The sequence below is a fragment of the Streptomyces sp. SCPE 10 genome (genome assembly GCF_051980735.1).
Taxonomy (GTDB): domain Bacteria; phylum Actinomycetota; class Actinomycetes; order Streptomycetales; family Streptomycetaceae; genus Streptomyces; species Streptomyces misionensis.
This window is the reverse complement of the sequence record NZ_CP197069.1, coordinates 4551093-4605887: the sequence shown is the minus strand read 5'-3', so window position 1 is coordinate 4605887 and position 54795 is coordinate 4551093. Positions and strand designations below refer to the sequence as shown.

63 protein-coding genes and 1 tRNA gene (2 of these 64 running past the window's edge) are annotated in these 54795 nt (G+C 68.7%); 11 read left to right on the top strand and 53 right to left on the bottom strand.

Annotation, left to right across the window (positions count from 1 at the left end; genetic code table 11):
• A protein-coding gene (locus ACSP97_RS21475) for a hypothetical protein (protein ID WP_355324353.1) crosses the window boundary here: on the top strand, positions 1-261 show its 3' end. Its footprint begins 627 nt before the window's first position; the window shows 261 of its 888 coding nt (coding positions 628-888); its start codon lies off the left edge, out of view; its stop codon occupies positions 259-261.
• Position 262: 1 nt separating this feature from the next.
• Here the strand turns inward: ACSP97_RS21475 and truA are convergent, their stop codons facing one another.
• The 37 genes from truA to ACSP97_RS21290 all read right to left on the bottom strand — a co-directional run bounded on the left by truA (position 263) and on the right by ACSP97_RS21290 (position 23127).
• On the bottom strand, positions 263-1114 hold the full coding sequence (gene truA, locus ACSP97_RS21470) for a tRNA pseudouridine(38-40) synthase TruA (protein WP_355145466.1): 852 nt from the start codon (positions 1112-1114) through the stop codon (positions 263-265).
• Between the two features lie 73 nt (positions 1115-1187).
• Entirely contained in the window at positions 1188-1682 is a 495-nt protein-coding gene (rplQ, locus tag ACSP97_RS21465; protein ID WP_070026307.1) for a 50S ribosomal protein L17, read from the bottom strand.
• A 182-nt stretch (positions 1683-1864) separates the two neighbouring features.
• Positions 1865-2887, bottom strand: a complete 1023-nt coding sequence (locus ACSP97_RS21460; RefSeq protein WP_003966937.1) for a DNA-directed RNA polymerase subunit alpha — start codon at positions 2885-2887, stop codon at positions 1865-1867.
• A 129-nt stretch (positions 2888-3016) separates the two neighbouring features.
• Positions 3017-3421: a 30S ribosomal protein S11 gene (rpsK, locus tag ACSP97_RS21455; RefSeq protein WP_003956432.1), complete on the bottom strand. Its 405-nt coding sequence runs from the start codon at positions 3419-3421 to the stop codon at positions 3017-3019.
• Positions 3422-3487: 66 nt separating this feature from the next.
• A complete protein-coding gene (gene rpsM / locus ACSP97_RS21450; RefSeq protein WP_009300593.1) occupies positions 3488-3868 on the bottom strand; it encodes a 30S ribosomal protein S13 in 381 nt (126 codons plus the stop codon).
• Positions 3869-4060: 192 nt separating this feature from the next.
• Entirely contained in the window at positions 4061-4174 is a 114-nt protein-coding gene (rpmJ, locus tag ACSP97_RS21445) for a 50S ribosomal protein L36 (protein ID WP_003998809.1), read from the bottom strand.
• A 60-nt stretch (positions 4175-4234) separates the two neighbouring features.
• Positions 4235-4456: a translation initiation factor IF-1 gene (gene infA, locus ACSP97_RS21440; protein WP_003948620.1), complete on the bottom strand. Its 222-nt coding sequence runs from the start codon at positions 4454-4456 to the stop codon at positions 4235-4237.
• Positions 4457-4622: 166 nt separating this feature from the next.
• Positions 4623-5459 (bottom strand): type I methionyl aminopeptidase, encoded by an 837-nt coding sequence (gene map / locus ACSP97_RS21435; RefSeq protein ID WP_355145463.1) that lies wholly within the window; start codon positions 5457-5459, stop codon positions 4623-4625.
• 103 nt (positions 5460-5562) lie between these two features.
• Entirely contained in the window at positions 5563-6228 is a 666-nt protein-coding gene (locus ACSP97_RS21430) for an adenylate kinase (protein ID WP_355145461.1), read from the bottom strand.
• Positions 6228-7541 carry a preprotein translocase subunit SecY gene (gene secY, locus ACSP97_RS21425; protein WP_070026310.1) on the bottom strand — a complete coding sequence of 438 codons (1314 nt, stop codon included), beginning with the start codon at positions 7539-7541 and terminating at the stop codon, positions 6228-6230. Before secY ends, ACSP97_RS21430 begins: the two co-directional genes overlap by 1 nt.
• A gap of 186 nt (positions 7542-7727) precedes the next feature.
• The gene (gene rplO / locus ACSP97_RS21420; protein ID WP_070026311.1) at positions 7728-8183 is read right to left on the bottom strand and encodes a 50S ribosomal protein L15; all 456 of its coding nucleotides are present in this window, start codon (positions 8181-8183) and stop codon (positions 7728-7730) included.
• Between the two features lie 2 nt (positions 8184-8185).
• A complete protein-coding gene (rpmD, locus tag ACSP97_RS21415) occupies positions 8186-8368 on the bottom strand; it encodes a 50S ribosomal protein L30 (RefSeq protein WP_003974250.1) in 183 nt (60 codons plus the stop codon).
• 2 nt (positions 8369-8370) lie between these two features.
• Positions 8371-8976, bottom strand: a complete 606-nt coding sequence (gene rpsE, locus ACSP97_RS21410) for a 30S ribosomal protein S5 (RefSeq protein WP_009190144.1) — start codon at positions 8974-8976, stop codon at positions 8371-8373.
• 43 nt (positions 8977-9019) lie between these two features.
• Positions 9020-9403 carry a 50S ribosomal protein L18 gene (gene rplR / locus ACSP97_RS21405; protein WP_440553804.1) on the bottom strand — a complete coding sequence of 128 codons (384 nt, stop codon included), beginning with the start codon at positions 9401-9403 and terminating at the stop codon, positions 9020-9022.
• Positions 9404-9406: 3 nt separating this feature from the next.
• A complete protein-coding gene (rplF, locus tag ACSP97_RS21400; RefSeq protein ID WP_070026313.1) occupies positions 9407-9946 on the bottom strand; it encodes a 50S ribosomal protein L6 in 540 nt (179 codons plus the stop codon).
• A 24-nt stretch (positions 9947-9970) separates the two neighbouring features.
• On the bottom strand, positions 9971-10369 hold the full coding sequence (gene rpsH / locus ACSP97_RS21395; protein WP_014674378.1) for a 30S ribosomal protein S8: 399 nt from the start codon (positions 10367-10369) through the stop codon (positions 9971-9973).
• Between the two features lie 212 nt (positions 10370-10581).
• Positions 10582-10767 (bottom strand): type Z 30S ribosomal protein S14, encoded by a 186-nt coding sequence (locus tag ACSP97_RS21390; protein WP_003948630.1) that lies wholly within the window; start codon positions 10765-10767, stop codon positions 10582-10584.
• 5 nt (positions 10768-10772) lie between these two features.
• Complete coding sequence (gene rplE, locus ACSP97_RS21385) at positions 10773-11330, bottom strand: 50S ribosomal protein L5 (RefSeq protein WP_309095770.1); 558 nt, start codon at positions 11328-11330, stop codon at positions 10773-10775.
• Positions 11330-11653: a 50S ribosomal protein L24 gene (gene rplX, locus ACSP97_RS21380; RefSeq protein WP_014674376.1), complete on the bottom strand. Its 324-nt coding sequence runs from the start codon at positions 11651-11653 to the stop codon at positions 11330-11332. Before rplX ends, rplE begins: the two co-directional genes overlap by 1 nt.
• A gap of 2 nt (positions 11654-11655) precedes the next feature.
• Positions 11656-12024, bottom strand: coding sequence for a 50S ribosomal protein L14 (gene rplN, locus ACSP97_RS21375; RefSeq protein WP_003998823.1), 369 nt, complete (start codon positions 12022-12024; stop codon positions 11656-11658).
• Positions 12025-12129: 105 nt separating this feature from the next.
• Positions 12130-12414, bottom strand: a complete 285-nt coding sequence (gene rpsQ, locus ACSP97_RS21370; protein WP_039656223.1) for a 30S ribosomal protein S17 — start codon at positions 12412-12414, stop codon at positions 12130-12132.
• Positions 12414-12638, bottom strand: coding sequence for a 50S ribosomal protein L29 (rpmC, locus tag ACSP97_RS21365; RefSeq protein ID WP_007494763.1), 225 nt, complete (start codon positions 12636-12638; stop codon positions 12414-12416). Before rpmC ends, rpsQ begins: the two co-directional genes overlap by 1 nt.
• Complete coding sequence (gene rplP, locus ACSP97_RS21360; protein WP_009190136.1) at positions 12638-13057, bottom strand: 50S ribosomal protein L16; 420 nt, start codon at positions 13055-13057, stop codon at positions 12638-12640. Before rplP ends, rpmC begins: the two co-directional genes overlap by 1 nt.
• A gap of 5 nt (positions 13058-13062) precedes the next feature.
• The gene (gene rpsC, locus ACSP97_RS21355) at positions 13063-13887 is read right to left on the bottom strand and encodes a 30S ribosomal protein S3 (protein ID WP_010036723.1); all 825 of its coding nucleotides are present in this window, start codon (positions 13885-13887) and stop codon (positions 13063-13065) included.
• Positions 13887-14234, bottom strand: coding sequence for a 50S ribosomal protein L22 (gene rplV, locus ACSP97_RS21350; RefSeq protein ID WP_006130776.1), 348 nt, complete (start codon positions 14232-14234; stop codon positions 13887-13889). The genes rpsC and rplV overlap by 1 nt, the downstream gene beginning before the upstream one ends.
• 45 nt (positions 14235-14279) lie before the next feature.
• Complete coding sequence (gene rpsS, locus ACSP97_RS21345; protein WP_030641188.1) at positions 14280-14561, bottom strand: 30S ribosomal protein S19; 282 nt, start codon at positions 14559-14561, stop codon at positions 14280-14282.
• 12 nt (positions 14562-14573) lie between these two features.
• Positions 14574-15410 carry a 50S ribosomal protein L2 gene (rplB, locus tag ACSP97_RS21340; RefSeq protein ID WP_070026315.1) on the bottom strand — a complete coding sequence of 279 codons (837 nt, stop codon included), beginning with the start codon at positions 15408-15410 and terminating at the stop codon, positions 14574-14576.
• Positions 15411-15450: 40 nt separating this feature from the next.
• On the bottom strand, positions 15451-15870 hold the full coding sequence (rplW, locus tag ACSP97_RS21335; RefSeq protein WP_180329828.1) for a 50S ribosomal protein L23: 420 nt from the start codon (positions 15868-15870) through the stop codon (positions 15451-15453).
• The gene (gene rplD / locus ACSP97_RS21330; RefSeq protein ID WP_070026317.1) at positions 15870-16523 is read right to left on the bottom strand and encodes a 50S ribosomal protein L4; all 654 of its coding nucleotides are present in this window, start codon (positions 16521-16523) and stop codon (positions 15870-15872) included. Before rplD ends, rplW begins: the two co-directional genes overlap by 1 nt.
• Before the next feature lie 8 nt (positions 16524-16531).
• Positions 16532-17176, bottom strand: a complete 645-nt coding sequence (gene rplC / locus ACSP97_RS21325; RefSeq protein ID WP_014674369.1) for a 50S ribosomal protein L3 — start codon at positions 17174-17176, stop codon at positions 16532-16534.
• Between the two features lie 16 nt (positions 17177-17192).
• Positions 17193-17501, bottom strand: coding sequence for a 30S ribosomal protein S10 (rpsJ, locus tag ACSP97_RS21320; protein ID WP_003948644.1), 309 nt, complete (start codon positions 17499-17501; stop codon positions 17193-17195).
• A 450-nt stretch (positions 17502-17951) separates the two neighbouring features.
• Positions 17952-18974 (bottom strand): hypothetical protein, encoded by a 1023-nt coding sequence (locus tag ACSP97_RS21315; RefSeq protein WP_440553797.1) that lies wholly within the window; start codon positions 18972-18974, stop codon positions 17952-17954.
• Positions 18975-19092: 118 nt separating this feature from the next.
• Positions 19093-21321: a hypothetical protein gene (locus ACSP97_RS21310; RefSeq protein ID WP_358270933.1), complete on the bottom strand. Its 2229-nt coding sequence runs from the start codon at positions 21319-21321 to the stop codon at positions 19093-19095.
• Positions 21322-21367: 46 nt separating this feature from the next.
• Positions 21368-21784, bottom strand: a complete 417-nt coding sequence (locus tag ACSP97_RS21305; RefSeq protein ID WP_358270935.1) for a hypothetical protein — start codon at positions 21782-21784, stop codon at positions 21368-21370.
• Positions 21785-21879: 95 nt separating this feature from the next.
• Complete coding sequence (locus ACSP97_RS21300; protein ID WP_388293256.1) at positions 21880-22059, bottom strand: DUF397 domain-containing protein; 180 nt, start codon at positions 22057-22059, stop codon at positions 21880-21882.
• Between the two features lie 46 nt (positions 22060-22105).
• Positions 22106-22285, bottom strand: a complete 180-nt coding sequence (locus ACSP97_RS21295) for a DUF397 domain-containing protein (RefSeq protein WP_355145446.1) — start codon at positions 22283-22285, stop codon at positions 22106-22108.
• A complete protein-coding gene (locus ACSP97_RS21290) occupies positions 22282-23127 on the bottom strand; it encodes a helix-turn-helix domain-containing protein (protein WP_440553794.1) in 846 nt (281 codons plus the stop codon). Before ACSP97_RS21290 ends, ACSP97_RS21295 begins: the two co-directional genes overlap by 4 nt.
• Positions 23128-23264: 137 nt before the next feature.
• Between ACSP97_RS21290 and ACSP97_RS21285 the strand changes: the two genes are divergently transcribed.
• Entirely contained in the window at positions 23265-23702 is a 438-nt protein-coding gene (locus ACSP97_RS21285) for an ATP-binding protein (protein WP_440553792.1), read from the top strand.
• On the opposite strand, the gene ACSP97_RS21280 is transcribed toward ACSP97_RS21285, so the two are convergent.
• Positions 23699-24382 (bottom strand): serine/arginine repetitive matrix protein 2, encoded by a 684-nt coding sequence (locus ACSP97_RS21280; RefSeq protein WP_440553790.1) that lies wholly within the window; start codon positions 24380-24382, stop codon positions 23699-23701. The two genes, ACSP97_RS21285 and ACSP97_RS21280, sit on opposite strands and share 4 nt — an antisense overlap.
• A gap of 59 nt (positions 24383-24441) precedes the next feature.
• Here ACSP97_RS21280 and ACSP97_RS21275 point away from each other — a divergent pair, with 59 nt between their 5' ends.
• Both ACSP97_RS21275 and ACSP97_RS21270 read left to right on the top strand, forming a co-directional pair.
• Positions 24442-25398, top strand: a complete 957-nt coding sequence (locus ACSP97_RS21275; RefSeq protein WP_440553788.1) for a YrhB domain-containing protein — start codon at positions 24442-24444, stop codon at positions 25396-25398.
• Positions 25399-25549: 151 nt separating this feature from the next.
• Positions 25550-26497, top strand: coding sequence for a hypothetical protein (locus ACSP97_RS21270; RefSeq protein ID WP_355145438.1), 948 nt, complete (start codon positions 25550-25552; stop codon positions 26495-26497).
• Positions 26498-26658: 161 nt separating this feature from the next.
• Here the strand turns inward: ACSP97_RS21270 and ACSP97_RS21265 are convergent, their stop codons facing one another.
• The 5 genes from ACSP97_RS21265 to rpsL all read right to left on the bottom strand — a co-directional run bounded on the left by ACSP97_RS21265 (position 26659) and on the right by rpsL (position 32156).
• Positions 26659-27609, bottom strand: coding sequence for a hypothetical protein (locus tag ACSP97_RS21265; RefSeq protein WP_440553786.1), 951 nt, complete (start codon positions 27607-27609; stop codon positions 26659-26661).
• Between the two features lie 186 nt (positions 27610-27795).
• Positions 27796-28989 carry an elongation factor Tu gene (gene tuf / locus ACSP97_RS21260; protein ID WP_070026322.1) on the bottom strand — a complete coding sequence of 398 codons (1194 nt, stop codon included), beginning with the start codon at positions 28987-28989 and terminating at the stop codon, positions 27796-27798.
• Between the two features lie 156 nt (positions 28990-29145).
• Positions 29146-31272 carry an elongation factor G gene (gene fusA, locus ACSP97_RS21255; protein WP_070026323.1) on the bottom strand — a complete coding sequence of 709 codons (2127 nt, stop codon included), beginning with the start codon at positions 31270-31272 and terminating at the stop codon, positions 29146-29148.
• Positions 31273-31311: 39 nt separating this feature from the next.
• A complete protein-coding gene (gene rpsG / locus ACSP97_RS21250) occupies positions 31312-31782 on the bottom strand; it encodes a 30S ribosomal protein S7 (RefSeq protein WP_003998848.1) in 471 nt (156 codons plus the stop codon).
• A 2-nt stretch (positions 31783-31784) separates the two neighbouring features.
• The gene (rpsL, locus tag ACSP97_RS21245) at positions 31785-32156 is read right to left on the bottom strand and encodes a 30S ribosomal protein S12 (RefSeq protein ID WP_003948652.1); all 372 of its coding nucleotides are present in this window, start codon (positions 32154-32156) and stop codon (positions 31785-31787) included.
• Between the two features lie 477 nt (positions 32157-32633).
• On the opposite strand from rpsL, the gene ACSP97_RS21240 reads away from it, so the two are divergent.
• The 6 genes from ACSP97_RS21240 to ACSP97_RS21215 all read left to right on the top strand — a co-directional run bounded on the left by ACSP97_RS21240 (position 32634) and on the right by ACSP97_RS21215 (position 40302).
• Positions 32634-33356 carry a Crp/Fnr family transcriptional regulator gene (locus ACSP97_RS21240; protein WP_355145433.1) on the top strand — a complete coding sequence of 241 codons (723 nt, stop codon included), beginning with the start codon at positions 32634-32636 and terminating at the stop codon, positions 33354-33356.
• A 188-nt stretch (positions 33357-33544) separates the two neighbouring features.
• Positions 33545-34399 carry a hypothetical protein gene (locus tag ACSP97_RS21235; RefSeq protein WP_358270950.1) on the top strand — a complete coding sequence of 285 codons (855 nt, stop codon included), beginning with the start codon at positions 33545-33547 and terminating at the stop codon, positions 34397-34399.
• On the top strand, positions 34396-36558 hold the full coding sequence (locus tag ACSP97_RS21230; RefSeq protein WP_440553781.1) for a hypothetical protein: 2163 nt from the start codon (positions 34396-34398) through the stop codon (positions 36556-36558). The genes ACSP97_RS21235 and ACSP97_RS21230 overlap by 4 nt, the downstream gene beginning before the upstream one ends.
• A 19-nt stretch (positions 36559-36577) precedes the next feature.
• Positions 36578-37804, top strand: coding sequence for a PE-PGRS family protein (locus ACSP97_RS21225; RefSeq protein WP_355145427.1), 1227 nt, complete (start codon positions 36578-36580; stop codon positions 37802-37804).
• A complete protein-coding gene (locus ACSP97_RS21220; RefSeq protein WP_355145425.1) occupies positions 37801-38325 on the top strand; it encodes a Pycsar system effector family protein in 525 nt (174 codons plus the stop codon). The genes ACSP97_RS21225 and ACSP97_RS21220 overlap by 4 nt, the downstream gene beginning before the upstream one ends.
• Before the next feature lie 972 nt (positions 38326-39297).
• Positions 39298-40302 (top strand): M48 family metalloprotease, encoded by a 1005-nt coding sequence (locus ACSP97_RS21215; protein ID WP_355527922.1) that lies wholly within the window; start codon positions 39298-39300, stop codon positions 40300-40302.
• Between the two features lie 66 nt (positions 40303-40368).
• Here ACSP97_RS21215 and ACSP97_RS21210 read toward each other — a convergent pair whose 3' ends face one another.
• From ACSP97_RS21210 to ACSP97_RS21165, 10 genes are all read right to left on the bottom strand, one after another.
• A complete protein-coding gene (locus tag ACSP97_RS21210; RefSeq protein ID WP_070026329.1) occupies positions 40369-44268 on the bottom strand; it encodes a DNA-directed RNA polymerase subunit beta' in 3900 nt (1299 codons plus the stop codon).
• Between the two features lie 97 nt (positions 44269-44365).
• Positions 44366-47851, bottom strand: coding sequence for a DNA-directed RNA polymerase subunit beta (rpoB, locus tag ACSP97_RS21205; protein ID WP_355145423.1), 3486 nt, complete (start codon positions 47849-47851; stop codon positions 44366-44368).
• Positions 47852-48419: 568 nt separating this feature from the next.
• The gene (gene rplL / locus ACSP97_RS21200; protein WP_043503300.1) at positions 48420-48809 is read right to left on the bottom strand and encodes a 50S ribosomal protein L7/L12; all 390 of its coding nucleotides are present in this window, start codon (positions 48807-48809) and stop codon (positions 48420-48422) included.
• A gap of 111 nt (positions 48810-48920) precedes the next feature.
• Entirely contained in the window at positions 48921-49451 is a 531-nt protein-coding gene (gene rplJ, locus ACSP97_RS21195; RefSeq protein WP_070026331.1) for a 50S ribosomal protein L10, read from the bottom strand.
• Positions 49452-49766: 315 nt separating this feature from the next.
• Positions 49767-50705: a hypothetical protein gene (locus ACSP97_RS21190; protein WP_440553776.1), complete on the bottom strand. Its 939-nt coding sequence runs from the start codon at positions 50703-50705 to the stop codon at positions 49767-49769.
• 138 nt (positions 50706-50843) lie between these two features.
• Positions 50844-51569 (bottom strand): 50S ribosomal protein L1, encoded by a 726-nt coding sequence (gene rplA, locus ACSP97_RS21185; protein WP_070026333.1) that lies wholly within the window; start codon positions 51567-51569, stop codon positions 50844-50846.
• A gap of 98 nt (positions 51570-51667) precedes the next feature.
• Complete coding sequence (rplK, locus tag ACSP97_RS21180; RefSeq protein ID WP_030747472.1) at positions 51668-52102, bottom strand: 50S ribosomal protein L11; 435 nt, start codon at positions 52100-52102, stop codon at positions 51668-51670.
• Between the two features lie 168 nt (positions 52103-52270).
• The gene (nusG, locus tag ACSP97_RS21175; RefSeq protein ID WP_070026334.1) at positions 52271-53146 is read right to left on the bottom strand and encodes a transcription termination/antitermination protein NusG; all 876 of its coding nucleotides are present in this window, start codon (positions 53144-53146) and stop codon (positions 52271-52273) included.
• 80 nt (positions 53147-53226) lie between these two features.
• Complete coding sequence (secE, locus tag ACSP97_RS21170) at positions 53227-53514, bottom strand: preprotein translocase subunit SecE (protein ID WP_355145417.1); 288 nt, start codon at positions 53512-53514, stop codon at positions 53227-53229.
• Positions 53515-53620: 106 nt separating this feature from the next.
• Positions 53621-53693: transfer RNA gene (locus tag ACSP97_RS21165), tRNA-Trp, on the bottom strand.
• 261 nt (positions 53694-53954) lie between these two features.
• Here ACSP97_RS21165 and ACSP97_RS21160 point away from each other — a divergent pair.
• Positions 53955-54795, top strand: the 5' portion of a protein-coding gene (locus tag ACSP97_RS21160) for a pyridoxal phosphate-dependent aminotransferase (RefSeq protein ID WP_355145415.1). Its footprint extends 386 nt past the window's final position; 841 of the gene's 1227 nt are visible here — the first part of the coding sequence; its start codon is at positions 53955-53957; its stop codon lies off the right edge, out of view.

The window sequence follows — 54795 nt, the reverse complement described above, 5'->3', positions numbered from 1 at the left end:
AAGCAGACCGACGACCACAGCATCGTGCGCTCGCTGTCCGGCTCGGGCGTGCCGGCCTTCTGCGACGGCGCCACCTGCCGCTCGACCCGCAACGCCTACGGCCGCTACGCCTACTTCACCCTCGCCGGGTTCACCACCGGCAAGAACGTCACCACCAAGGACACCCAGGTCTTCAGCGCGGGCGACAACCTGGCGGAGTTCACCTTCCAGCAGATCCGCCGCCGCGGCCAGGCGCAGGCGTCCGCGGCGGCGAACCGGTAGCTCAGCAGCATCCCGCCGACGGCAGCGAGCGCTTGTTGCGGGCCTCCTTGTTACGGGCGGCCAGCAGCTCGTCGGCGGGGTAGCCGACCTCCTCCAGGGTCAGCCCGTGCGGCCGTACGACATGCACGGCCGAGTCCCGTGTCCCCGCGGCCAGCACCTTCCCGGGCCACTCCGGGCCGCGGTGCCCGTCGCCGACGAACAGCAGCGCGCCGATCAGCGAACGCACCATGTTGTGACAGAACGCGTCGGCCCGCACCGTCGCCGTGATCACACCGTCCGCGCCCCGCACCAGGCTCAGCTCCTGGAGCGTCCGGATGGTGGTGGCACCCTCCCGCCGCTTGCAGTACGCGGCGAAGTCGTGCTCCCCGAGCAGCGCCCGCGCGGCCTCGTTCATGGCGTCCACGTCGAGCGGCCAGTCGTGCCAGAGCACATGGCCGCGCAGCAGCGGGTCCACTCCCCCGGGGTGGTCCGTCACCCGGTACGCGTAACGCCGCCAGATCGCCGAGAACCGGGCGTTGAACCCCTCCGGGGCCTCCTCGGCCCGCCAGATCCGCACGTCCTTCGGCAGCCGCCCGGCGAGCCGCTTGAGCAGCTTCTCGCGGTGCTCCGCCCACAGCTCGGCCGGCAGGTCGACATGCGCCACCTGGCCGCGGGCGTGCACCCCGGCGTCGGTGCGCCCGGCCACGGTCAGCTCGTACGTCTCCTTCGACCGCGTCACCGTGCGCAGCGCGTCCTCGATCTCCCCCTGCACGGTCCGCTTGCCGCCGGCCTGCTTGGCCCAGCCGTGGAAATCGGTGCCGTCGTACGACAGGTCGAGGCGGACGCGGACACGGCCCGGCTGTACTTCACTCACACACAGATCCTCTCAAGTACGCGAAAGCGGGCCCGCCCGAAGGGCGAACCCGCTTCCCGCGTCAGGCTGAGCCTCAGGCGTCCTTGGACTCCTCGGCAGCGGCCTCCTCGGCCGGCGCCTCGGTGGCCTCGGCGGCCTTGGCCTCGTCCGCCTCCTTGACCGCGCGCTTGGTGGCGGCCTCGGCCTCACCCACGGCGTTCTGCTGCACCGTCAGCGCCTCGACCAGCTCGATCACGGCCATGGGCGCGTTGTCGCCACGGCGGTTGCCGATCTTGGTGATGCGGGTGTAACCACCCGGACGGTTCTCGTACCGCGGGCCGATCTCGGTGAAGAGCGTGTGCACGATGCTCTTGTCCGTGATGACCTGGAGCACCTGGCGGCGGTTGTGAAGGTCGCCCTTCTTCGCCTTGGTGATCAGACGCTCGGCGTACGGGCGCAGGCGGCGGGCCTTCGCCTCGGTGGTGGTGATGCGGCCGTGCTCGAAGAGGCTCTTCGCCAGGTTCGCGAGGAGCAGCTTCTCGTGCGCGGCGCTGCCGCCCAGACGGGCACCCTTGGTGGGCTTCGGCATTGTTCTTCTCCTGTGTCTCTGCCCCGGCCGTACCAGGTACCGGGGTCAGTATCCGAGCAGACGGTTGTCTGTCGGAGATCCGGACGGGCCCCGAAGCGGCACCCGTCCGGAAGGGGCGCGGGGAACTGCGCGACAAGCCGCGCCGCACCCGCACCCGAAAGCGGACCGTCCGGCCCGAGCTCTTAGTACTGCTCGGTCTCGACGAACCCGGCGTCCGCGTCGTCGTCGGCGCCGAAGGCGTCGGCGGCGGCGGTCGGGTCGAATCCGGGCGGGCTGTCCTTGAGGGCCAGGCCCATGCCGGCCAGCTTCGCCTTGACCTCGTCGATCGACTTCGCACCGAAGTTGCGGATGTCGAGCAGGTCGGCCTCGGAGCGGGCGACGAGCTCACCCACGGAGTGGATGCCCTCGCGCTTGAGGCAGTTGTACGACCGAACGGTGAGCTCCAGCTCCTCGATCGGCAGCGCCAGGTCGGCGGCGAGCGCGGCGTCCGTCGGGGACGGACCCATGTCGATGCCCTCGGCGTCGATGTTCAGCTCGCGCGCGAGACCGAACAGCTCGACCAGGGTCTTGCCCGCGGAGGCCATGGCGTCACGCGGACGCATCGCCTGCTTGGTCTCGACGTCGACGATCAGCTTGTCGAAGTCGGTGCGCTGCTCGACACGCGTGGCCTCGACCTTGTACGTGACCTTCAGAACCGGCGAGTAGATGGAGTCGACCGGGATACGGCCGATCTCCTGGCCCACCTGCTTGTTCTGCACGGCGGAGACGTAGCCGCGACCGCGCTCGACGGTCAGCTCCATCTCCAGCTTGCCCTTGCCGTTGAGCGTGGCGAGGACGAGGTCGGGGTTGTGCACCTCGACACCGGCCGGGGGCGCGATGTCGGCGGCGGTGACCAGACCCGGGCCCTGCTTGCGCAGGTACATCACGACCGGCTCGTCGTGCTCCGAGGAGACGACCAGCTGCTTGATGTTGAGGATCAGGTCGGTGACGTCCTCCTTGACGCCCGGCACGGTGGTGAACTCGTGCAGCACGCCGTCGATCCGGATGCTCGTGACGGCGGCACCGGGGATCGAGGACAGGAGGGTACGGCGGAGGGAGTTGCCGAGGGTGTAGCCGAAGCCCGGCTCCAGCGGCTCGATCACGAACCGGGAGCGGAACTCGTCGACGACCTCTTCGGTCAACGAGGGACGCTGAGCGATCAGCATGGAAGGAATCCTTCAGTCAGGGGCGCCCGCTATTTGACGCCCGACTCTGTACTGCAAGGGTACGGGCGGCACGGCTTCTGCACAGAGGCCGTACCGCCCGGAACCGCAAATCCAGCGGAGCGCTGAGCGTCAGACGCGGCGGCGCTTCGGGGGACGGCAGCCGTTGTGCGGGGTCGGGGTGACGTCCTGGATGGAGCCGACCTCGAGGCCCGTGGCCTGCAGGGAGCGGATCGCGGTCTCGCGGCCGGAACCCGGGCCCTTGACGAACACGTCGACCTTGCGCATGCCGTGCTCCTGGGCGCGGCGGGCAGCCGACTCGGCGGCCATCTGCGCGGCGAACGGCGTGGACTTCCGGGAGCCCTTGAAGCCGACGTGGCCGGCGGAGGCCCAGGAGATCACGTTGCCCGAGGGGTCCGTGATCGAGACGATCGTGTTGTTGAACGTGCTCTTGATGTGCGCGTGGCCGTGAGCGACGTTCTTCTTTTCCTTGCGGCGCACCTTCTTGGCAGCGCCCTGACGACCCTTGGGGGGCATCTACAAACTCCTAGAGGGAGGTGGTCGGTCCTACAGCGAAGACCGTGGACAGAGGTCCGCTGCGGACTACTTCTTGCCCGGCTTCTTCTTGCCGGCGATGGCGCGACGCGGGCCCTTGCGGGTACGGGCGTTGGTGCTGGTGCGCTGACCGCGGACGGGCAGACCGCGACGGTGACGGAGACCCTGGTAGCAACCGATCTCGACCTTGCGGCGGATGTCGGCCTGGATCTCGCGACGGAGGTCACCCTCGGTCTTGATGTTGTTGTCGACGTACTCGCGGATCGCGACCAGCTGCTCTTCGCTCAGGTCACGAACGCGGGTGTTCGGGTCGACGCCGGTCGCAGCCAGCGTCTCCTTCGAGAGGGTCCGGCCGATGCCGAACACGTAGGTGAGGGCGACCTCCACGCGCTTTTCGCGCGGGATGTCAACACCGGAAACGCGTGCCATTCAATGGCTCCTGGTGAATCTTCGGAGGTCTTCCGCAGAACCGGCTCCCGGCCGCCGTATGAGGTACGGACCGGGTCCCCGGCCTCCGAACCGGGGGTGTCGAGCCGTTCGGCTCGGGTTCTGCGTATGAACAATTCAGCTCGCGTCGCGCGAAAACTCTGCGATAGAGGTGCAGAGAGGGGTGGTCGTGCGTCAGCCCTGGCGCTGCTTGTGGCGCGGGTTCTCGCAGATGACCATGACCCGGCCGTGACGGCGGATCACCCTGCACTTGTCGCAGATCTTCTTGACGCTCGGCTTGACCTTCATGGGGTGAGGTTCTCCGGGTCAGTGCCATCGCACCGGGCGAACCCGGGGCGCGGGCAAGATCTACTTGTACCGGTAGACGATCCGGCCACGCGTCAGGTCGTACGGAGACAGCTCCACCACGACCCGGTCGTCAGGGAGGATGCGGATGTAGTGCATACGCATCTTGCCGCTGATGTGTGCCAGGACCTGGTGGCCGTTCTGGAGCTCGACCTTGAACATGGCGTTCGGCAGAGACTCGACGACAGTGCCCTCGATCTCGATGGCACCTTGCTTCTTGGCCACGCTTCGCCCTTCGAATCGACTACCTTGATCGACTCTCCCGCGTCCCTTACGGGCGCATGCGGACATGCGGGTGCACGAGAGCCGACGAGTCAGTCTACGTCGGCACACCCGGAAACGCGAATCGAGGGATTCTGCCCCACCAGGGCGCCGCCCATGCGAGCCGTGTTCAGGCCAGCGGGTCGGGAGCCACGGTGATGCCGTGCTCCGCCAGCTTCGCCTTGCCGCCGTCGACGGCCGTGAGGACCAGCGGACCGTCCTCCGTCAGCGCCACGGAGTGCTCCCAGTGCGAGGACCAGGTGCCGTCGGTCGTGATGACCGTCCAGTCGTCCTCCAGGACCTCGGTCCTGGGCGTGCCGAGGGACACCATCGGCTCGATGGCCAGGCAGAGGCCGGGGACCAGCTTGGGGCCCTTGCCGCGCCGGCGGTCGACGTAGTTCAGCAGGTGCGGGTCCATGTGCATCTCGGTGCCGATGCCGTGACCGCCGTAGTCCTCGATGATCCCGTAGCGGCCGCCGCCCGGCTTGGGCTGGCGGCGGATGTACGTCTCGATGGCCCGGGACACGTCGACCAGCCGGTTGCCCTGCTTCATCGCCGCGATGCCGGCCCACATCGACTCCTCGGTCACCCGGGACAGCTCGATCAGCTCCGGGGCGTGACCGGAGCCGACGAAGGCCGTGTAGGCCGCGTCGCCGTGCCAGCCGTCCACGATCGCGCCGCAGTCGATGGAGATGATGTCGCCGTCCTTGAGGACGACGTCGTCGGACGGGATGCCGTGCACCACCACGTCGTTCACGGAGGTGCAGATGGTCGCGGGGAAACCGCCGTAACCCAGGAAGTTCGACTTGGCGCCGTGCTCGGCGAGCACCTTGCGGGCGACCTCGTCCAGGTCCTTCGTGGAGGCGCCGGGCACCGCGGCCTCCCGGGTGGCCGCGTGGATCGCGGCGACGACCAGGCCCGCCGCACGCATCTTGGCGATCTGCTCGGGCGTCTTGATCTGCACCATGGGGGGCCTGCGCTCTCCGTCACTCACGTGGACTGGGTGTACCTGTACAACACTACGGCCGCGGCGCCCCCTCAAGGGCACCGCGGCCGGAAGGCGGCCGGGCTTACTTGCTCTCGGCCTGCTCGCTCTTCAGCGCCTCCAGCGCGCGCTGGGTGACCTCGTCCACCGAGGCCTGCGCGGAGATCGTCCGGACCAGGCCCTGCGCCCTGTAGTAGTCGATGATGGGCTCGGTCTGCGTGTGGTAGACCTCCAGGCGCGTGCGGACGGTGTCCTCGGAGTCGTCCTCACGCTGGTACAGCTCGCCGCCGCACACATCGCACACGCCCTCCTGCCGCGGCGGGTTGTACGCCACGTGGAAGACGTGCGAGGAGTCGTTGCGGCAGATCCGCCGACCCGCGATGCGCTTGACGACCTCCTCCTCGGGGACCTCCAGGTCCAGCACCGCGTCCAGCGCCATGTGCTCGGTGCGCAGCAGCTCGTCCAGCGCCTCGGCCTGCGCCACGTTCCGGGGGAAGCCGTCCAGCAGGAAACCGCCGGCGGCGTCCGGCTGCTCCATGCGGTCCTTGGCCATCGCGATGGTCACCTCGTCGGGGACGAGGTTGCCGGCGTCCATGTAGGACTTGGCGAGCTTGCCCAGCTCGGTCTGCCGGCTGATGTTGGCCCGGAACAGGTCACCCGTGGAGATGTGCGGGATGGCCAGCTGCTCGGCGAGCCGGACGGCTTGCGTTCCCTTACCGGCACCGGGCGGCCCGACGAGGACGATACGCATCAGCGGAGGAACCCTTCGTAATTGCGCTGCTGGAGCTGGCTCTCGATCTGCTTCACCGTTTCGAGGCCGACACCCACGATGATCAGGATGCTGGTGCCGCCGAAGGGGAAGTTCTGGCTTGCCCCGAAGCCGACCAACGCCATTGTCGGTACGAGAGCGATCAGACCCAGATACAGCGAACCCGGCCAGGTGATCCGGTTGAGCACGTACGACAGGTACTCAGCGGTCGGTCGGCCAGCCCGGATGCCCGGGATGAAGCCACCATACTTCTTCATGTTGTCGGCGACTTCTTCGGGGTTGAAGGAGATCGCCACGTAGAAGAACGCGAAGAAAACGATGAGCAAGAAGTACAGGGTGATGTAAATCGGGTGATCACCCTTGGTGAGGTTCTCCTGGACCCACTGCTTCCAGCCCGAGTTGCCGCCCGCGAACTGCGCCACGAGAGCCGGGATGTACAGCAGCGACGAGGCGAAGATGACCGGGATCACACCGGCCTGGTTCACCTTGAGCGGGATGTAGGTGGACGTACCGCCGTAGGAGCGACGGCCGATCATCCGCTTGGCGTACTGGACCGGGATGCGGCGCTGGGCCTGCTCGACGAAGACCACCAGCGCGACCATGACCAGGCCGACCAGGATCACGGTGCCGAACTCGATCCAGCCGCCGGCCAGGGTGCCCTGCTTCTTGATCGCCCACAGCGCGGACGGGAAGGTCGCGGCGATCGAGATGAACATCAGGATCGACATGCCGTTGCCGATGCCGCGGTCGGTGATCAGCTCACCGAGCCACATCACCACGGTGGTGCCGGCGGTCATGCAGATGACCATCGTGATCGTGGTGAAGATCGCCTGGTCCGGGACGATGCTCGTGGAGACCGAGCAGCCGCTGAACAGCGCGCCGCTGCGGGCGGTGGCGACCAGGCCGGTGCCCTGCAGGATCGCCAGGGCGAGGGTGAGGTAACGGGTGTACTGCGTGATCTTCGCCGTCCCGGCCTGGCCCTCCTTCTTCAGGGCCTCCAGGCGCGGGATCACCACGGTCAGCAGCTGAAGGATGATGCTGGCGGTGATGTACGGCATGATGCCGAGCGCGAAGACCGTGATCTGCAGCAGTGCGCCGCCGCTGAACATGTTCACGAGGCCGAACAGGCCCTGGTTGGCCCCCGCCTCGCTCACGCACTGCTGGACGGCCTTGTAGTTGACGCCGGGGATCGGGATGTGGGTACCGACCCGGTAGACCACGATGATGCCCAGCGTGAAGAGCAGCTTCTTGCGCAGGTCGGGCGTCTTGAACGCCCGGGCGAACGCGGTGAGCACGGTGCCTCCTGCGACCCCCGCGCAACTGCGTCAAGGGTGACGGTCTGAGGTTCGACGAATAAGTGAGAACAGTGCAGGCCACCTTACCGGCGACCATGCCCCCCTTGGAACGACCAACCGGGGATACCTCATTGTGAGGTATCCCCGGTGGGATCGTTTACGTCATCGACGCGTCGCCTGAGGGGCTCAGACGAGCTCGGTGACCGTACCGCCGGCGGCGGTGATCTTCTCCTTGGCGGAGCCGGAGACGGCGTCGACCGTCACCTGCAGCGCCACGGAGACCTCGCCCTGGCCCAGGACCTTGACGAGGCTGTTCTTGCGAACGGCACCCTTCTCGACCAGGTCCTGGACGGTGACCTCGCCACCCTGCGGGTAGAGCGCGGCCAGCTTGTCCAGGTTGACGACCTGGTACTCGGTCTTGAACGGGTTCTTGAAGCCCTTCAGCTTCGGGAGGCGCATGTGCAGCGGCATCTGGCCGCCCTCGAAGCGCTCCGGAACCTGGTAGCGGGCCTTGGTGCCCTTGGTACCACGACCGGCCGTCTTACCCTTCGACGCCTCACCACGACCCACACGGGTCTTGGCGGTCTTGGCGCCCGGGGCGGGACGGAGGTTGTGGATCTTGAGCGGGTTCTGCTCCGCCATGATCAGTCGACCTCCTCGACCGTCACGAGGTGGCGGACGGTGTGCACCATGCCGCGGAACTCGGGGCGGTCCTCCTTGACGACCTGCGTGTTGATGCCCTTGAGACCAAGGGAGCGCAGGGTGTCGCGGTGGTTCTGCTTGCTGCCGATGTAGGACTTGACCTGCGTGATCTTGAGCTGCGCCATGATTACGCACCCGCCCCGGCACGCGCACGCAGCAGAGCCGCGGGAGCGACGTCCTCGAGGGGCAGACCGCGGCGGGCCGCGATCTCCTCGGGACGCTGCAGACCCTTCAGGGCCTCCACGGTCGCGTGCACGATGTTGATCGCGTTGTCGGAGCCGAGCGACTTCGACAGCACGTCGTGAATACCGGCGCACTCGAGCACGGCACGCACCGGACCACCGGCGATAACACCGGTACCGGGCGACGCGGGCTTGAGCAGCACGACGCCGGCAGCCTTCTCACCCTGGATCGGGTGCGGGATGGTGCCCTGGATACGCGGGACCTTGAAGAAGTGCTTCTTGGCCTCCTCAACGCCCTTGGCGATGGCGGCCGGCACCTCCTTGGCCTTGCCGTATCCGACACCCACGGTGCCGTCACCGTCGCCCACCACGACCAGCGCGGTGAAGCTGAAGCGACGACCACCCTTCACAACCTTGGCGACGCGGTTGATCGCGACGACGCGCTCGACGTACGCGGTCTTCTCGGCGGCAGCAGCGCCGCCGTCACGGCCCTTCCGGTCCCGCCGCTCGCCGCCACCGGCACCGCCACCGCGGCGCTGGGGTCCAGCCATTGGAATTACCTCTCTCTGTTTCCGCTAGCTACGGAACCGTGGCTCAGAACTTGAGCCCGGCCTCGCGGGCGGCGTCCGCCAGGGCCGCGATGCGGCCGGCGTACTGGTTACCACCACGGTCGAACACGACGGCCTCGACACCGGCGGCCTTGGCACGCTCGGCGACCAGGGCGCCGACCCGCTTGGCCTGCGCGGACTTGTCGCCGTCGCCACCGCGGATCGAAGCGTCCAGGGTGGACGCCGACGCCAGGGTGTGGCCCTTCAGGTCGTCGATCACCTGCGCCACGATGTGGCGGTTGGAGCGGGTCACGACCAGACGGGGGCGCTCCGCCGTACCGGCGATCCGCTTGCGGATCCGGATGTGACGGCGCTTGATCGCGGCGCGCTTGTAGGCGTCGCCCTTGAGGATCTTCTGCCCGTATGCCATGGCTTACTTACCCGCCTTTCCGACCTTGCGGCGGATGACTTCGCCCTCGTACTTGACGCCCTTGGCCTTGTACGGGTCGGGCTTGCGCAGCTTGCGGATGTTGGCCGCAACCTCGCCGACCTTCTGCTTGTCGATGCCCTCGACCGAGAAACGGGTCGGGGACTCCACCTTGAAGGAGATGCCTTCAGGGGCCTCGACCAGGATCGGGTGGCTGTAACCGAGAGCGAACTCCAGGTTGGAACCCTTGGCGGTCACTCGGTAACCGACACCGCTGATCTCGAGCTTCTTCACGTAACCCTGGGTCACGCCGGTGATCATGTTCGCCACCAGCGTGCGGGACAGGCCGTGCAGGGCCTTGCTCTGACGCTCGTCGTTGGGGCGGGTCACCTGCAGGGTGCCGTCCTCGCCCTTGGCGATGTCGATCGGTGCCACGACGGTGTGGGTCAGCTCGCCCTTGGGGCCCTTGACCTTGACCGTACGGCCGTCGATGGTGACGTCCACGCCGGCGGGAACCGCGATGGGGAGCTTGCCGATACGCGACATAGCTGTTTCCTCCGTTCCCTTCTGCTACCAGACGTAGGCGAGGACTTCCCCACCCACGCCCTTCTTGCCGGCCTGCTTGTCGGTGAGGAGCCCGTGCGACGTGGAGATGATCGCCACGCCGAGGCCACCCAGCACCTTGGGCAGGTTGGTGGACTTCGCGTACACCCGGAGACCGGGCTTGGAGATCCGCTTGATGCCCGCGATGGAGCGCTCACGGTTCGGGCCGAACTTCAGCTCGAGAACGAGGTTCTTGCCGACCTCGGCGTCCTCGACCTTCCAGCCCGTGATGAAGCCCTCCTGCTGGAGGATCTCCGCGATGTGAGACTTGATCTTGGAGTGCGGCATCGACACCGAGTCGTGGTAAGCCGAGTTCGCGTTCCGCAGACGCGTAAGCATGTCTGCGATCGGATCAGTCATGGTCATGAATTGGCCTGTGGCCTTTCTCGCCGGGGTTTCCTATATGCGCCATCCCTCTCCCCGTACAGGGACGGGACGGGTGCGGCGCGGGGACCTACGGCGTAGTAAGTCGTTCAGGGCGGCAGAGGCCCAACCCTCCTAGCCTAAGCCATGAGAGTTGACACCTCTGCCTACCCCGGTTGCTTACCGAGAGGTCCAGGTATCCCTAAAAGCAGGGACTACCAGGAGCTCTTGGTCACGCCCGGCAGCTCGCCACGGTGAGCCATCTCACGAAGGCACACGCGGCACAGGCCGAACTTGCGGTACACGGAGTGCGGGCGGCCACAGCGCTGGCAGCGGGTGTAGCCACGCACACCGAACTTGGGCTTGCGAGCAGCCTTCGCGATGAGAGCCTTCTTCGCCATCTCGCTCACGCCTCCTTGAACGGGAAGCCGAGGTGACGGAGAAGGGCACGGCCCTCTTCGTCGTTGGTCGCCGTGGTCACCACGGTGATGTCCATACCCCGGACGCGGTCGATCTTGTCCTGGTCGATCTCGTGGAACATGACCTGCTCCGTGAGACCGAAGGTGTAGTTGCCACGGCCGTCGAACTGCTTCGGGGACAGGCCGCGGAAGTCGCGGATGCGCGGGAGCGCGAGCGACAGGGTGCGGTCCAGGAACTCCCACATGCGGTCGCCACGGAGCGTGACGTGGGCACCGATCGGCTGGCCCTCGCGCAGCTTGAACTGCGCGATGGACTTGCGGGCCTTGGTGACGGCCGGCTTCTGACCGGTGATGGTGGTCAGGTCACGGATCGCGCCCTCGATCAGCTTCGAGTCACGGGCGGCGTCGCCGACACCCATGTTGACCACGATCTTGACGAGGCCGGGGATCTGCATGACGTTCTCGTACTTGAACTCGTCACGCAGCTTGCCCGCGATCTCCTCACGGTACTTCTGCTTCAGACGCGGAGTGGTGGTGGTAGCCATCAGATGTCCTCACCCGTCCGCTTGGCAACGCGGATCTTGTTGCCCTCTTCGTCGAAGCGGTAACCGACACGCGTGACGACCTTCTGACCGTCCTTCTCCACGACCAGCTGGACGTTGGAGACGTGGATCGGCGCCTCGGTGGTCACGATGCCGCCGGCCTGGGAGCCACTGGCGGTCGGGCCGGCCTTGGTGTGCTTCTTGACCCGGTTGACACCCTCGACCAGGACACGCTCCTCGCGCGGGTAAGCGGCAATGACCTTGCCCTGCTTGCCCTTGTCCTTGCCGGTGATGACCTGGACCAGGTCGCCCTTCTTGATCTTCATGCTTACAGCACCTCCGGCGCGAGCGAGATGATCTTCATGAACTTCTTCTCGCGCAGCTCACGGCCGACCGGGCCGAAGATACGGGTGCCGCGAGGGTCGCCGTCGTTCTTCAGAATGACGGCGGCGTTCTCGTCGAAGCGGATGTACGAGCCGTCCGGACGGCGGCGCTCCTTGACGGTGCGAACGATGACCGCCTTGACGACGTCACCCTTCTTCACGTTGCCACCGGGGATCGCGTCCTTGACGGTGGCGACGATGACGTCACCGATGCCCGCGTAGCGGCGACCGGAGCCACCGAGCACACGGATGCAAAGGATCTCCTTCGCACCAGTGTTGTCGGCGACACGCAGTCGCGACTCCTGCTGGATCACGTCTATCTCCTGTTTGTCTGCCGGTTCCCGGCAGGGGTTTCCGTGCGGAGACCCCCGCCGAGCCTGGCGGAACTGACCTGCGAGGCAACTGCCCCGCAGGAATTGCTACTTGGCCTTCTCGAGGATCTCGACGACGCGCCAGCGCTTCGTCGCGGACAGCGGCCGGGTCTCCATCAGGAGGACGCGGTCGCCGACGCCCGCGGCGTTCTGCTCGTCGTGCGCCTTGAGCTTGTTCGTACGACGGATGACCTTGCCGTACAGCGCGTGCTTGACACGGTCCTCGACGGCGACGACGACGGTCTTGTCCATCTTGTCGCTGACGACCAGACCCTCACGGGTCTTGCGGAAACCGCGAGCTTCCTTGTTCTCAGTCACGTTGCTCTCGCTCATCAGGCGTTCTCCACCGTCTCGATGCCGAGCTCACGCTCACGCATGAGGGTGTAGATCCGGGCGATGTCCTTGCGGACCGCCTTCAGACGGCCGTGGTTCTCGAGCTGACCCGTGGCCGCCTGGAAGCGGAGGTTGAACAGCTCTTCCTTGGCCTCGCGGAGCTTCGCCAGAAGCTCCTCGTTGCCCAGCTCGCGCAGCTCGGACGCCTTGGTACCGGCCGACATCACGCTTCACCTGCCTCGCGCTTGACGATCCGGCACTTCATCGGCAGCTTGTGGGCCGCACGGGTCAGCGCCTCACGGGCGATCTTCTCGTTGGGGTACGACAGCTCGAACATCACACGTCCGGGCTTGACGTTGGCGATCCACCACTCAGGAGAACCCTTACCGGAACCCATGCGGGTCTCGGCGGGCTTCTTGGTGAGCGGACGGTCCGGGTAGATGTTGATCCAGACCTTGCCGCCACGCTTGATGTGACGGGTCATCGCGATACGAGCCGCCTCGATCTGGCGGTTCGTGACGTAGGCCGGGGTCAGCGCCTGGATGCCGTACTCGCCGAACGCAACCTGCGTCCCACCCTTGGACATACCGTTGCGCTTCGGGTGGTGCTGCTTGCGGTGCTTGACCCTACGGGGGATCAGCATTTCGGTCAGGCCTCCGTTCCGGTGCTCTCAGCCGGAGCGGCGGCGGCGGGAGCCTCGGCCTTGGGGGCCTCGGCGCCGGCAGCCTGCTGCGGCTTGCGACCGCGCCGCTCGCCACCGCGGCCACCACGGGCCGGGCGGTCGGCACCGCCACGGGCCGGGCGGTTACCCGCACGGGCCGCAGCGTTCTCGGCGCGGACCTCGGCGATGTTCTTGACGTCGCCCTTGTAGATCCAGACCTTCACGCCGATGCGGCCGAAGGTCGTCTTGGCCTCGAAGAAGCCGTAGTCCACGTTCGCGCGGAGCGTGTGCAGGGGCACACGGCCCTCGCGGTAGAACTCCGAGCGGGACATCTCGGCGCCGCCGAGGCGGCCACCGCACTGGATCTTGATGCCCTTGGCGCCCGCCTTCATGGCCGACTGCATGCTCTTGCGCATGGCACGGCGGAAGGAGACGCGGGAGGACAGCTGCTCGGCGACGGCCTGGGCCACCAGCTGAGCGTCCGTCTCCGGGTTCTTGACCTCGAGGATGTTCAGCTGGACCTGCTTGCCGGTCAGCTTCTCCAGGTCACCGCGGATGCGGTCGGCCTCGGCGCCGCGGCGGCCGATGACGATGCCCGGGCGAGCGGTGTGGATGTCCACGCGGACGCGGTCACGGGTGCGCTCGATCTCGACCTTCGAGATGCCGGCGCGCTCCATGCCGGACGTCATCATCCGACGGATGGCGACGTCTTCCTTGACGTAGTCCTTGTACAGCTTGTCGGCGTACCAACGCGACTTGAAGTCGGTCGTGACACCGAGCCGGAACCCATGCGGGTTAACCTTCTGGCCCATTACCGGGTTCCTTCCTTGCTGCTGACGACCACGGTGATGTGGCTGGTCCGCTTGCGGATCCGGTAGGCACGGCCCTGGGCACGCGGACGGAACCGCTTCAGGGTCGGGCCCTCGTCGACGTAGGCCTCGGAGATGAAGAGGCTGTCGACATCGGTGTGGTCGTAGTTGTGCGCGGCGTTGGCAATGGCGCTGTCGAGCACCTTGCCCACCGGAACCGAGGCTGCCTGCGGAGCGAATCGCAGAACAGCCTGGGCCTCCGTGGCGTCCATGCCACGGATGAGGTCCACCACACGGCGGGCCTTCATGGGCGTGACGCGGATGTACCGCGCCTGGGCCCTGGCTTCCATGGTTGTCCCTTCAGAGTTACTTACGTGTCTGAATGCGATCCGCTGTTAGCGGCGCTTCGACTTCCGGTCTTCCTTGACGTGGCCCCGGAAGGTGCGGGTCGGCGAGAACTCGCCGAGCTTGTGGCCGACCATCGACTCGGTGACGAACACCGGGATGTGGGTCTTGCCGTTGTGCACCGCGATCGTGTGGCCGAGCATGGCCGGGACGATCATCGAGCGACGGGACCAGGTCTTGATGACGTTCTTGGTGCCGGCTTCGTTCTGCGTGTCCACCTTCTTCATCAGGTGGTCGTCGACGAAGGGCCCCTTCTTCAAGCTACGAGGCATCTCAACCCGTCCTTAGCGCTTCTTGTTCGTCTTGCGGCGGCGGACGATGTACTTGTTCGACGCCTTCTTGGGCGAACGAGTACGGCCTTCCTTCTTGCCCCACGGGGACACAGGGTGACGACCACCGGAGGTCCGGCCCTCACCACCACCGTGCGGGTGGTCAACCGGGTTCATGACCACACCACGGACGGTCGGGCGAACGCCCAGCCACCGCTTACGGCCCGCCTTGCCCCAGTTGATGTTGCTCTGCTCGGCGTTGCCGACCTCGCCGACGGTGGCGCGGCAGCGGACGTCGACCAGGCGGATCTCACCGGACGGCATGCGCAGGTGGGCCATGGAGCCCTCCTTCGCGAGCAGCTGCACCGAGGCGCCGGCGGAGCGGGCGAACTTGGCGCCGCCGCCCGGCCGCAGCTCGATGGCGTGCAGCGTGGTACCGACCGGGATGTTGCGCAGGGCGAGGTTGTTGCCCGGCTTGATGTCGGCCCCGGGACCGTTCTCGACGCGGTCGCCCTGGCTCAGGCCACGCGGCGCGAGGATGTAGCGCTTCTCGCCGTCCGCGTAGTGCAGGAGCGCGATGCGCGCGGTGCGGTTGGGGTCGTACTCGATGTGCGCGACCTTCGCCGGCACGCCGTCCTTGTCGTGACGACGGAAGTCGATCACTCGGTAGGCGCGCTTGTGTCCGCCACCCTGGTGGCGAACGGTCACACGACCGGCGTTGTTACGGCCGCCCTTGCTGTGCAGGGGACGGACCAGCGACTTCTCCGGCGTGGACCGCGTGACCTCGACGAAGTCGGCGACGCTGGCGCCACGACGGCCCGGCGTAGTCGGCTTGTACTTGCGGATTCCCATTTCTCAGTCCTCGTCCGATATCGGACGATCCGGACCGCCCTCAGGCGGTCGGACCGCCGAAGATGTCGATACGGTCGCCCTCGGCGAGGGTCACGATCGCGCGCTTGGTCGCCGCGCGCTGGCCGAAGCCGGTGCGGGTGCGCTTGCGCTTGCCCTGGCGGTTGATCGTGTTGACCCCGGTGACCTTGACGTCGAAGACCGCCTGGACGGCCTGCTTGATCTGGGTCTTGTTGGCGTTCGGGTCGACGATGAACGTGTACTTGTTCTCGTCGAGGAGCGCGTAGCTCTTCTCCGAGACGACCGGCTTGAGCAGCACGTCACGGGGGTCCGTGTACGCCTTGCTCAGAGGGGTCTCGACGGTGTTCTTGCCCTCGGCGGCGTGGCGACGCGCCTTGGCGACGCGCGCGGCCTTGGCGGCCTTGGCGGCCTTCGAGGCGATAGCGGGGTGACGGATAGCCATCAGGCCTCGCTCCCTTCGGTGTCATTGGCCTTCGGGCCGGACACGAAGGACTCGAAAGCGGCCTGGGTGAAGACCACGTCGTCCGAGACGAGAACGTCGTACGTGTTCAGCTGGCCCGGCTCCAGGATGTGGACCTGGGGCAGGTTGCGGGCGGACAGCCACGCGGCCTCGTCGGCGCGGTCGACGACCAGGAGCAGGTTCTTGCGCTCCGAGATCTTGCCGAACAGCGACTTGGCGGCCTTGGTGCTGGGGGTCTCGCCCTCGACCACGCCGGCGACGACGTGGATGCGGTTGTGACGCGCCCGGTCGGTGAGGGCACCGCGCAGGGCGGCGGCCTTCATCTTCTTCGGGGTGCGCTGCGAGTAGTCACGCGGCACGGGACCGTGCACGACGCCACCACCGGCGAACTGCGGCGCGCGGGTCGAACCCTGGCGGGCGCGACCGGTGCCCTTCTGGCGGTACGGCTTCTTGCCACCACCGCGGACCTCGCCACGCGTCTTGGTCTTGTGCGTGCCCTGGCGGGCAGCGGCCAGCTGCGCGACGACGACCTGGTGGATCAGCGGGACGCTGACCTTGGCGTCGAAGATCTCCGCGGGGAGCTCGACGGAACCGGCCTTCTCGCCCGCCGGCGAAAGGATGTCAACAGTGCTCATCGGTTACCTCAGGCCCCCTTGGCCGCGGTGCGGACCAGGACGAGGCCGCCGTTCGGACCGGGAACCGCGCCCTTGATGAGCAGCAGACCCTTCTCCGCGTCAACGGCGTGGACGGTCAGGTTCTGGGTGGTGACCCGCTCGTTGCCCATGCGACCCGCCATGCGGAGGCCCTTGAACACACGACCCGGGGTGGCGCAGCCACCGATGGAACCGGGCGAGCGGTGCTTGCGCTGGGTGCCGTGTCCGGCGCCGAGGCCACGGAAGTTGTGGCGCTTCATGACGCCGGCGAAGCCCTTGCCCTTGCTCTTGCCGGTCACGTCGACCTTCACGCCGGCCTCGAACACCTCGGCGGTGATCTCCTGGCCCAGCGTGTACTCGGAGGCGTCCGCGGTGCGGATCTCGACGAGGTGGCGACGGGGGGTGACGTCGGCCTTGGCGAAGTGGCCCTTGAGGGGCTTGTTCACCTTGCGCGGGTCGATCTCGCCGAAGGCGATCTGGACCGACTCGTAGCCGTCGACGTCGTTCGTACGAACCTGGGTCACGACGTTGGGGCCGGCCTTGACGACGGTGACCGGGACGACACGGTTGTTCTCGTCCCAGACCTGCGTCATGCCGAGCTTCTCGCCCAGGATGCCCTTGATCTGCTTAGCCATTCTCAGCCCACCAGCCTCAGAGCTTGATCTCGATGTCGACACCGGCCGGGAGGTCGAGTCGCATCAGAGAGTCAACGGTCTTGGGGGTCGGGTCGAGGATGTCGATCAGGCGCTTGTGCGTGCGCATCTCGAAGTGCTCGCGCGAGTCCTTGTACTTGTGCGGCGACTTGATGACGCAGTACACGTTCTTCTCAGTGGGCAGCGGCACCGGGCCCGCGACCGACGCACCAGTGCGAGTCACCGTCTCGACGATCTTCTTCGCCGAAGAGTCGATGACCTCGTGGTCGTAGGCCTTGAGCCGGATGCGGATCTTCTGTCCCGCCATGGCTACTCAGTAGTCCTGTCTCTTCTCACGCTCTGGAACCCGGCGGATTCCTTCTGCTGCCTTCGTTCCTCCGACCCACGCGGTCGGGCGTGTCGCGCTCCCGCTGACATGAATGTCCCTTGTTCGAACATCCCTGCGGGGAATGCACACGGCCCTTCCGGAAACCGCGGACCGGGGACCTCGGGCCCACCGGGCGCCTGGCCGGTGCCGCGCTCACACTTCCCGGAAGATTCCCGTACGTCCGCCCCAGTGCTGCCCGAGGGCAGTTAGGACGACGAGTACTGTGGGACTCGCTTCCGGTCCTCCCGGCGGGAGGCGCGCAGCATCAACACTCGACCGAGCAACTCGGACAGTCTGCCATACGGGGCAGGCAGACCGCCAATCGAGCCGAAGAGATTACCCCGAGGGTGACGTAGGTCAAACCGGGGGCGGGGCGGCGCCGGGCCGGCTTCACGCCCGGGGCGTCATCCTTACGTCGGTGCAGCCCCGCTGCTTCGCCTCGTGCTCGGCGAAGAGCTGCAAGGCATCGTGGGCGAACGAGTCGGAGAAGTGCGGGACCGGGTAGGTGTCGGTGTCCCCGTCGTACAGGCGGTACAACACGAACACCGCCCGCTGGTCCGACTGCGGGCACGTCGCGGTGGCCCAAGCGTAGTCACGGTCGCCGTGCGTGGGTCCGTATCCCTCCCTGAGCTGGTTGCCCTCGCTTGTCAGGAAGTCCTTGGCAGCGGCGCCGTAATAGGCGTAGAGACCGTAGCCGGGCTTCTTCGCCTTCGTGACCAGGAAGCAGTTCGTCTGCGGGGCGTCCGGGTCCGCCGGGTATTCCATGACCTCGGGCGTGCCGTTGCGTTCCGCGTCCGTCCCGCGCAGCGCGGCACACGACCCCTCGGCCTGCGGCAGCGGCTTCGCCGCCCCGGGTGCGCCGAGCCGGGCGGTGGACAGGTCGGTGAGCCGCCTTCCTGCCTTCACCTGGCAGCCGTGCTTCTCGGCTGCCTTTCGGGCGGTCTCGGTGGTCACCCGGCCGAGTCCTGTCAGGGTCGTGTCATTCGCGGTGCCGAGCAGGTCGCCGTAGGCGACCAAGGCCTTGTTCTTCTGGTTGACGCAGTCCAGCGCGGCCATGACCTGATAGGTGCCGCCCTCGTGCCTGACGACACCGGACCAGCCGTCGCCGAGGGGCGCCGCCTGCCCCCGCACTCCGTCGTAATCCGCGTTGTACCAGGTGAGCATGGCGGAAGGAGTCTTCGTCGTGCTCCAGCGCAGCTTCAGCTCCAGGGAACTGGCCTGCGGCCCGGACTCCGGGTTGCGGATACGGCAGGAGGCCAGATAGTCACTGTCGCCCTCGCCCTCCTCGTCGGCGCTGAAGTGCGACGAGTGCAGTGCCGCACTGATGCCGCCCTGTGCCAGGGTGCCGTCGCACGCCCGGTTCAGCGAGCCGGCGTCGCCCTTGTCACCGAAGATCCCGGCGCTGTAGAGCACCGCTCCCACCAGCGCCAGAACAAGCAGGCCCGCCCCTGCGTACCACCCGACGTGTACACGTCGGGATCCGGATGTCGTCTGCATCGTGCTCATTCCGTCGAAGGCCGTCGTACGCCGCTCAGCGGTCGGCGCGGAGCGTGCTCAGGGTTCGGTCGCGTCCGTGTGCGTAGTCGTCCTGACCCGCGTGGACGTAGTACTTCGTCCAGTCGCTGTCGACGGCGTGACCGCGGCTGTCCGCCCATGACCTGACCAGCTTCTCGACGTCGTGCTGACCGGCGTCGTAGGTCTTGGCGTTCTGCTCGGTCGCGGCGAGGTTCGCTTCTGCCACGTGTTCCTTGTTCGACTCGTACGCCCACACGTCGAGCGTTTTCTGACTGAGGTCTCCGATGGGGCCGAGGTCCTTGACAGGGTTGAACATCAGCGCGGTGCCGAGGGACGTGCCGAGGCCGTGGTTGAAGTCGGCCGCCCACTGCGTCTTCTTGAACCGTTCGTCGTAGATGATGTCCGACCGGATGCCGTCATAGGCGCCCATGGCACGGGACGACTCCACGATGCGGTCCCGGATCGTCTTGTCGCCGGCGTCCGGGGGGATCGTGTCCAGGACATGGTGCGAGTACTGCTGCTCGGCCCCGTAGAGGTGTCCGAACGCCTCCGGATCGTTGGCGATGCCGCGCATGACAGCGGCGAGCCGCTGGTGCCCGACGGCCATGTGCGCGCCGTCCTTGTCGCTCCAGACGGAACCCGAGCTGTCCCAGTCGATGTCGTACTTCGACGACGACTCCGCGTAGGTCTCATGGGTGTCGGCCGTGTACGACGTCATGATGTGAGCCAGCGGCCGGGCGAGGTTCGTCGGCAGGTCCTGGGCGTGCTTGTCGGTGTACAGCGTATTGATCGTCTGCTGGAGGATGCGGGCCTGCGGCTCGCTGTGCTCGCCGATCGGGTGGTAGGCGCCGGGCGCCTGGCCGGTCGTCGCGGCCTCCAGAGCCGCGCCGAAGCCCTTGCGGACGTCACCGTCTTCCGCCATGACGGGCATGCCGACCGTCGTGCCGCCGGGCGGAGTCGCGAAGTGGTCCACGACCGTGTTCCAGTCCCGGTTGTGCAGCAGGTACTGCAGGTTGTCGTTGTGAGCCGGGTCCAGGTAGTCGGTGCTCGTCTTCGGGTCCTGGGACATGATGCCGAGCACGCCGTCGAGCGGGTCGTTGGCGAACCAGCCCCGGTCCTTGCCGCTGAACTTGTCCCGCAGGGCCCAGATGGACTCGGTGTGGCCCTGGGCCGTGTAGGACTCCTCGGCGTGCCGGATGTCGTCTGCGGTGTCCTCCAGGAACTGCCCGCTGTAGCCGTGTCCCTGCTGCATCAGGGTGACCAGGCTCTGGTAACCGCGGACCTTCTCATCCGGGATGGGGCTGAGGCCGTCCACCTTGAACTGCTCGGTTCCGGCCTTCTGCATGTCCGAGCGGAACTTTTCGTAGAAGGACGAGTGCGGGTCCCGGGTGGCGGTCGCCAGCGTCGTGGCGAGCCCCTTCTGGATGTCCAGGTACTGCCCGCTGTGCTGCTTGTCGTCGTGGTGGGCGAGACCGTCGAGGCTGTTGGAAAGTTGCAGGGTGCCCTTGGCGCCCAGCTCGTCCAGCAGGGTCTGGCTGAACGCCTTGTCATCGGAGTTGTCGTGGAAGAGGCGCTGCAGCTCCTTGTAGTCGGCCGCCGAGGCATTGCCGGAGTTGACGCGCTGAGCGATGTCCTTGGCCTCGTCGGCCTCGTACTTCTCGATGTCGCCCTGCGCCTTGCCGTTGAAGCCGAGGCCCGTGCCGTCGCCCATGTCGGGCCCCTTCACCACGGCGGCGAGGGCGACCTCGACCCCCTTGTCTGCGTCGTCGACGTCCTTCACGCACCGGTCTATGTGCGCCTGCCAGGCAGCGACGTCCTTGCGGATGCTTTCCTGGTAATCGGGGTCGTGCACGTAGGCCGTCCGCTCGCCCTGGCTCAGCTTCTCCGTGTCGAACGAAACCACACCCTGGTCGGACACCTTCATGCCCTTGGCGATCGCGTCGTCCCGCGCCGCTTCCAGCTTCTTGCGCAGGTCCACGAACTGGGTGTGCGCGTCGCGCAGGAGCGAGGCGATCGCCTTGGCCTCGGTCTGGGCGTTCTGGAACTCCGTGAGTCTGACGCCGAAGCGCGCGTTCGCGGCCTGCTGGCTCTCACCGATGAACGTCGGGCGCAGGGTGATGCCGTGCACGTCCCTCCGGTAGGCGGTCTCCTGCTTGCCGAGTTCCGTCGCCATGCCGTCCCAGCGTTCGGCGGCCGTGGTGAGCGTGGACAGGTCTGTCGTCAGGATCTCGTGGTACGTCGGCATGGTTCCCCGTTGAATGCGATGGCGTACGAGTGGGCCCGGTTGTGCGTCAATGCGTCGGTGACGAGTACGTGTCGAAGACCGACACCCCGCGCACGTTCGTGCGCGTCTCGATGTCCGATCCGGTCATCACGGAGTCGTTCCTTCGAAGGGCCGCCTCGTCGCCCTTCAGCCGGTTCACCAGGCCCTGGACCTGTTCCCCCCAGGTCTTGTGCGCCTTGCGCACGGCACCGGACGTCAGCCAGCCGTGCCCGTCCTTCGCGTCGAACGCCTTCACCACGGCGCCCGTCTCGTCGTCCGCCCAGCGCCCCGCCTTCGCGGTGTCCGGCTCGATGTCCTTGTTGAGCGTGTTGGCGGCGCTCTGCTTGTCGGCGGAAGAGTGCGCGACGTCCGGCCCGCCACCCAGGTCACCCGGCAACTGGTTGAGCCGCATTCCCACCGACTGTTCGCGGCCGCTTCCTGACATGTGTCAACCCCCGCTTACGTACTGACGCGACTATGTCACGCTAACAAAAGCCCCTATGACCATGGGTAGTTGGGCTCAAGGCGAGCTTGTCGTCGTCACAGCGCACGCACGAACTCCGACCACGCCTCAGGCGTGAGAACCAGCCGGGGGCCGTCGGCCTTCTTGGAGTCACGGACGTGGATGACGGCGGGGGTCGGGGCGATCTCGACGCAGTCGTTGCCGTTGCTACTGCTGCTGTAGCTGCTCTTGAACCAGTGGAGTTGCAGGGTGCTCACAGTTCTCCCAGCGCTTGCTCGTTGAAGGCGCCGGCTCCGTCCGCCGTCACAGCGCACGCACGAACTCCGACCACGCCTCAGGTGTGAGGACCAGCCGGGGGCCGTCGGCCTTCTTGGAGTCACGGACGTGGATGACGGCGGGGGTCGGGGCGATCTCGACGCAGTCGTTGCCGTTGCTGCTGTCGCTGTGGCTGCTCTTGAACCAGTGGAGTTCCGGGGTGCTCATAGTTCTCCCAGCGCTTGCTCGATGAAGGCCAGAGACTCCTCTGGCGTGAGCGCCTGAGCCCGGATGATGCCATAGCGCAGGTCGAGGAAACGGAGTTGCCTGGGGTTCGAGACCGGGCGACCCGAGAAGTCACCGTCGGTACGGCCCATCCCCGTGCCGTCGGCGAACTTGAGCACCTGGATCCTGCCGCCCGTTCCAGGATGGTTCGCGCGCGCGGTCGGCATCACCTGAAGCTCCACGAACGGCAACTCCGCCACCTCCAGCATGTGTTGGAGCTGTCGGCGCAGCACCATTGTGTCCCCGATCGGGCGGCGCAGCGTCACCTCTTCCTGGACGAAGCTGAACTCCGGTGAGGGCGACCGCTCGAAGACGGACTTCCTGGCCATCCGGGCCCCCACCATGCGCTCCAGCTGGTCGGGCGAGTAGGCGGGACGCCAGGTGCGCAGGAGCGCTCGCGCGTACTCCTCCGTCTGCAGCAGGCCGTGGATGTTGTGGTTGCTGTACAGCGACATCTCCACCGCCCGCCCTTCCAGTTCCGCCAGCTCCCGTACCTTCCTGGGGTACCGCGCCTTCCTCATGTCCTCCATGAAGGCGCGCAGGTGCCCCTGGGCCTTCAGGACGGTGTCCGCCTTGTCCAGGATCTCCGGCCGGGGGATGCGCACCCCGCGCTCGATCTTGCGGATCATGTCCTCGCCGTAGCCGAGCGCCTCGGCCAGCTCGGGTACGGTCAGCCCGGCCGCCTCCCGGCACACCTTGAGGAGGCGGCCCACCGCCTGCACGATCGACTCGATCTCGTCGCCCGGCTCGACGTCCCAGCCCGCTTCGTCCACGCTCTCGCTCACAGCGCCTCCCTCGACGTGCACTCCTGCTCGTACAACGCCTGAGACGGCCGAGACAGCCGAGACAAACCGGGGACAGTCACCGTACGCAAGGGCATTGTCACTCCCCCACGGAAGCACGCTCGGCCACGCTGAGTGACGTGAATCAGGAAACCGTCGAGCCGTCGGCCGAACTCGCCGAAGCCGCCCGCACCTTCACCCAGCTGCTGTCCGCCACACCACGCGGCGCCCGGCTCGCCCGGCTGCTCGCCGTGGAGCAGTTGCGCACCTGGGGGATCTCTTCGGAGGCGGCCACGCACGTGGTCGCCGAACTGGCGGCCAATGCCGCGACCCACGGCCGGGTGCCCGGCAGGAGCTTCCGGCTCACCCTCTCCCTCGTCGCCGGCACCCTCCGCATCGAGCTGACCGACACCCGCCGCGAGCGGTTGCCGCAGGTCCGACTCCCCTGCGCCGAACGGGAGACGGGCAGGGGCCTGCTGCTGGTGGAGGCGCTGGCCGACCGCTGGGGTGTGTCCTGGGACGAGGTGCCGTGCAAGACGGTGTGGGCGGAGATCACCGTCCCGGGACAGCGCATCTAGGCCACCGGCCCGGCCGGCGGCCACGGTGCGGCTCCGGAAGGGGGCGGGCCCCACATGGGGGGCATGGCCGCGGCGAGGAGCCGGCGGCGGTGGCGGCCGCGGCGGACCGCGGTGACGATGCAGATGGCCGGTACCGCGACCGCCGCCGTCAGGAAGCAGCCGACCGCGGCCAGGATGCCGCCGACCATGCCAGCCACCTCGGGCTTGTCGCCCAGCGCGAACACGGCACCGGGGACCTCCGACGTACAGATGACCGGGTAGTCGCCGCTGGTCCGCGGGGTGAACTCGAGGACACGGTCCCAGGAGCGGACTCCGTGGGTGACGCGGAAGGTGCCGGCCGGCTTGGTCAGCGAATCGGCCAGTTCGCGCGGGATCCGGCAGTCGACGTGCCCCCACCGGGACTGGGAGACGTAGATCGCCCGGGTCTTGCCCCGGGTGAAACCGAACGTGCGCGGTTCCCCGCCGGCGAACGTGTGCGCCGTGTCCACCGAGTTCACCGTGTCCTTGATCGCCAGCACGACGAGGGTGACCCCGGTGCCGACCAGGACGGCACCGAGCAGCGCGGCCACCACGTACCACAGGCGCCTGGGCCGCAGGTCCTTCGCCGGGATGACGGGCGGCGCGGGGGGCGGGCCGCCGTAACCGCCGTACGGTGCACCCCAGGTGTTCGGTATGGCCATGACGCCGCATCGTAGAACAGGTGTCGGGGCGCGGCCGGAGAAAAAGAGAGGGGACCGGGATGATGAGCCGGGAGGAGGCCGTTGCGGCGGCCGAGCGGTATCTGCGGACCTCGGCGTATCCGGAGCGCGCGCAGTCCGTCGTGATGCTCGCCGAGACGGCGCTCTGGTACCCGTACGGCTGGACGGTGCGCTTCGACTTCCGGGAGCACCTGGAGACGGGGGATCCGATGCAGGGCCCCTTCAGCTCGCTCCTCGTCGTCCCGCACGACGGCACGGAAGTGCACTTCCCGCCGACCCACATGCCGGCGGAGGTGTATCTGGCGCAGCGGGCCGCGGCGGCGGTGGCGGACGCCGGCGGCCCGCGTGCGCGCGCCGAGGCGTGGCTGCGGCACACCTACGGCGGTCTGGTGGAACTGGCCGGGCCGGACCGTGAGCCGGTGTACGAGACGGCCGCGGCCTGGCTGTTCGCGTGCCGGGCGGTTCCCCAGCCGGGCTTTGGCGACCCGGCCATGCTCGCCGCCTCGGTGGTGGTGCCGAAGGACGGTGGCGCCCCGTTCCACCCGTCCCCCTGCGACCCGCTGGCCGACATGGAGCCGAGGGCGGCCCAGGGGGCGCAGGGCCGGGGCCTGCACGCGCGCGGCTGTCTGGTCGCCGTGCACTGCGGGATCGACGGCATACCGGTCTCGCCCCTGCCCTGGAGCCCCTTCCACGAGGCCCCCGGCTGGTGGGACCGGCTCGCGCGCGGCTACTTCCCGCAGTTCGCGCCGGTGGCGGTGAGCGGCTGGGACGACGTGATCGGCGCGGTCGGGGAGCCGGGGCCCGGCACCCGGGGCGTCGTGCGGGTGCGGCGGCAGATCGGCGGCCACGAGATCAGCGGGAACCTGGTCTACGTCCACAACAACCAGGGCCGGGTCGTGCTCCTCGACGGCCTGGCCGGTACCCTCGCCCGTCTCGATCCGCCGTCCCTGGTACGGGGGTTGACGCTGCTGCGGGCCTTGCCGCAGGGCGCCGGGTGACTCGTCGTCCCGGCGGTGCCGATCAAAACGGTGGGGCGTTGTCAGTGGGCTGTGACAGGATCCACGTCGATCACAGCCGGCGACGGATGCGACGCGCATCCTGCTGCCACGTTGGCCACGCCCACGTCCGCAGATACCTGGGGGGTATCACATGTCACGATTGACGGCTGTTCCGCTCAACGGCGCCCGGTCCGGCTCCGCCCTCGCCCGCCTCGCCACCGTCTTCGCACTGACGCTGGCCTGCGCCGGCGCCACCACCGGTCTGCTGAACGCCCCGGCGGCGCAGGCCCAGACCGTCTCCGACGGCTCGCTGTCGTTCAGCGGCGACGCGGGCGACTACATCAGCGGTGGCCAGTCGTACTCCTACGCCACCTCGTCCGGTGACGGCCTCGACACCTACGCCTCCACCGACGACAGCCACATATCCGTCAGCGTCAACGGCGCGAACGGCGACTGGTGGTACCTGGACCTCGCGGCCCCCGGCGGTCAGGCGCTCGCGCCGGGCGACTACACCGGGGCCACCCGCTACCCCTTCAACTCGGCTGCCGAGCCGGGCCTTTCGGTGGACGGCAACGGCCGCGGCTGCAACACGCTCACCGGTTCGTTCCACATCGCCGACGTCACCTTCGGGCCCAACGGGTACGTGCAGAAGCTGGACGCCACCTACGAGCAGCACTGCGAGGGAGGCTCCGCCGCGCTGCGCGGTGAGGTGCACATCGACAACCCGGCGCCGCCGGCCGTGCTCGACCTCGGTGTCTCCGTGGGCCTCACGGGCAAGGCGAGCACCCTCGACGGCAAGGCCACCATCGGCGGCACCGTCAGCTGCAACGCGCCGGTCAAGGTGTCCGTCACTGGTGACGTCACGCAGGTCGCCAAGAAGGTCCTGATCAAGGGCTCGTACGCCACGTCGGTCGACTGCGAGCCGGGCACCCCGGTCGCCTGGACGGCCGTGGCCGACCCCACGGGTACGACCCCGTTCCAGAAGGGCGACGTGGAGGTGAACGCGCGCGCCTCCGCCGTCGACCCGAACTACGGCCAGCTCGTGACGGCGAACCAGACCGCCGTGGTGTCCCTGGACAAAAGCACGTCGGTGAGCTGACCCGGGAGCGGTAGGGGCGGCGGGTGGCACCGCCGGGGGGAGCCGGTCAGGACCGGCGCGCCCGCCGGGTGCCGCCCGCCGCCCCGCCGCGTTTCCGCCGCCCTCGCCGCGCACCCGGACCCGAGGAGGCCGCCCCGCCGCCCACCAAATCCCCGCCGCGACTACACGTTCGCCGCGGCCTTGCCACCCGACCAGTCGCCCTGTTCCGGCACCAGGTTGTTCGCGCTGAGCACGCCGTCCTCGGCGGGCAGGCCCAGGGAGGTGCGCAGGGTGCCGACGGCCGGGTCGCGCAGGGAGACGACCAGGCGGTAGGCCGGCTGGCCGATGATGGTGCGGTGGGAGTCCGTGGGGGGCTGGAGCGCCTTCGCCACGGAGCGGGCGTCGTAGCCGGGGCACAGGGCCTGGGCGGGCAGGGTTATCTCGCCGCCGGCCCCCTCGCCCACGGCGACGGAGGCGCCCTTCTTGGAGGAGGACCAGGTGACGGGCAGCCCGTGGGCGCCGGCCACCAGTCCGTGCGGGCCCTCTATCTCCACCGCCACACCCTGCCCGCCCAGGTCCCGCGACAGTTCCAGGGACTTCTTCGCGCCGGGGGCGAAGCCCAGGCCCACGGTGAGGTGGCCCGGCGAGCGGGACGACAGCTTCTCGTAGCCGTAGGAGGCGAGCACCAGGCGCGGGCCGGAGCCGGTGCCGGTCCCGGAGGGCTCGGGGGCGGGCTCGTCGGCGCCCGGCGGCAGCGGGAAGTGGTGGTAGCCGCTGGTGCCGCACTGGTTGCCGTCGGAGGTGCCGCCGCCGGGCAGGGACACCGCCTTGGCCGAACCGGAGACGGGCCCGGAGGTCTGCGGTATCAGGCCCGTCTGGAAGGCGCCGAAGACCACCACGGCCCCCGCGACCAGCCAGGGCGCCGCGCTCGCCAGCCAGGCGGTGGCCGACCTGGAGCGCTTCGGGCGGCGCGGGCGGCGCAGTCGTACGGCCGCCATCCGGGCCCGGGCCGAGGGTTCCTTGGGGGCGCGCCCGCCGCCGCCCGCCACCACCTCCCGCAGGAACGCGTCCCACTGCTCGTCGGACGGGGAGGAGGGGTCGTCGGGGCCTTGGGCGGGCGGGACGGTGCTCACGCGGGTCACTTTCCTCGGATGATCGGCCGGCGGTGATCGGCCTGGGGGGGCAAGGTCATTCCTAAGCGGCCCGGCGCCCGTCGCACAAGGGGTTCCGGAAAGTGGCGGACATGCGAAGAGGCCCGTACGACCGGAGTCGTACGGGCCTCTCCCGAGGTCAGTCAGTGACCTTCAAGCAAGCGGAACTTACTTGACGATCTTGGTGACCTGGCCGGCGCCCACGGTGCGGCCACCCTCACGGATGGCGAACTTCAGGCCCTCTTCCATGGCGACCGGCTGGATCAGCTGGACGGACATCTCGGTGTTGTCGCCCGGCATGACCATCTCGGTGCCCTCGGGGAGGGTCACAACGCCCGTCACGTCCGTCGTACGGAAGTAGAACTGCGGACGGTAGTTGTTGAAGAACGGCGTGTGGCGGCCACCCTCGTCCTTGGACAGGATGTAGGCCTGAGCCTCGAACTCGGTGTGCGGGGTGACCGAACCCGGCTTGATGATGACCTGGCCGCGCTCGACGTCCTCGCGCTTGATGCCGCGGAGCAGCAGACCGACGTTCTCACCGGCCTGGCCCTCGTCGAGCAGCTTGCGGAACATCTCGATGCCGGTGACCGTGGTGGAGGTCTTCTCCGGCTTGATGCCGATGATGTCGACGGTCTCGTTGACCTTGAGGACACCACGCTCGATACGGCCGGTGACGACCGTACCGCGACCGGTGATGGTGAAGACGTCCTCGATCGGCATCAGGAACGGCTTGTCGACGTCGCGCTCCGGCTCCGGGATCGCGGTGTCGACGGCGTTCATGAGGTCCAGGACGGACTGGGTCCACTGCGCGTCGCCCTCGAGGGCCTTCAGCGCGGAGACCTTGACGACCGGAACGTCGTCGCCCGGGAACTCGTACTCGGAGAGGAGCTCACGCACCTCGAGCTCGACGAGCTCCAGGATCTCCTCGTCGTCCACCATGTCGGCCTTGTTCAGGGCGACGACGATGTACGGAACGCCGACCTGGCGGGCCAGGAGCACGTGCTCCTTGGTCTGCGGCATCGGGCCGTCGGTGGCGGCGACCACCAGGATCGCGCCGTCCATCTGCGCGGCACCGGTGATCATGTTCTTGATGTAGTCCGCGTGACCCGGGCAGTCGACGTGGGCGTAGTGACGCGCCTCGGTCTGGTACTCGACGTGCGCGATGGAGATGGTGATACCGCGCTGGCGCTCCTCGGGCGCCTTGTCGATGTTGTCGAACGGGGTGGCCTCGTTCAGCTCCGGGTACGCGTCGTGCAGCACCTTGGTAATGGCGGCCGTGAGGGTCGTCTTACCGTGGTCGATGTGACCGATGGTGCCGATGTTGACGTGCGGCTTAGTCCGCTCGAACTTCGCCTTCGCCACTGGGGTCCTCCTGTGGAGTGGTTCTGTACGCCTTACTTCATCGGCGCCAGGTGATCTTTGCTGTTAATGCCCGGGGCCCGGGGCAAACATCCGGGTTTACGGCTGTTTGCCCCTGGAGGCTCCGGAGTCAAGCCTAAAGCGTGGGAACGCGGTGCGTTACTCGCCCTTGGCCTTCGCGATGATCTCCTCGGCGACGTTCCGCGGAACCTCGGCGTAGGAGTCGAACTGCATCGAGTAGCTTGCGCGACCCGACGTCTTGCTGCGGAGGTCGCCGACGTAGCCGAACATCTCCGACAGGGGCACGAGGCCCTTCACGACGCGGGCACCAGCCCGCTCCTCCATGGCCTGGATCTGGCCACGGCGGGAGTTGATGTCGCCGATGACCTCACCCATGTAGTCCTCGGGCGTGGTGACCTCAACGGCCATCATCGGCTCGAGGAGCACGGGCGAAGCCTTGCGCGCGGCCTCCTTGAAGGCCTGCGAGCCGGCGATCTTGAAGGCGAGCTCGGAGGAGTCGACCTCGTGGTACGCGCCGTCGTGCAGGATGACGCGGACGCCGGTCATCTCGTAACCGGCCAGGATGCCGAACTGCATGGCCTCCTGCGCACCGGCGTCGACCGAAGGGATGTACTCCTTCGGGATGCGACCACCGGTCACCTTGTTCACGAACTCGTACGAGGTGTCGCCGCTCTCGATCGGCTCGATGCCGATCTGCACCTTCGCGAACTGACCGGTACCACCGGTCTGCTTCTTGTGCGTGTAGTCGACGCGCTCGACGGCCTTGCGGATCGTCTCGCGGTAGGCCACCTGCGGCTTGCCGACGTTGGCCTCGACCTTGAACTCGCGCTTCATCCGGTCGACCAGCACCTCGAGGTGAAGCTCGCCCATACCGCCGATGACGGTCTGGCCGGTCTCCTCGTTGGTGTGCACCTGGAAGGAGGGGTCCTCCTCCGCGAGACGCTGGATGGCGACACCCAGCTTCTCCTGGTCACCCTTGGACTTGGGCTCGATCGCGACCTCGATGACCGGCGCCGGGAAGTCCATGGACTCCAGGATCACCGGGTTCTTCTCGTCGCAGAGCGTCTCACCGGTGGTGGTCTGCTTCAGGCCCATGACGGCGACGATGTCGCCGGCGCCCACCGCGTCGATCTCCTCACGCTTGTTGGCGTGCATGCGGTAGATCTTGCCGATGCGCTCCTTCTTGCCCTTGACGGAGTTCAGCACCGAGGTGCCGGACTCCAGGCGGCCCGAGTAGACCCGGACGAAGGTGAGCTTGCCGAGGTGCGGGTCGCTCATGATCTTGAACGCCAGCGCGGACAGCGGCTCGTCGTCGGACGGCTTGCGGCGGACGACCTCCTCCGGGTCGTTGACGGCGTGGCCCTCGATGGCCTCGACGTCGAGCGGGGAGGGGAGGTAGCGCACGACCGCGTCGAGCAGGGGCTGGACGCCCTTGTTCTTGAACGCGGTACCGCAGAACACGGGAGTGACGGTGGTGCCGTCGCTCTTGCCGGACGCGATGGTGATGCGACGGATCGCGGCGTACAGCTGCTCCACGGAAGGCTCCTCGCCCTCCAGGTACAGCTCCATGATCTCTTCGTCGTTCTCGGCCACGGCCTCGAGCAGCTTGCCGCGGTACTCCTCGGCAGCCTCGGTGTGCGTGTCCGGGATGTCGACGATGTCGTACATCTCGCCCTTGGTGGCCTCGGCGGACCACACGAAGGCCTTCATCGTCACCAGGTCGACGACGCCCTTGAAGTCCGCCTCGGCGCCGATCGGCAGCTGCATGACCAGCGGCTGCGCGCCCAGACGGTCGACGATCATGTCGACACAGCGGTGGAACTCGGCACCGGTGCGGTCGAGCTTGTTGACGAAGCAGATGCGCGGCACGCCGTAGCGGTCCGCCTGACGCCACACGGTCTCGGACTGGGGCTCAACGCCGGCGACGCCGTCGAACACCGTCACCGCACCGTCGAGCACGCGCAGGGAGCGCTCCACCTCGACGGTGAAGTCGACGTGACCCGGGGTGTCGATGATGTTGATGGTGTGGTCGACGTCTTCCAGCGGCCAGTGGCAGGTGGTGGCAGCAGAGGTGATCGTGATGCCACGCTCCTGCTCCTGCTCCATCCAGTCCATGGTGGCAGCGCCGTCGTGGACTTCACCGATCTTGTAGGACACACCGGTGTAGAACAGGATCCGCTCGGTGGTGGTCGTCTTGCCCGCGTCGATGTGGGCCATGATGCCGATGTTGCGCACCTTGGCCAGGTCAAGCGAAGTGGTAGCCATAAGGCTTCAGTCTTCTCTCGGTCTCGATGTGGACTGCGACTACCAGCGGTAGTGCGCGAAGGCCTTGTTGGACTCGGCCATCTTGTGCGTGTCCTCGCGCTTCTTCACAGCGGCACCGAGGCCGTTGGAGGCGTCGAGGAGCTCGTTGAGCAGACGCTCGGTCATGGTCTTCTCGCGACGGGCGCGGGAGTAACCGACCAGCCAGCGCAGCGCCAGCGTGTTGGCACGGCCGGGCTTGACCTCGACCGGAACCTGGTAGGTGGCACCACCGACACGGCGGGACTTGACCTCGAGGGTCGGCTTGATGTTCTCAAGGGCGCGCTTGAGGGTGATGACCGGGTCGTTGCCGGTCTTCTCGCGCAGACCCTCCATGGCGCCGTAGACGATGCGCTCGGCGGTGGAGCGCTTGCCGTTCAGCAGCACCTTGTTGATCAGGGAGGTCACCAGAGGAGAGCCGTAAACCGGGTCGATGATGACCGGGCGCTTCGGGGCGGGGCCCTTACGAGGCATTCTTACTTCTCCTTCTTGGCGCCGTAGCGGCTGCGGGCCTGCTTGCGGTTCTTGACACCCTGGGTGTCGAGGGAGCCGCGGATGATCTTGTAGCGAACACCCGGCAGGTCCTTCACACGGCCGCCGCGCACGAGCACGATGGAGTGCTCCTGCAGGTTGTGTCCCTCACCCGGAATGTAAGCGGTGACCTCGATCCCGCTGGTCAGACGCACACGCGCGACCTTACGCAGGGCCGAGTTCGGCTTCTTCGGGGTGGTCGTGAACACACGCGTGCAGACGCCGCGACGCTGAGGGGAACCCTCGAGTGCGGGCGTCTTGTTCTTCTCGACCTTGTCCTGCCGGCCCTTGCGGACCAGCTGCTGGATCGTAGGCACTACTTCTCCGGTTTCTGTGTGCCGATGGGTACAGCTAACCTGGAACGTCGCCGACCCACGCGGTCGGGTGTGTCGAATCCGCCAGACTCCCGCCGCAAGGCGAGAAGGGCGCGAATTACGGTGGCCGGTAGCGGCTCGCCATACGGTTTCAAGGCACGCACAGCAGCCAGGGCACACCCCAGGCACAAGGTCTGAGAGTACCTACCTCACGGACTTCGGTCAAAACAAATGGAGCAGCCCCCGACACGCTGGACTTTCCCACCTCGTCAGCATGGTTTTGTCCCTATCGTCCGCCACCCGGCCACGGGGCGCCACAGCACGGTGTCGCGGCTGGTCGCACCCCCTCGCCCCTCTCTCGTCCCCGCTCGCCCGCCCTTCTCCGCCGACTGGCCGGATTCCGCTCTTGCCGGGCTGCCGCCCGAGGCCCTTTCAGTACGTTGATCCGTCCACCGCGGTGAACGATTCGGGGGAACCGGCATGGCGAGCAAGTGGACCGCGTCCGCTCCGTACGACGGCGGTCTCGACGACCGGGTGCCCTTCCTGGCCCGGCTGGAGGCCGAGGACCGGGCGGCGCTGCTCGCGTTGGGCCGGGAGCTGACCTTCACCGCGCGGTCCGTGCTCATCCACCACCACGAGCCGTCCTCCCACGTCCTGGTCCTCGTGCAGGGCTGGACCAAGGTGACCGCGGCCGCGGCCAACGGCTACGAGGCCCTGCTCGCGCTGCGCGGGCCCGGCGACATCGTCGGCGAGTCGGCGGCGCTGACCGGCCGCGCCCGCTCGGCCACCGTGACCGCGCTGGAGCAGGTGCGGGCGGTGGCCGTGCAGCGCGAACGGTTCACGGAGTTCCTGGCGCACTCCCCCGCCGTCTCCCTCGCCCTGCTCGGACTCACCTCGGACCGCACCCGCGCCGCCGACCGGCGCCGGCTGGAGTTCGCCTCCATGACCGTCCGGGAGCGCTTCGCCACCCTGCTGCTCGACCTCGCCCGCACCCACGGCCGGCGCACCGCCGAGGGCGTCGAACTCTCCGTGCCGCTGAGCAAACAGGAGCTGGCCGGCTCGGTCGGCGCCTCGCGCGAGGCGGTGCAGCGCCTGCTGAAGGAGCTGCGGGAGCGCGATGTGGTGCGCACCGGCCGCCGGGCGCTGGTGATCGTCCGACCGGATGTGCTGCGGCGGCTCGCGCGGGCCGACGCGCCGGAGTGAGCGCCCGCACACACAGCGCACTTCCCGGCCGCCGCCCGCTCTGTGCACACGGTCACAGTCCCAGTGGGTCATCCGTCCTCACGCCCTCGCGGCGCCGGGCGCCACTCTGCTGACGGCGGCACGGCCCCCACCACCACGGCCCCCACCATCACGGCACCGACCATCACGGCACCGACCGAGAGGCAAGCATGAAAGACCCCGTGAGCCGGACGATCCTGCTGTTCGACATCGAGAAGTACAGCGACCGGGACGACGTCGAACAGACCTATCTGCGGCGCGTGCTCTACGACATCGCCGACCGCGCGCTGGAACGCGCCGGCATCGACGAGACGCTGCGGCAGCGGGCCGACCGTGGCGACTCCGTCATGGAGCTGATCGACGCGGGCGCGTCCGTCCCGGCGCTGCTGCGGACCCTGCTCACCGAGGTGCCCGCCCGGCTGCACGGGTACAACCGGCTGGCGTCCAGCTCCGCCCAGATCAGGCTGCGGGGCGTGGTCGCCACCGGGTACGTGGCCGTGGACGAGCACGGCGGCTGGGTCGGTTCCGACCTGAACCACGCCTGCCGGCTGCTGGACGCCCCGCTGCTGCGCGCCGCGCTGCGGGAGCGGGACAACGGGTTCGCGCTGTGCGTGTCGGAGGGCGTGCACACCGGGATCGTGCGCCACGACCACCACGGCATCCGGGCCGCCGAGTTCCATCCGGTGACCCTGACCAGCAAGAACGGGCCGCTGCGCGCCTGGCTGCACGGGCCGGTGCCGAGCGGCGCCACGGACCACGGTGAGGCGGGGGCGGGGGAAGCCCCGGTGCCGGGCACGTCGGGGGACGTCCCGGCACCGGGGTCGCCGGCCGCCGGAGCCCAGGCGGCGCCCGCGCAGGCGCCGGCCACGCCCGCGTCGCCGGGCGCGGGTGGCGTGGTGTTCGACTTCGGCGGCGGGTCGCCCCGGTTCGGCGGCAGCCTGGTAGCCGGGGACCAGCACGGTGTCTCCGGCGGGCAGGTCACCGGGGACGTGCATCTCGGCGGCACGGCGGGTGAGGGCGCATGACGGCCACCGCGGCCGCCGCCGTCGTCGACCCGGCCCCCGAGGAGCAGACCCCGCCGGGCCGGCCCGCCCCCGACGCGGACCCGTGGCCCGCCGCCGGCCCGGACCCGGAGGAGGAGAACAGCCACGAGGCACGGGCCGCCCAGCGCGAACTGGTCGCGCACACCCCGGGCTTCTTCCTCGGCGAGGACACCCGCTTCGGCGGCAGCCTGGTCGGCGGCTCCCAGCACGGTGTCTCGGGCGGCCGGGTGGACGGCGACGTGTACCTGGGCGGCCGTACGGAGATCCACCACCACGGGCCCGCGGGGACCGCGCCCGACGCGTCCGGCGAGGTGCCCCGCGAGCGGATCGAGGAGCTGGCCGCCGTCTTCGCCGAGGGGCCCGCCTTCGCGGCCGCGCTGGAGCGGCTGCGCGAGGAGCGGGTACTGGTCCTCTCCGGCGCCCACGCCACCGGCCGCAACGCCGCCGCGCTGATGCTGGTGCACCGCCTGGGCGTCCCCGCCGTGCACGCGCTGAGCCCCGAGACCGCGCCCGCCGCGCTCAGCGGCGCGCTCACCCAGCCCGGCGGCTACGTCCTGCGGGACCTGCCGCTCAGCCGCAACCGCCCGTTGCGCGACACCCATCTGTTCGCGGCCCGGGACCAGCTGGCCAGGACCGGCGGCTGTCTCGTCGTCACCGTGGAGAACTCGCCCCATCTGCCCGGGGTCACCCCCTGCCCCTGGGCGCCGCCGCCCGCCGAGGACGTCGTACGGGCGCTGCTGCGCCGGCACCGGCCCGACGAGGCCGACGCCCTGCTCGCGCTGGCGCCCGTGGCCCGCTTCCTCGCGGACACCGACCGCCGCCCGGCCGAGGCCGCCGCGTTCGCCGGGGCGCTCGCGGCGTACGACGGCACTCCCCGGGCGCTGGCACGGCTCGCGGACTTCGGGCAGGCCGCCGTCGAGGAGCAGTGCCGCGCCTGGCTCGGCGATCCGGAGCTGGGGCTGCGCGAGAAGGCCTTCATCATCGCGCTGGCCGTCTTCGACCAGGCGCCCTACGTGCTCGCCGCCGAACTCGCCGACAAGCTGTTCCTGCACTTCGAACGGTTGCAGCATCCCGAACGGCCGCCGACGGTCCCAGTGTTCGGCCCGGCCGCCGAGGACCGCCTCGCCCTCGCACGGGCCGCCGGCGAGGTACGGCAGGAGCAGACCGAGTGGGGGCCGGTCCCGCAGTTCATGGCCGCCTTCCACGACGAGCGCACCCCGCACGTCCTGCTCACCGAGGTGTGGACCGGGCACCCCTCGGCCCGCCCGGCCCTGGTGGAGTGGCTGCGGGAACTCGCCCGTGACGGCCGTCCCCTGGTCCGCACCCGCGCCGCCGCGGCCGCCGCGCTGCTCACCGCCGCCGACCTGCCCTCGACGATCGCGCTGCTCGTCAACGGCTGGGCCACCGCGGAGGCCGTCGGCCCGCGCGTCACCGCCGCCAACACGCTCGCGCTGGCCCAGCTCCTCGACGTGCCGATCGTCCTGCGGCTGCTCACCCAGTGGTGCACCGACGGCCACCGGGGACGGCGGTGGACCGCCATCCGCGCCCTCGGCCTGCTCGCCCCGCTCCGCCCCAACCTCGCCGGCCCGGTCCTGGAGGCGCTGGCCGCCCGCGCCCGGATCGACGCCAGCAGCCCGGCCGAGCAGGACCACCTCACCGAGTCCGCCGCCCTGCTGCTCTCCGCCGGGCAGCGCCGCGAGGAGGTGCTCGCCGAGTTCGTACGGCTGTTGCAGCGGGACACGCCCGCGGTCCGCGACCTCGCCCTGGCCGCCTTCGCGCGCGCCTGCGACAACGACGAGGAGGGCGCGCTCGTCGGCTGGTACGCCGAGACCGGCATGTACCGGCAGGACGCCGCCCGGGACCTGGCCACCCTGTGGCGCGCCGCGCTCAACGACCGCACCCACACCAGGGCGGCGCTGACCGCCCTGCGGACCTGGGTGCACGTCGCCACCCGCCGCACGGACGCCGCCACCGCCCTGGAGCTGCTGCTGCCCGCCCTGGTGGTCAGCGCGGACGACCGCAAGCGCCTCGACCACGAACTGCGCACGATGCGCGCGCAGGACGGCGGCCCTCGCCCGCCGCTGGCCGAGCACCTGCTCACGGTGCTGCACCCGGCACCGACGAGCGCTGAACGACCCTGAGAACACGAGGAGTTGAGTCATGGCGGACTTCCGCCGCCCACCGGAGTGGTCGCAGCACGCCGACCGGCACACCGCGCTGATCGACCCGGTCCTGACCGTGCGCCCGATCTCGCGGTTCGACTACACCGTGCGCCGGCAGGTCGGCGCGATCGACCACGCCCTGGTCTTCGTCACCGCGGGCGGCTCGTACGACGTCTACATGCCCCCGCACCGCCCGAGCCGCGCGGAGGCCACGACCCGTCGCTACACCTCCGTGTACGAGGTGGACATGGGCAGCCACCCGGTCCGGCTCGAACTCGAACTGCCCAGCGACGACGACGCGTTCTCCTTCAGCGGCACCGCCGACCTCACCTGGCGGGTGGCGGACCCGAAGGCCCTCGTGGCGAGCGGCGAACGGGACGTGCCGACCCGGCTCGCCCGGGAACTGCACCAGGTGGCCCGCCCGGTCACCCGGGGCTTCTCCATCGAGGACAGCCCGGGCGCCGAACGGGCCGTGCAGCAGGCGGTCACGGCGGAGGGCGCCTTCGCCGTGGGCACCGGTCTGCACGTCACCTGCGCGGTCCGGCTGCGCCTGGACGACGAGGCGATCGCCCACCGGCGGCGCCTTCGCACCCTGCGCTACGAGTCGGAGATGCTCGACCCCGAGCACGAGTTCCGGATGCGCCAGGCACAGCTCGACCACCAGCTGGAGGTGCTGCGCGAGCGGCAGGCCCAGGAGCTGGCCGCCCAGAAGATCGCGTTCTACCAGTACTGGCTCCAGCACGGGGGCGTCGCGATGTGGGCGCTGCACCTCGCGGCCCACCCCGGGGACACCGGGATGGTCATCGGCAACCTGCAGAAGGAGCAGCTCGGCGCCATCCGCCAGGAACTCGAACTGATCGCGGGCGACACCCTGGAGGACTACCAGAAGGCCGAGGCGGCCCGCTCCGTCCTGCGCTCCGTCGACGACCTCATGCGCGAGCGGACGGCACCGCCCCAGGCGCTCCCCCCGGCCCCGCCGCAGCCGTACGTCCCCCCGCAGCCGGCCGTGCCGCCCCCGCCGCCCGGCGCCCCAGCCCCGTACGACCCGGCCGCACAGGGGTCGGCCGGGTCGTACGGCCCCCCTCCGGGATCCCCACCGGACGGGCCGGCCCCCGCCGCGGCGCCGCCCGTCCCGCCGCTGCCGCCCCAGCCTGCCGTGCCACCGGCACCCGGCGCGGCCCCCTGGCGCACGGACAAGGACGCCCCCGAGACGGGCGCGCCATGACCGCCCCCGACACCACCACGCCGCCCAGCGCGCCGGTACGGCACACCGCGGAACGGCTGCTCGGCGAGTTGCGCGACGAGATATCGCGGGCCGACGCCAAGGCCTCCGTCCTGGTGGCGGCGCTGGGCCTGGCGGCCGGGCTGTTCACCGGACTGGTCGCCGGACGGAACTGGTCGCCGGGCCGGCTCTCCGGTCCCGCGACCGCGCTGTGGTGGGCCGGGGCGGCGGGACTGGCCCTGTCACTGCTCGCGCTGCTGCTCGCGGTACTGCCCCGCTACCGCGCCGGGTCCTGGGCGGCGGGGCGCCCCCTGTGCTACTTCGGCGACATCCACCAGGCGGTCCGGGAGGGCCGACTGGCCGAGGCGCTCGCCGACACCGAACGGGACCCGGGCGCCGCCCTGCTCGCGGCGCTCGCCGAGAACAGCCGGATCGCGGCGTCCAAGCACCGGTGGATCCGTACCGGTCTGGTCGCCTTCTCCGCCGGTGTCCTGCTGTTGCCCACCGCCGCGCTCGTCGGCTGACGTCCCCGCACGCGAAGGAGCCCGCTCATGCCCCAGCCGCCGGACACACCACCGCAGCACCCCGCACCACCGACCCCGCCCGACTACCCGGACGCGACCGCTCCGGCAGCACCTCCCGCTTCTCCGGGCACGGTGACCCCGGCGGCACCGCCGGCCTATCCGTCCCAGGCGCCCCCGTCCGCCCCTGAGCCGCAGAACCCGGCCACACCGCTCGCCCCGGGGCCGTCGACCCCGGCCACGCCCCCCGCCCACCCAGGCCCCGCCACCTCCGCGACCCCGCCCGCATACCCCGACACGGCCACCCCGGCAGCACCACCCGTCTACCCAGGCTCGGCCACCCCGGCAGCACCACCCGCGTACCCGACTCCGCCGTCGGCCGCGGCCTTCACCTCCGGGACGACGGCCCCGACGCCCCCACCCGCCTCCGCACCGCCCGCCTACCCGGGCACCCCGACAGCAGCGCCGTCGGCCGCGGCCTACCCCTCCGGGACGACCACCCCGACGACCCCACCCGCCTCCGCACCGCCCGCCTACCCGGGCACCCCGACAGCAGCGCCGTCGGCCGCGCCCTTCCCGTCCGGGCCGCCGGCCCCGGCCGCGCCACCCGCCTATCCGGGTACGGCACCCGCTCACCCCCACCCGGCCGCCCCCGCCGCACCGCCGTACCCGAGCGGATCGGCAAACTTCCCGGCCGCGCCTGCGTACCCGGCCACCACCGCACCCCCGCTCAACCCGCCCGCAGGCCCGCCCTACCCGGAGCGCCCCCCGGCGTACCCGGGACACCCCGCGGACCACTCGGTCTCCGCCCCGGCCCATCCGATGCAGCACCCTGCCTACCCCGCCTCCGCCCCGCCCCACCCGGTACAGCCCCCCGCCCACCCCGAGCAGCACGCGCCCGTGCTCCCCGGTCGGCCTCCGGCACATCCGGTCCCGGGAGCCCCGGCGCCGGCCACCAGTGGTGCCGTGCCGCCGATGCCGTCGCTGCCCCCGGACGCGGTCCCGCCCGTGCCCGAGTTCGCGCCGGACGATCTCGAATACCGCCACCGCGGTGCCCGGGTGCACGTCGCCGAGCACCAACGGGGGGCCGACATCACGGCGATCGGGCGGCTGGCCGTGCAGGTGCCGGGGGCCCTGGTCAGTCTCGCCCTGGTCGCCACCGTCGCGGTCGGTCTGTTCGGGACCGGCGTGGGGACGGTGGTGGTCCTGGCCTGGGTCGCCTCGGGTCTGCTCGTCTTCCACCGGCCGACCGAGCTGGCCTTCGCCCGCATCGTGCTCAAACTGCGCCGGCCGACCGAGGAGGAACGGGCCCGGCTGGAGCCGGTCTGGCACGAGGTGACGGCGCGCGCGGGCATAGAACCGGGCACCTACCAGCTGATGGTGCAGAACAGCGACGACCTGAACGCGGCCGCGGTGGCCGGTCATGTCGTCGCCGTCACGACCTACTCGCTCAACCGGATCCCGAGCAGCAACCTGGCCGCCGTGCTCGCGCACGAGCTGGGCCACCACACCGGCGGCCACGCCTGGGCCGGTCTGCTCGGCTACTGGTACTCCCTGCCCGGCCGGATCGCCTGGGCCGTGACCCGGACGCTGGCGGCGTTCGCGCTGCTGATCACCGGGTACTTCTCCGTCGTGGCGACGCTGGCCCTGGGCCTGTTCATGGCGCTGGCGGTGTTCTGCGCGTTCGTCGTCGCCTGGTACATCGTGATCCCGCTCGTGCTCGCCCCGTTCCTGCTGGCCTACGCCGGCCGGCGCGGGGAACTGCGCGCCGACCAGCAGGCGGCCGAGCTGGGCTTCGCCCGTGAGCTGGCCGAGGTGCTGTACCACCTGGAGACCGAGCAGGCCACGAAGAAGGCCGCCCTGGCCGCCCAGGGCCAGAAGCTCAAGGAGCCCGGTCCCCTGGGCCGGCTGCTGTCCTCCCACCCGAGCCACCAGACCCGGCTGACCGCCCTGGGGCAGTACGCGGGCCTGCCCCGCTGACGGCCCCCGGACACGCCGAAGGGCGGCCACCCCCCGAGGGGAGTGGCCGCCCTTCGTACTGCCCGCTTACTGGTTGTACGGACCGTAGTCGTAGTCCTCCAGCGGAACGGCCTGGCCGGAGCCGGTGCCGAACGGCGAGTAGTCGATGTCGTCGTAGCCGACGGCCGAGTACATCGCGGCCTTGGCCTCCTCGGTCGGCTCGACCCGGATGTTGCGGTAGCGGGACAGACCCGTACCGGCCGGGATGAGCTTACCGATGATGACGTTCTCCTTGAGGCCGATGAGGCTGTCGGACTTGGCGTTGATCGCCGCGTCCGTCAGCACTCGGGTCGTCTCCTGGAAGGAGGCGGCCGACAGCCAGGACTCCGTCGCCAGCGAGGCCTTGGTGATACCCATCAGCTGCGGACGACCGGAGGCCGGGTGACCGCCCTCCTGGACCACGCGACGGTTCTCGGTCTCGAACTTCGAGCGCTCGACCAGCTCGCCGGGCAGCAGCTCCGCGTCGCCCGACTCGATGATCGTCACACGGCGCAGCATCTGCCGGATGATGATCTCGATGTGCTTGTCGTGGATCGACACACCCTGCGAGTTGTAGACCTTCTGGACCTCGCCGACCAGGTGGACCTGGACGGCACGCTGGCCCAGGATGCGCAGCACGTCGTGCGGGTTGGTGGCACCCACGGTGAGCTGCTGGCCCACCTCGACGTGCTCGCCCTCGCGGACCAGGACCTTGGCGCGCTTGGAGATCGGGTACGCCGTCTCGTCGCTGCCGTCGTCCGGGGTGACGATGATCTTCTTCGTCTTCTCGGTCTCCTCGATCCGCACGCGGCCGGAGGCCTCGGAGATCGGGGCGACACCCTTCGGGGTACGGGCCTCGAAGAGCTCGACGACACGCGGCAGACCCTGGGTGATGTCGTCACCGGCCACACCACCGGTGTGGAAGGTACGCATCGTCAGCTGGGTACCGGGCTCACCGATGGACTGGGCGGCGATGATGCCGACCGCCTCACCGATGTCGACCAGCTTGCCGGTGGCCAGCGAACGGCCGTAGCACATCGCGCAGGTGCCGACGGCGGACTCGCAGGTCAGGACCGAGCGGGTCTTGACCGTCTCCACACCGTGCTTGACCAGTTCCTCGATGAGGACGTCGCCGAGGTCGGTGCCGGCCGGGGCCAGGACCTTGCCGTCGACCACGATGTCCTCGGCGAGGCAGCGCGCGTACACGGACGTCTCGACGTTGCCCGTCTTGCGCAGGACACCGTCCTCGCCACGCTCGGCGATCGCCAGCTTGAGGCCGCGCTCGGTGCCGCAGTCCTCCTCGCGGATGATGACGTCCTGGGAGACGTCGACCAGACGACGGGTGAGGTAACCCGAGTCGGCGGTACGCAGAGCGGTGTCCGCCAGACCCTTACGGGCACCGTGGGTGGAGATGAAGTACTCCAGCACGGACAGGCCCTCACGGAACGAGGCCTTGATCGGACGCGGGATGGTCTCGTTCTTCGCGTTCGACACCAGACCACGCATACCGGCGATCTGCCGCATCTGCATCATGTTTCCTCGGGCACCCGAGTCAACCATCATGAAGATGGGGTTGGTCTTGGGGAAGTTCTCGTTCATCGCCTCGGCGACCTCGTTGGTCGCCTTGGTCCAGATCGCGATGAGCTCCTGAGTGCGCTCTTCCTTGGTGATCAGACCGCGCTCGTACTGCTTCTGGACCTTCTCGTCCTGCGCCTCGTAGCCCTTGACGATCTCCTTCTTCGCCTCGGGAACGACGACGTCGGAGATGGCCACGGTGACACCGGAACGGGTCGCCCAGTAGAAGCCGGCCGCCTTCAGGTTGTCGAGCGTCGCCGCCACGATGACCTTGGGGTAGCGCTCGGCCAGGTCGTTGACGATCTCGGAGAGCTGCTTCTTGCCCACCGAGTAGTCGACGAACGGGTAGTCCTCGGGCAGCAGTTCGTTGAAGAGCGCGCGGCCCAGGGTGGTGGTCAGCCGGAAGCTGTCACCCTGCTGCCACTCGGGCTCGCCCTCCTCACGGGCCGGCGGCGTCCAGCCACGCGGCGGGATGGTGCCCACCGGGAAGCGGATGTCGACCCGCGACTGGAGCGACAGCTCGCCCGCGTCGAACGCCATGGTCGCCTCGGCCGTGGAGCCGAACGCGCGGCCCTCGCCCTTGACGTCGCGCAGCTCGCCGTCCGTGGTGAGGAAGAACAGACCGAGGACCATGTCCTGGGTCGGCATCGTCACCGGGCGGCCGTCGGCCGGCTTGAGGATGTTGTTCGAGGACAGCATCAGGATGCGGGCCTCGGCCTGCGCCTCCGCGGACAGCGGCAGGTGCACGGCCATCTGGTCACCGTCGAAGTCCGCGTTGAACGCGGTGCAGACGAGCGGGTGGATCTGGATGGCCTTGCCCTCGACCAGCTGCGGCTCGAAGGCCTGGATACCGAGGCGGTGCAGGGTGGGCGCACGGTTCAGCAGCACCGGGTGCTCGGCGATGACCTCTTCGAGGACGTCGTACACGACGGTGCGGCCGCGCTCGACCATGCGCTTGGCCGACTTGATGTTCTGCGCGTGGTTCAGGTCGACCAGGCGCTTCATCACGAACGGCTTGAACAGCTCCAGCGCCATCGCCTTGGGCAGACCGCACTGGTGCAGCTTGAGCTGCGGGCCGACGACGATGACGGAACGCGCCGAGTAGTCGACACGCTTGCCGAGCAGGTTCTGACGGAAACGGCCCTGCTTGCCCTTCAGCATGTCGCTGAGGGACTTCAGCGGACGGTTGCCGGGGCCCGTGACCGGGCGGCCGCGGCGGCCGTTGTCGAAGAGGGCGTCGACCGCCTCCTGGAGCATGCGCTTCTCGTTGTTCACGATGATCTCGGGCGCGCCGAGGTCGAGAAGCCGCTTCAGGCGGTTGTTGCGGTTGATGACACGGCGGTACAGGTCGTTCAGGTCGGAGGTCGCGAAGCGGCCACCGTCCAGCTGCACCATCGGACGCAGGTCCGGCGGGATGACCGGGACGCAGTCCAGGACCATGCCCTTGGGGCTGTTGGAGGTCTGCAGGAACGCGGAGACGACCTTGAGCCGCTTGAGGGCACGGGTCTTCTTCTGGCCCTTGCCGGTGCGGATGATCTCGCGGAGCTTCTCGGCCTCCTCCTCGAGGTCGAAGGACTCCAGGCGCTTCTGCAGCGCCGCGGCACCCATCGAGCCGTCGAAGTACGTGCCGAAGCGGTCACGCAGCTCGCGGTAGAGCAGCTCGTCGCCCTCCAGGTCCTGGACCTTGAGGTTCTTGAAGCGGTTCCACACCTCGTCGAGGCGGTCGATCTCGCGCTGCGCGCGGTCGCGCAGCTGCTTCATCTCGCGCTCGGCACCCTCGCGCACCTTGCGGCGCACGTCCGCCTTGGCGCCCTCGGCCTCCAGCTCGGCCAGGTCGGACTCGAGCTTCTTGGCGCGGGCCTCCAGGTCGGAGTCGCGGCGGTTCTCGATCTGCTGGCGCTCGACCGAGACGTGCGCCTCCAGGGAGGGCAGGTCGCGGGTGCGGCGCTCCTCGTCGACGTACGTGATCATGTACGCCGCGAAGTAGATGACCTTCTCCAGGTCCTTCGGGGCGAGGTCCAGCAGGTAGCCCAGGCGGGACGGGACACCCTTGAAGTACCAGATGTGGGTGACGGGCGCGGCGAGCTCGATGTGGCCCATCCGCTCACGGCGCACCTTGGCACGCGTGACCTCGACGCCACAGCGCTCGCAGATGATGCCCTTGAAGCGGACGCGCTTGTACTTGCCGCAGTAGCACTCCCAGTCCCGGGTGGGGCCGAAGATCTTCTCGCAGAAGAGTCCGTCCTTCTCGGGCTTGAGGGTGCGGTAGTTGATGGTCTCGGGCTTCTTGACCTCGCCGTGGCTCCACTGCCGAATGTCGTCAGCGGTGGCCAGGCCGATCCGGAGCTCGTCGAAGAAGTTGACGTCGAGCACTATGCGTCAATCCCTCTCAGGGTCGTAAGTCTGTGGTCTGAAACGGGGGCCTGGGGGTCGGCGGGGCCCTGTGGGTGAGGGCCCCGCCGGACTCCCGTCAGACCTCTTCGACGCTGCTCGGCTCGCGCCGGGACAGGTCGATGCCGAGCTCCTCCGCAGCGCGGAAGACGTCCTCGTCGGTGTCACGCATCTCGATGGACATACCGTCGCTGGACAGCACCTCCACGTTCAGGCAGAGCGACTGCATCTCCTTGATGAGCACCTTGAAGGACTCGGGGATGCCGGGCTCGGGGATGTTCTCGCCCTTGACGATGGCCTCGTAGACCTTCACGCGGCCGGTGACGTCGTCGGACTTGATGGTCAGCAGCTCCTGGAGGGCGTACGCGGCGCCGTAGGCCTCGAGGGCCCACACCTCCATCTCACCGAAGCGCTGGCCACCGAACTGCGCCTTACCACCCAGCGGCTGCTGGGTGATCATCGAGTACGGGCCGGTCGAGCGGGCGTGCAGCTTGTCGTCGACCAGGTGGTGCAGCTTCAGGATGTACATGTAGCCGACCGAGATCGGGTCCGGGAACGGCTCACCGGAGCGGCCGTCGAACAGCCGCGCCTTGCCGGACGGGAGCACCATGCGCTCGCCGTCGCGGTTCGGGATGGTGTGCTGCAGCAGACCCGCCAGCTCGTCCTCGCGGGCACCGTCGAAGACCGGGGTGGCGACGTTGGTGCGCGGGGCGACCTTGTCGGCACCGATGACCTGGAGACGCTTGGCCCACTCGTCGGCGAGACCGGAGACGTCCCAGCCGCGGCTGGCGAGCCAGCCGAGGTGGATCTCCAGGACCTGTCCCGGGTTCATTCGGGACGGCACACCCAGCGGGTTGAGGATGATGTCGACCGGGGTGCCGTCCTCCAGGAACGGCATGTCCTCGATCGGCAGGATCTTGGAGATGACACCCTTGTTGCCGTGGCGGCCGGCGAGCTTGTCACCGTCGGTGATCTTGCGCTTCTGCGCGACGTAGACGCGGACCAGCTGGTTCACGCCCGGCGGCAGCTCGTCGCCCTCCTCGCGGTCGAAGACACGCACACCGATGACCTTGCCGGTCTCGCCGTGCGGCACCTTCAGCGAGGTGTCGCGGACCTCACGGGCCTTCTCGCCGAAGATCGCGCGCAGCAGGCGCTCCTCGGGGGTCAGCTCGGTCTCGCCCTTCGGGGTGACCTTGCCGACGAGGATGTCGCCGGCGATGACCTCGGCACCGATGCGGATGATGCCGCGCTCGTCCAGGTCGGCGAGGACCTCCTCGGAGACGTTCGGGATGTCCCGGGTGATCTCCTCGGGGCCGAGCTTGGTGTCACGGGCGTCGACCTCGTGCTCCTCGATGTGGATCGAGGAGAGGACGTCGTCCTGCACGAGGCGCTGCGACAGGATGATCGCGTCCTCGTAGTTGTGACCCTCCCACGGCATGAACGCCACGAGCAGGTTCTTGCCGAGGGCCATCTCGCCGTTCTCGGTGGCCGGACCGTCGGCGAGGACCTGGCCCTCGACGACCCGGTCGCCCTCGTCGACGATGACCTTCTGGTTGACCGAGGTGCCCTGGTTGGAGCGGGAGAACTTGTGCAGGCGGTACGTGATGTACGTGCCGTCGTCGTTGGCCGTGGTGATGTAGTCCGCGGAGACCTCCTGGACCACACCCGCCTTCTCGGCCTTGACGACGTCGCCGGCGTCGACGGCGGAGCGGTACTCCATGCCGGTGCCGACGAGCGGGGCCTCCGACTTGATGAGCGGAACGGCCTGGCGCATCATGTTCGCGCCCATGAGGGCACGGTTGGCGTCGTCGTGCTCCAGGAAGGGGATCATGGCGGTCGCGACCGACACCATCTGGCGCGGCGAGACGTCCATGTAGTCCACGTCCTCGGGGCCGACGTAGTCGACCTCGCCGCCACGGCGGCGGACCAGCACGCGGGCCTCGGCGAAGCGGAGCTCGTCGGTCAGCGGGGCGTTGGCCTGCGCGATGACGAAGCGGTCCTCCTCGTCGGCGGTCAGGTAGTCGACGTCGTCGGTGACCTGGCCGTCGATGACCTTGCGGTACGGGGTCTCGACGAAACCGAACGCGTTGACCCGGCCGTAGGAGGCGAGCGAGCCGATCAGGCCGATGTTCGGGCCTTCCGGCGTCTCGATCGGGCACATGCGGCCGTAGTGCGAGGGGTGCACGTCTCGGACCTCGAAGCCGGCCCGCTCACGGGACAGACCACCGGGGCCGAGCGCCGAGAGACGACGCTTGTGGGTCAGACCAGACAGGGGGTTGTTCTGGTCCATGAACTGCGACAGCTGGCTGGTGCCGAAGAACTCCTTGATGGAGGCGACGACCGGCCGGATGTTGATCAGGGTCTGCGGCGTGATCGCCTCGACGTCCTGGGTCGTCATGCGCTCGCGCACGACGCGCTCCATCCGGGCCAGACCCGTGCGGACCTGGTTCTGGATGAGCTCGCCGACGCTGCGCAGACGGCGGTTGCCGAAGTGGTCGATGTCGTCGGTCTCGACGACGATCGTCTCGCCGTTGGCACCCGTGGTCTCGGTCTCGCCGGCGTGCAGCTGCACCAGGTACTTGATCGTCGAGATGATGTCCTCGACGGTCAGGATGCCCGCGTCCAGCGGGGCGTCGGCGCCCAGCTTCTTGTTGACCTTGTAGCGGCCGACCTTGGCCAGGTCGTAGCGCTTCGGGTTGAAGTAGAGGTTCTCAAGGAGCGTCTGCGCGGCCTCGCGCGTGGGGGGCTCGCCCGGACGCAGCTTGCGGTAGATGTCCAGCAGCGCGTCGTCCTGGCCCTGGGTGTGGTCCTTCTCCAGGGTGGCGCGCATCGACTCGTAGTCGCCGAACTCCTCGAGGATCTGCTCGGTGGTCCAGCCGAGCGCCTTCAGCAGGACGGTGACCGACTGCTTGCGCTTGCGGTCGATGCGCACACCGACCATGTCGCGCTTGTCGATCTCCATCTCCAGCCAGGCACCCCGGGACGGGATGATCTTGGCGGAGAAGATGTCCTTGTCGGACGTCTTGTCGATGGAGGAGTCGAAGTAGACACCGGGGGAACGGACCAGCTGAGACACCACGACACGCTCGGTGCCGTTGATGACGAAGGTGCCCTTGTTCGTCATGAGCGGGAAGTCGCCCATGAAGACCGTCTGGGACTTGATCTCACCGGTCTCGTTGTTGGTGAACTCGGCGGTGACGAAGAGCGGGGCGGCGTACGTGAAGTCGCGCTCCTTGCACTCGTCGATGGAGTTCTTCGGCGGCTCGAAGCGGTGGTCCCGGAACGTCAGGGACATCGACCCGGAGAAGTCCTCGATCGGGGAGATCTCCTCGAAGATCTCCTCCAGACCGGACTTGGTGGGGACGTCCTGACCGTTCTCCAGAGCCTCCTCGACCCGACTCTGCCAGGCGGTGTTGCCGAGCAGCCAGTCAAAGCTCTCGGTCTGCAGCGCGAGCAGGTTCGGAACCTCGAGAGGCTCCTTGATCTTTGCAAAGGAAATGCGCAGCGGGGCGGTGCTGGCGCCGTTGTTCGTATTCGCGGTCGAGGCGTTGCGCGAGGCGGCCAAGAGGGGGTCCTTCCGAGGGCTCGGACTCACTACGCGCGTACCGGCCCCTCCCTCAGACACAGAGGCGGAAATCCCAGCTCAAGGGGGCTTCGGCCATCGGTGCTCGAGTGAGGGCAGACCCCTGGTGACGGGCAGGGGACAGCTAACAGGCAGCGCAAAGGGTCAGTGTAGCCACTTGGCACACTGATGTCCAGTGCGGGTTTGTCGAGACCCTCGCTGTGCTCACCACTCTTGTCGACGCCTTCGGCATGCTGCCCTCAACGCACGTTCATACTGCCCTCTTCGCCGCCGATCCATGCCTCGGATTCGGATCCTTGTGACGACGCGTCCTGAGAATTGCGCGCTGCGTGCGGTTCGTCAAGGGTCTCCCACCGGAACCGGGCCGTCCGGAGACACGACGAAGATCACCATACCTCTCGACACCGCGAGTGCAAGGCAACCGCGGTCGGCCCTGCGGATACGCCGAAGAGCGACCACCCGGATGGATGATCGCTCTTCGGTGCGTTCGCGTTACAGCCCTACAGGGCCGAAATCAGCGCGCGTTCGAGTCCTGCGGACCCGTGAGGTCTTACTTGACCTCGACGGAGGCGCCGGCGCCCTTGAGGGCCTCGGCAGCCTTGTCCGCGGCCTCCTTGTTGACCTTCTCGAGGACCGGCTTCGGGGTGCCGTCGACGAGGTCCTTGGCCTCCTTCAGACCCAGGGAGGTCAGCTCACGCACGACCTTGATGACCTGGATCTTCTTGTCGCCGGCGCCGGTGAGGATGACGTCGAACTCGTCCTTCTCCTCGGCGGCCTCGGCGGCGGCGCCACCAGCGGCACCACCGGCGACGACGACCGGCGCGGCAGCGGCGGCGGTGACGTCGAACTTCTCCTCGAAGGCCTTCACGAACTCGGAGAGCTCGATGAGGGTCATCTCCTCGAACTGGGCAAGCAGCTCGTCCTGGGTGAGCTTCGCCATGATGGCGGTCCTTCCACTCAATCGGCAGGTGCCGGATGTACTGGGTAAGGCGGGCGTACGTCGGCCCGCTGCGACCCGCGCCGGACGGTGCGGGTCAGAAAGCGAGCCGAATTACTCGGCACCGCCCTGCTCGGCCTGCTTGGCGCGCAGCGCGTCCACGGTGCGGACGAGCTTCGACGGCAGCGCCTGGAAGAGGGAGGCAGCCTGGGACTGCTTGCCCTTCATGGCACCGGCCAGCTTGCTGAGCAGAACCTCGCGGGACTCGAGGTCCGCAAGCTTCTTGATCTCGTCGGCGGACATCGCCTTGCCGTCAAGGACGCCGCCCTTGATGACGAGATTCGGGTTGTCCTTGGCGAAGTCACGGAGACCCTTCGCCGACTCCACCGGGTCACCGGTGACGAAGGCGACGGCCGTCGGACCAGCGAAGAGCTGGTCGTCCAGCGTGATCCCGGCCTCGTTGGCCGCAATCTTGGTCAGCGTGTTCTTCACCACGGCGTACTGGGCGTTCTCACCGAGCGACCGGCGCAGCGTCTTGAGCTGCGCCACGGTGAGACCGCGGTACTCGGTCAGCACGGCGGCGTTGGAGCTGCGGAACTTGTCCGTCAGCTCCGCAACCGCGGCAGCCTTGTCGGGCCTCGCCATAGAGCCTCGGCCTCCTTCCGGGTGATTCGGACCGCGCGGACCCGAAGGAGGACTGGGGAAAACGAAACGCCCCGGCGCAGGCGCACGGGGCGGACTCGACCGGTCGCACACGCGCTGGGCGCGCACTCCGGGAGTACTTCCACTGTCACCTGCGCGGGTCGCCCACTTTTCAGCGGATCCTTCGGCCACCGCACCCTGTAAAGCGCGCGGCAACGACCAGCGGTCTTTGGCTTCGGAGATGAGAGTACGGGACCGGGGCGCCGCGGAGCAAATCGGGCCCCGGTCCCCTGGGGATCGGCGGCTGTTCCGCCGGGATCAGGAGGTGAGGCCGGTGCCGCCGGACGTGGTGCCGCCCGAGGGGCTGTCGACGCCGGCCGACTTCATCATGTCGGCGATGTCCAGGGTGTCGGAGGCCGGCGGCGCCTCGGCGGAGACCGGCACGCCGTAGTCGCTGTAGTGGGCGGTGGTGGTCAGCGTGCCGTTGGCGGTGGCCGCCTTCACGCTCTGCTTGACCAGCAGGTTCTGGTCGTTGATCCAGATGTCGACGGTCTCGGTGGTGATCCCGGACTTGGTCAGCTGCTGCTTGAGCTCCGAGAGCTGGGCCGCGGTGAGGTTGCCGGTCCTGCCCGCGAGGGCGGCCACGTCCACGGTGCCCGCATAGTGCCGGGTCTGCGTGCCGTCGACCGTCTGCCGGCCGACCTCCTTGACGTCCCCGGAGGCCAGCAGCACCTTCACCGACTGGTTCGGCGTGGACGACTGGAGCTGCTCCTTCGTGAACGCTCCGGAGGCACCGGCGGCCTTGGCCAGGTAGTCGTAGTCGTACTTGATCCAGTGCTTGCCGCCCCCGGCCTGCCGGGCGAAGTTGTCGCTCATCTTCGCGTAATAGCCGTCCTGCAGGTAGCGGATCGCCATGCTGGAGCCGCCGGCCTTGCTCATCATCTCGGCCATCTTGCCGCCGGTGTAGTCGACGGTGACGTTGCCCTTGAGGCCGTCGCTCCAGTCGAAGGAGCCGTTCTCCGTCAGCTTCATGACATCGCCCAGGGAGATGTCAGCGCGTACCTTGGCCGAGTCGGCCTTGTCGGTGGACTGCTGGACGCTGCGCAGTACGGCGGCGACGGGGCTGAGGTGGACCGTGCTGTCACCCGCCGCCTTGCCGTCACCCTTCCCGGAGCCCGAGGAGCCGCACGCGGCCACCCCGGTCAGCGCTGCCACCACGGCCACGGAAAGGGTCACCCGGCGTGCGGTGCTCGTCATCTGGTCCTACCCCCATACAAGAGTCACGTCGTACGACAAAGCTCGTACACAGAAAGGACGGGCCCTGCACCTCAAAGGTTGCAGGGCCCGCCCTTCAGTGACGCGTACCGGACGCGGCTACCGGGGTGAGCGGGAGGCTCAGACGGCGGCCGGGTCCTCCTCGACGAGGAGGTTGCGGGTGCGGTTCGGGTCGACCTGGATGCCGGGGCCCATCGTGGTGGTGATGGCCGCCTTCTTGATGTAGCGACCCTTGGCGGCGGACGGCTTCAGACGGAGGATCTCCTCCAGCGCGGCGCCGTAGTTCTCCACCAGCTTGGTGTCGTCGAAGGACACCTTGCCGATGATGAAGTGCAGGTTCGAGTGCTTGTCGACGCGGAACTCGATCTTGCCGCCCTTGATGTCGGTGACGGCCTTGGCCACGTCGGGGGTGACGGTGCCGGTCTTCGGGTTCGGCATCAGACCACGGGGGCCGAGGACGCGGCCGAGGCGGCCGACCTTGCCCATGAGGTCCGGGGTGGCGACGACGGCGTCGAAGTCCAGGCGGCCCTTCGAGACCTCGTCGATCAGCTCGTCGGCACCGACGATGTCGGCGCCCGCGGCACGCGCGGCCTCGGCACGGTCACCGGTCGCGAAGACCAGGACCCGGGCGGTCTTACCGGTGCCGTGCGGAAGGTTCACGGTGCCACGGACCATCTGGTCGGCCTTGCGCGGGTCGACGCCCAGACGGAAGGCGACCTCGACGGTGCCGTCGAACTTGGTCGTGGAGGTCTCCTTGGCGAGACGGACGGCCTCGAGCGGGGCGTACAGCTTCTCCCGGTCGATCTTGGCGTCCGCAGCGCGGAGAGCCTTGCTGCGCTTGCTCACAACTTGCTCCTGTGTGTTCTGAAAGGAGTCGTGGTCCCTGGGCCGAGCAGGCCCTGCCACGTGCGACCGGCTACGGCCGCATTACCTGCTGGTGGTGGTCAGCCCTCGACCGTGACGCCCATGGAGCGCGCGGTACCGGCGATGATCTTCGCCGCGGCGTCCAGGTCGTTCGCGTTCAGGTCGGGCATCTTGGTCTGGGCGATCTCGCGGACCTGCGCCTCGGTGATCTTGGCGACCTTGGTCTTGTGCGGCTCGCCGGAGCCCTTCTCCACACCCGCGGCCTTGAGGATCATCTTGGCGGCCGGCGGCGTCTTGGTGACGAAGGTGAAGGAGCGGTCCTCGTAGACCGTGATCTCCACGGGGATGACCCAGCCACGCTGCGACTCGGTCGCGGCGTTGTAGGCCTTGCAGAACTCCATGATGTTGACGCCGTGCTGACCCAGCGCCGGGCCGACCGGCGGAGCCGGGTTGGCGGCACCGGCCTGGATCTGGAGCTTGATGAGCCCCGTGACCTTCTTCTTCTTGGGAGGCATAGCTCTCCGGGTCCTTTCGATTCGGGTCCTGCCCGCTCCCGGGGACCACCCGGATGCAGGCATACCGCACAACGATAACGGGTATAGATGCGCGGCCAAAAACCGAGCAGGTCAGACGGGCTGTGACAGCCCGCCTGACCTGGCCGGAAGCGATAGGTCCAGAAAGAACTAGTTCTTCTGGATCTGGTCGAAGGAAAGCTCGACCGGGGTCTCGCGGCCGAAGATCTCCACCAGGCCCTTGACCTTCTTGGAGTCGGCGTTGATCTCGTTGATGGTCGCCTGGAGGGTGGCGAACGGACCGTCGGTGACGGTGACCGAGTCGCCGACCTCGAAGTCCAGCACCTGGACCTCGACCTTGCGCTGCGGGGCGGGCTTGCCCTCGGCCTCGGCGGCCTCGCGGGCGGCCTTCTCCTCGGCCTCCGGGGCGAGCATCTTGACGATCTCGTCCAGGGTCAGCGGGTACGGGTCGTAGGCGTTGCCGACGAAGCCGGTGACGCCCGGGGTGTTGCGGACGACGCCCCAGGACTCGTTCGTCAGGTCCATGCGGACCAGGACGTAACCGGGCAGCTTGTTCTGCTTGATCGTCTTGCGGTCGCCGTTCTTGATCTGGACGACCTCTTCCTGCGGCACCTCGGCCTGGAAGATGTAGTCCTCGACGTTCAGCGAGACGGCGCGCTGCTCCAGGTTGGTCTTCACGCGGTTCTCGTAGCCGGCGTAGGTGTGGATGACGTACCACTCGCCGGGCAGGGTGCGCAGTTCCTCGCGCAGGGCCTGGACCGGGTCGACCGGAGCCGCGGGCTCCTCCTCGGCGGCCTCGGCGGCGGCGTCCTCGCCGTCCTCCTCGGCTTCCTCGTCCTCGTCCGCGTCGTCCGCGTCCTCGGTGTGCAGCGCGGCCTCCTCGGCCGGCTCGCCCGCCTCGGCCTCGGCAGCCTCGAACTCGTCCTGCTCGTCCGCGCCCTCGACGATGTCGAGCTCGTCGTCCACCATCTCGGCAGCGTTCCCGCGAGACTCGGTGGCGTCGTCGTTCAGGTTCGGGTCAGACACGATGGCTGCTTCTTCCTGGTTACATAGGGGTGGAACACGCGAAAACGGGCGCCGGTGCCACGGCGCCCTTCGCTCTTGGCTCAGCCGAAGACGTACTTGGCGGCGTGGTTGAGCCCATAGTCAATCACGGTCACCAGCGCGATCATGATGGCGACGAAGAAGATCACCACGGTGGTGTACGACGTCAGCTGGTTCCGCGTCGGCCAGACGACCTTGCGGAGCTCCGCGACGATCTGGCGGTAGAAGGTGGCCAGGCGCTTCAGCGGGCCCTTCTTGGCGCGCTTGCCGCCCTTGCGGGCCTTCTTCTTGGACTCGGGCACTTCGTCCTGGGCATCAGGCGTGTCGATGGAGCCCACGGCGTCCGTCATAATCCTCACCTGATCCCGGGTCGTGGCCGTGCCGCGCCCGGTTTCTGAGCCGCACGGCGGTGCATTGCTGTACGTACATGCGCACACATCCTGGCGGTGTGTGTAGCAGGGCCGGAGGGACTTGAACCCCCAACCGCCGGTTTTGGAGACCGGTGCTCTACCAATTGAGCTACGACCCTTTGTGTGTCCCCAACGTACCGCATCCGGCCGGGTGCTCGGTGTGCACCGACGGTGGCGGTGGCCGCTGGAGGCCAACGAGGTGAGAGTGTACGTGGTCCGGCGCCCGGCGTCGAACAGAAAGTGGCCGTCCGGGGTCGCCGCGCCGAAGATCGTCCAGGCCGGGGGCCGGATTCGGATCCCTGTTCACGCCTCGACCCCTCGATGTTCAGTCTGTGAAACCCGTGTGCCCCGGACATTTCCGGTCTGGAACCATGGGCTCCATGAGCGCTGCAACCCCTCCCACCGAGCGCCGGGTCTCCGCCCGAGTCGGCGCGATCTCCGAGTCCGCCACCCTCGCCGTGGACGCCAAGGCCAAGGCACTGAAGGCCGCCGGGCGACCGGTGATCGGCTTCGGCGCCGGTGAGCCCGACTTCCCCACCCCGGACTACATCGTCGAGGCCGCGATCGAGGCCTGCAAGAACCCGAAGTTCCACCGGTACACGCCGGCCGGCGGCCTGCCCGAGCTGAAGGCCGCGATCGCCACGAAGACGCTGCGCGACTCCGGCTGGGAGCCCGACGTCTCCCAGATCCTGGTCACCAACGGCGGCAAGCAGGCCATCTACGAGGCGTTCGCCGCGATCCTCGACCCGGGCGACGAGGTCATCGTCCCGGCGCCGTACTGGACCACCTACCCGGAGTCGATCCGACTCGCGGGCGGTGTCCCGGTGGAGGTCGTGGCCGACGAGACCACCGGCTACCGGGTCTCCGTCGAGCAGCTGGAGGCGGCGCGCACGGAGAAGACGAAGGTCGTCCTGTTCGTCTCCCCGTCCAACCCGACCGGCGCGGTGTACTCCGAGGCCGAGACCGAGGCGATCGGTCGCTGGGCGCTGGAGCACGGCCTGTGGGTGCTCACCGACGAGATCTACGAGCACCTGGTCTACGGCGACGCGGTCTCCGTCTCGCTGCCGGCGCTGCTGCCCGAGCTGCGCGACAAGTGCATCGTGGTCAACGGCGTGGCGAAGACGTACGCCATGACCGGCTGGCGGGTGGGCTGGGTGATCGGCCCCAAGGACGTCGTCAAGGCCGCGACCAACCTGCAGTCGCACGCCACCTCGAACGTGT

Excerpts from the sequence above, each read along its gene's own strand:
- rplQ (WP_070026307.1), bottom strand. The coding sequence starts at position 1,682 with ATGCCGAAGCCCACCAAGGGTGCCCGTCTGGGCGGCAGCGCCGCGCAC.
- ACSP97_RS21460 (WP_003966937.1), bottom strand. The coding sequence starts at position 2,887 with ATGCTGATCGCTCAGCGTCCCTCGTTGACCGAAGAGGTCGTCGACGAG.
- rpsK (WP_003956432.1), bottom strand. The coding sequence starts at position 3,421 with ATGCCCCCCAAGGGTCGTCAGGGCGCTGCCAAGAAGGTGCGCCGCAAG.
- rpsM (WP_009300593.1), bottom strand. The coding sequence starts at position 3,868 with ATGGCACGCGTTTCCGGTGTTGACATCCCGCGCGAAAAGCGCGTGGAG.
- rpmJ (WP_003998809.1), bottom strand. The coding sequence starts at position 4,174 with ATGAAGGTCAAGCCGAGCGTCAAGAAGATCTGCGACAAGTGCAGGGTG.
- map (WP_355145463.1), bottom strand. The coding sequence starts at position 5,459 with ATGGTGCAGATCAAGACGCCCGAGCAGATCGCCAAGATGCGTGCGGCG.
- ACSP97_RS21430 (WP_355145461.1), bottom strand. The coding sequence starts at position 6,228 with ATGCGTATCGTCCTCGTCGGGCCGCCCGGTGCCGGTAAGGGAACGCAA.
- rplO (WP_070026311.1), bottom strand. The coding sequence starts at position 8,183 with ATGGCGGAGCAGAACCCGCTCAAGATCCACAACCTCCGTCCCGCCCCG.
- rpmD (WP_003974250.1), bottom strand. The coding sequence starts at position 8,368 with ATGGCGCAGCTCAAGATCACGCAGGTCAAGTCCTACATCGGCAGCAAG.
- rpsE (WP_009190144.1), bottom strand. The coding sequence starts at position 8,976 with ATGGCTGGACCCCAGCGCCGCGGTGGCGGTGCCGGTGGCGGCGAGCGG.
- rplR (WP_440553804.1), bottom strand. The coding sequence starts at position 9,403 with ATGGCATACGGGCAGAAGATCCTCAAGGGCGACGCCTACAAGCGCGCC.
- rplF (WP_070026313.1), bottom strand. The coding sequence starts at position 9,946 with ATGTCGCGTATCGGCAAGCTCCCCATCGCGGTTCCCGCCGGCGTGGAC.
- rpsH (WP_014674378.1), bottom strand. The coding sequence starts at position 10,369 with ATGACCATGACTGATCCGATCGCAGACATGCTTACGCGTCTGCGGAAC.
- ACSP97_RS21390 (WP_003948630.1), bottom strand. The coding sequence starts at position 10,767 with ATGGCGAAGAAGGCTCTCATCGCGAAGGCTGCTCGCAAGCCCAAGTTC.
- rplE (WP_309095770.1), bottom strand. The coding sequence starts at position 11,330 with ATGGCTACCACCACCACTCCGCGTCTGAAGCAGAAGTACCGTGAGGAG.
- rplX (WP_014674376.1), bottom strand. The coding sequence starts at position 11,653 with ATGAAGATCAAGAAGGGCGACCTGGTCCAGGTCATCACCGGCAAGGAC.
- rpsQ (WP_039656223.1), bottom strand. The coding sequence starts at position 12,414 with ATGAGCGAGAGCAACGTGACTGAGAACAAGGAAGCTCGCGGTTTCCGC.
- rpmC (WP_007494763.1), bottom strand. The coding sequence starts at position 12,638 with ATGTCGGCCGGTACCAAGGCGTCCGAGCTGCGCGAGCTGGGCAACGAG.
- rplP (WP_009190136.1), bottom strand. The coding sequence starts at position 13,057 with ATGCTGATCCCCCGTAGGGTCAAGCACCGCAAGCAGCACCACCCGAAG.
- rpsC (WP_010036723.1), bottom strand. The coding sequence starts at position 13,887 with ATGGGCCAGAAGGTTAACCCGCATGGGTTCCGGCTCGGTGTCACGACC.
- rplV (WP_006130776.1), bottom strand. The coding sequence starts at position 14,234 with ATGGAAGCCAGGGCCCAGGCGCGGTACATCCGCGTCACGCCCATGAAG.
- rpsS (WP_030641188.1), bottom strand. The coding sequence starts at position 14,561 with ATGCCTCGTAGCTTGAAGAAGGGGCCCTTCGTCGACGACCACCTGATG.
- rplB (WP_070026315.1), bottom strand. The coding sequence starts at position 15,410 with ATGGGAATCCGCAAGTACAAGCCGACTACGCCGGGCCGTCGTGGCGCC.
- rplW (WP_180329828.1), bottom strand. The coding sequence starts at position 15,870 with ATGGCTATCCGTCACCCCGCTATCGCCTCGAAGGCCGCCAAGGCCGCC.
- rplD (WP_070026317.1), bottom strand. The coding sequence starts at position 16,523 with ATGAGCACTGTTGACATCCTTTCGCCGGCGGGCGAGAAGGCCGGTTCC.
- rplC (WP_014674369.1), bottom strand. The coding sequence starts at position 17,176 with ATGGCTAAGCAGATCAAGGGCATCCTGGGCGAGAAGCTCGGCATGACG.
- rpsJ (WP_003948644.1), bottom strand. The coding sequence starts at position 17,501 with ATGGCGGGACAGAAGATCCGCATCCGGCTCAAGGCCTACGACCACGAG.
- ACSP97_RS21310 (WP_358270933.1), bottom strand. The coding sequence starts at position 21,321 with ATGCCGACGTACCACGAGATCCTGACGACAGACCTGTCCACGCTCACC.
- ACSP97_RS21305 (WP_358270935.1), bottom strand. The coding sequence starts at position 21,784 with ATGTCAGGAAGCGGCCGCGAACAGTCGGTGGGAATGCGGCTCAACCAG.
- ACSP97_RS21295 (WP_355145446.1), bottom strand. The coding sequence starts at position 22,285 with ATGAGCACCCCGGAACTCCACTGGTTCAAGAGCAGCCACAGCGACAGC.
- ACSP97_RS21280 (WP_440553790.1), bottom strand. The coding sequence starts at position 24,382 with ATGGCCATACCGAACACCTGGGGTGCACCGTACGGCGGTTACGGCGGC.
- ACSP97_RS21275 (WP_440553788.1), top strand. The coding sequence starts at position 24,442 with ATGATGAGCCGGGAGGAGGCCGTTGCGGCGGCCGAGCGGTATCTGCGG.
- ACSP97_RS21270 (WP_355145438.1), top strand. The coding sequence starts at position 25,550 with ATGTCACGATTGACGGCTGTTCCGCTCAACGGCGCCCGGTCCGGCTCC.
- fusA (WP_070026323.1), bottom strand. The coding sequence starts at position 31,272 with ATGGCTACCACTTCGCTTGACCTGGCCAAGGTGCGCAACATCGGCATC.
- rpsG (WP_003998848.1), bottom strand. The coding sequence starts at position 31,782 with ATGCCTCGTAAGGGCCCCGCCCCGAAGCGCCCGGTCATCATCGACCCG.
- ACSP97_RS21240 (WP_355145433.1), top strand. The coding sequence starts at position 32,634 with ATGGCGAGCAAGTGGACCGCGTCCGCTCCGTACGACGGCGGTCTCGAC.
- ACSP97_RS21235 (WP_358270950.1), top strand. The coding sequence starts at position 33,545 with ATGAAAGACCCCGTGAGCCGGACGATCCTGCTGTTCGACATCGAGAAG.
- ACSP97_RS21230 (WP_440553781.1), top strand. The coding sequence starts at position 34,396 with ATGACGGCCACCGCGGCCGCCGCCGTCGTCGACCCGGCCCCCGAGGAG.
- ACSP97_RS21225 (WP_355145427.1), top strand. The coding sequence starts at position 36,578 with ATGGCGGACTTCCGCCGCCCACCGGAGTGGTCGCAGCACGCCGACCGG.
- ACSP97_RS21220 (WP_355145425.1), top strand. The coding sequence starts at position 37,801 with ATGACCGCCCCCGACACCACCACGCCGCCCAGCGCGCCGGTACGGCAC.
- ACSP97_RS21215 (WP_355527922.1), top strand. The coding sequence starts at position 39,298 with ATGCCGTCGCTGCCCCCGGACGCGGTCCCGCCCGTGCCCGAGTTCGCG.
- rplL (WP_043503300.1), bottom strand. The coding sequence starts at position 48,809 with ATGGCGAAGCTCACCCAGGACGAGCTGCTTGCCCAGTTCGAGGAGATG.
- rplJ (WP_070026331.1), bottom strand. The coding sequence starts at position 49,451 with ATGGCGAGGCCCGACAAGGCTGCCGCGGTTGCGGAGCTGACGGACAAG.
- ACSP97_RS21190 (WP_440553776.1), bottom strand. The coding sequence starts at position 50,705 with ATGACGAGCACCGCACGCCGGGTGACCCTTTCCGTGGCCGTGGTGGCA.
- rplK (WP_030747472.1), bottom strand. The coding sequence starts at position 52,102 with ATGCCTCCCAAGAAGAAGAAGGTCACGGGGCTCATCAAGCTCCAGATC.
- secE (WP_355145417.1), bottom strand. The coding sequence starts at position 53,514 with ATGACGGACGCCGTGGGCTCCATCGACACGCCTGATGCCCAGGACGAA.